This window comes from Polynucleobacter sp. MWH-UH19D, assembly GCF_040409795.1.
Classification (GTDB): Bacteria; Pseudomonadota; Gammaproteobacteria; order Burkholderiales; family Burkholderiaceae; genus Polynucleobacter.
The window spans coordinates 519045-573240 of the sequence record NZ_CP099571.1; the positions used below are offsets into that span (position 1 = coordinate 519045).

Here is a 54196-nt window from a genome sequence, read left to right on the forward strand (position 1 = left end):
ATGGTTAAGCGTGCATGCTCCGCAATTAAAGCGCCAAGCAGTTAGCAGTAATGCTGAAGCAGCGCGCCTAGCTGCTAGTGATCCTACCTTGGCTGCGATTGCTGGCGATCCTGCACAAGAGGCATATGGTCTACAGGCAGTCGCCGCGCAAATTCAGGATGATCCACACAATCGCACTCGCTTTGTCGTAGTGGGTAACTATGCTTGCCAACCTACTGGTAAAGATCAAACATCATTAGTTTTGTCAGTTGATAACCAACCAGGCGCTGTACATCGTTTACTGGCGCCATTAGCAAAACATGGTGTTTCTATGAACCGCTTTGAATCTCGTCCAGCGCGCAAAGGCACTTGGGAATATCACTTCTATATTGACATTGCGGGTCATGCTAATGATGCCAAGGTGGTGGCTGCTTTGAATGAGTTAAAGGAAGTGGCTGCGTTTTATAAGAACCTTGGATCTTATCCACATTCAGCATAAGCAAGCATCTAGTAGGTTTTTAAAAGATTAATCAGTAAACACATTTAGTAGATTCGAATGACTTCTAAGATTGGCTTAAAACACATTCATGCGATTGCTCCCTATGTTGGTGGCCGTCCCATTAGTGAAGTAGCGCGTGAATATGGTCTTGATGAAAACAAGATTGTGAAGTTGGCATCCAATGAAAACCCATTGGGAATGCCAAAGTCCGCTCAAGAAGCCATGCTGAAGGCTGCGAGCGATTTGGGGCGTTACCCCGATTCCAATGGATTTGAATTAAAGAATGTTTTATCTGCTGCTTTGGGCGTGCCATCTGATTGGATCACACTGGGCAATGGCAGTAACGATATTTTGGAATTAGCTGCGCGTGCAGTTGCGCAAGCAGGTGATGAAGTGATTTTCTCTAAGCATGCATTTGCTGTTTACCCGCTTGCCACTCAGGCGGTTGGAGCAAAAGCAGTGGAGGTGGCTGCAACTTCAAGCTACGGACATGATTTACCAGCAATGCTCGCTGCCGTTAAGTCAGCGGGTGATAAAGCGAAATTGGTTTTTGTGGCCAATCCAAACAATCCCACAGGAAGTTACCTCACTGCCAAAGAGATTGAAGACTTTTTAGTAGCGCTGCCATCACATGTCGTGGTGGTATTAGATGAGGCCTACAACGAATATCTCACGCCAGAGCAACGTTACGATGCAATCGCCTGGGTGAAACGCTTCCCGAATATGATTTTGTCTCGTAGTTTCTCCAAGGCTTATGGTCTTGCAGGTCTGCGCATTGGCTATGGAGTTGCTCAGCCGCATTTAACGGATTTATTAAATCGTATTCGTCAGCCGTTCAATGTTAATAGTCTGGCGCAAGCGGCTGCGATTGCTGCCTTTCAGGACAAAGCGTTTTTACAAAAAGGTTTTGAACTTAATTGTGCTGGTTACGAGCAGTTAACAAACGCATTTGATCAATTGGGTCTTCGCTATTTGCCATCGGCTGGTAATTTTGTATTGGTGAAAGTGGGTGATGACGATCAAGCGGGTGCCCGCATGAATTTAGCTTTACTTAAGCGCGGCATCATTGTTCGTCCAGTTGGTAATTATGGCTTGCCGCAGTGGTTGCGTATCTCGATTGGTTTGCCAGAAGAGAACGCAGCCTTTATTGACGCATTAAAAGCAATTTTGGCAAGCGAATGACCATTATTAATCCTTCGAGCAATTACGGAACCGTCACCATTGTGGGTGTTGGTCTAATTGGCGCCTCTCTGGGTCTGGCTCTCAAAAAAGCAGGGGTTGTCACAAAAGTTCTAGGTGTTGGTCGTAGCAAAGAGAATTTAGATCAAGCGCTAAAGATGGGCGCAATCGATGGTGTGGTCGATTTAGTGGAGGCTACAAAGCAGTCTGATGTCATCGTGCTTTGTGTACCCGTTGCGCAAATGCGCGCGGCATTCGAGGTAATGGAGCCACATCTTGAGTCGCGCACCATGCTCACGGATGCTGGCAGTATTAAAGGCGATGTGATTTTGGCCGCCAAAGAAGTCTTGGGTAAAAAGGCTTGCCAATTTGTACCAGCTCATCCTATTGCTGGCGGTGCGCAACATGGCGCTTGCGCCGCTAAAGCGGATTTGTTTCAAGGCAAGCAAACCATTATTTGCCCGCTACAAGAAAATTCACCAGAAGATACTGCTTTAGTCGCTGGATTTTGGGAGTCAGCAGGATCTGTAGTGAAGAAAATTGGAGTTGTGCAGCATGATGCGATTTATGCCGCAGTCTCACACTTGCCGCATATTTTGTCTTATGCCTTAATGGCTAGCGTAGTGAACTCCGAAGACGCGGATCAGAAGCTGGGTCATGTTGGCGCAGGGTTTAAAGATTTCACGCGCATTGCCGCGTCGAGTCCTGAGATGTGGCGTGATATTTGCTTGGGTAACCGCACTGCAATTCTGAAAGAACTCGATCAGTATTTATTAATCGTCAATCACATGCGTAAGTTGATTGCAGAAAATGATGGTGCTGGTTTAGAAAAATTATTCAATAAGGCAAGTAAAGCACGCCAAGACTTGGATGCATCTGAATGAGTGGTTTGCCCGATATCAGTATTGGTCCATTCAAACGAGCGCAAGGCTCGATTGTCTTGCCAGGCTCAAAGAGCATTTCCAATCGTGCGCTCTTGTTAGCGGCACTTTCTTCTGGAACAACAACCCTCAAGAATTTATTGGACGCCGATGACACTCAAGTCATGCGCAATGCCTTGCGTCAGTTGGGTTTGACGGTTACCGATAAAGATAATCATCTGTGCGTGGTTGAGGGCTGTGGCGGTAAATTTCCTGTGCAAGATGCAGATCTTTTTATGGGTAATGCGGGCACTGCTATTCGTCCATTAACTGCCGCCCTAGCAATGCAAGGTGGTAACTATCGCCTGTCAGGTGTTGCACGCATGCACGAAAGACCAATTCGGGATTTAGTTGATGGTTTACGTCAAGTAGGCGCAAAGATTGAATACGAATTGCAAGACGGCTATCCACCCATCAAGATTTTGGCTTCGCCTATTCAGATTAAAGATGTGGTGAAAGTGCGCGGCGATGTATCTAGCCAATTCTTAACCGCTTTGCTGATGGCTTTGCCTTTGGTAGCTACTGAACCAGTGCGTATCGAAGTGGTTGGTGAATTAATTTCTAGGCCATACATTGATATCACCTTGAAGTTGATGGCGAGGTTTGGAGTAACTGTTGCGTGTCCTGATGCGCAGTCTTTTGTGATCCCAGCTAAAACATCTGATGCGGTCTACAAGAGCCCCGGTCAGTTTTCAGTTGAGGGCGATGCTTCTTCCGCCTCTTACTTCTTGGCTCTAGGCGCTATTGGTGGTGGCCCAGTTCGGGTATTAGGTGTTGGCAAGGAGAGTATTCAAGGGGATGTGGCGTTTGCTGATGCACTTGCCTTAATGGGTGCCAAGATTACTGCTGGTGAAGATTGGATAGAAGTCGCTGGCGTAAAAAATGCTAACGGCAAACTTAATGGCATCACTTTAGATTGCACTGAAATTCCGGATGCAGCGATGACTCTGGCGGTTGCTGCATTATTTGCTGATAGCCCAACGCGCTTAAACAATATTGCGAGCTGGCGTGTAAAAGAAACCGATCGCATTGCCGCGATGGCAAAAGAATTGAAAAAAGTGGGGGCAGCAGTTGAAGAGGGGGCTGACTATATTGTGGTAAATGCGCCAGCATCACTCAGTGATTGGAAGTCTCCAAGTGAGGGGATTGATACCTACGATGATCATCGCATGGCAATGTGCTTTTCATTGGCTGCGTTTGGACCGAATGCACTCAAGATCAATGATCCAAACTGTGTGGCTAAAACGTTTCCAACCTATTTTTCGGAATTTGCGACGGTAGTTGCGTAATTTCTTAAGCTTTTTATGAGTCAATTCCCAGTCATTGCCATCGATGGACCTACTGCCTCTGGCAAAGGTACGGTTGCATCTCTAGTGGCCCAAAAGCTGGGCTTTCATTATTTGGATAGTGGTGCCTTGTATCGTTTGGTGGCTCTGGCTAGCGAAAAGCGGGAAATCGACCCCAAAAATGGTCCAGAATTAGGTCTTTTAGTGCCTAAGTTATTGATTTCATTTAAAAATAATCAAGTTTTTCTCAATAATGAGGACGTAACAGACACTATTCGTACTGAAAATATTGGGTTAAGAGCCTCTGCAGTGGCAGTTCACCCAGAGGTACGAACCGCCTTAGTGGGACTGCAGCGCAGTTTTCGGCAATCTCCTGGCCTGGTGGCAGATGGTCGCGATATGGCTAGCGTGATATTTCCAGATGCGATTTTGAAGGTTTTTCTTACTGCAACGGCTTCTGCAAGGGCTGAGCGTCGCTATAAGCAATTGATAGCTAAGGGAATTTCTGCTAAACTTGAGAACTTGCTGCAAGATTTGCAGGAGCGTGATGCCAGGGATAGTAGTAGAGGCACTGCCCCCTTGTTAGTTGCAGATGGTGCAAAAGTGCTTGAAACATCAGATTTATCGATAGATCAAGCAGTTAAGACGGTTTTGGATTGGTATCAATCTGCAATCGCTTAACCTAGTTTTTGTAGGTAGTGCGTAGTATTTTTGGCGTCTTAAGAAACTCCACAACGCGATTATTTCATTAGCGTGTTTCTTTAAGGCTTTTTTAACCTAACCCGTCAGGCCTTCTGGCGGCACAAAGTGAATATACATGTCTGAATCATTTGCAGAACTATTTGAAGAATCATTAACCCGATCGAATATGAAGACCGGCCAAGTTATCTCGGCTGAAGTTCTTCGCATCGACCATAACTTCGTCGTTGTTAACGCTGGCTTAAAGTCTGAAGCGTTTATTCCTGTTGAAGAATTCCATAACGACGCTGGCGAGATTGAAGTAGCTCCTGGCGATTTCGTTTCTGTTGCTATTGACGCTCTTGAGAACGGCTATGGCGACACCATCCTCTCTCGCGATAAAGCGAAGCGTTTGGCATCTTGGTTGAATTTGGAAAAAGCTCTAGAGCAAGCAGAAATCGTTACCGGTACTGTTACTGGTAAGGTTAAAGGCGGCTTGACAGTAATGGTGAACGGTATCCGAGCATTCTTGCCTGGATCACTCGTTGATACTCGTCCAATCAAAGACACCAGCCCTTACGAAGGTAAGACGATGGAGTTTAAGGTGATCAAGCTTGATCGTAAGCGTAACAACGTTGTGTTGTCACGTCGTGCGGTTGTTGAAGCTAGCCAAGGTGAAGAGCGCGCGAAGTTGATGTCTAACTTGAAAGAAGGCGCAGTGGTTACTGGCCTTGTTAAGAACATCACTGATTACGGCGCATTCGTTGACCTCGGTGGTATCGATGGCCTCTTGCACATTACCGATTTGGCATGGCGTCGCGTGCGTCACCCAAGCGAGATGTTGACTGTTGGTCAGGAAGTAACAGCGAAGATCTTGAAGTTTGATCAAGAGAAGAATCGCGTTTCACTCGGCGTGAAACAACTTGGTGATGATCCATGGGTTGGTATCGCTCGTCGTTACCCACCAAATACCCGTCTATTCGGCAAAGTAACTAACCTGACTGATTACGGTGCATTCGTTGAAATCGAAAGCGGTATCGAAGGTTTGGTTCACGTTTCTGAAATGGATTGGACGAACAAGAACGTTGCTCCAAGTAAAGCTACTGCATTAGGTACCGAAGTTGAAGTGATGGTTCTGGATATTGATGAAGACAAGCGTCGTATTAGCTTGGGTATCAAGCAGTGCAAAGCAAATCCATGGGAAGAGTTTGCGCGTTCACAGCAAAAAGGCGACAAGCTTTCTGGCGCAATCAAGTCGATTACCGACTTTGGTGTGTTCATCGGCTTGCCTGGCGGTATCGATGGCTTAGTTCACCTCTCAGACCTCTCATGGAATGAGCCAGGCGAAGAAGCCGTTAAGAAATACAAAAAAGGTGATGAAGTTGAAGCCACCGTATTGGCAATCGATGTTGAGAAAGAGCGAATTTCTCTGGGCATTAAGCAATTGTCTGGTGATCCATTCAACAACTACACCTCTGTGAATGACAAAGGCGCTATGGTTACTGGCACTGTTAAGAGTGTTGATGCCAAAGGTGCAACGATTCACTTAGCTGATGAAGTTGAAGCTTACTTGCGTGCTTCTGAGATCTCAACAGATCGCGTTGAAGATGCTCGCAATGTATTGAAAGAAGGCGATAGCGTAACTGCAATGATCATCAACATTGATCGCAAGTCACGTGCAATCAATCTTTCAATTAAAGCAAAAGACAGCTCTGATCAACAAGATGCAATGAGCAAGCTCCAAGGTGATGCGCAGTCTGGCACAACCAATTTGGGCGCTTTGTTAAAAGCAAAATTGGATAATCAAGGCTAAATCAATATCGCCGCTTTCCACGAGGAGGGCGGCGATTTTTTATTGATAGATCATGACAGATCAAGAGCAACAAGCAATCACCCGCTCCGAACTGGTGGAGAGCTTAGCGGAACAGTTTCCGCAGCTGCTGCCCAGGGATGTGGAGTTGGCGGTAAAAACATTGCTAGACACAATGACTCAAGCTTTGGCAGAAGGTAAGCGTATTGAGTTGCGTGGCGTAGGAAGTTTTGTGCTTCACCATCGTCCTGCGCGTACCGGTCGCAATCCAAAGTCTGGTGAGAAAGTATTGATTCCGGAAAAACGTGTACCGCACTTTAAGCCCGGCAAAGAGTTGCGTGAGCGAGTAGATTACAAGCCTTTGAAACAGGCGAGCCCTAAAGAGGGTACTGGTGCCTAGTATTCAGGCTCAACCTCAGTGGTCCATTCGGACCATTTTTTTATTTAAATTCTGTATAGCATGATTCAGATTGCGACATCGTGGTTATTGTTGCTGCCAGTCATGTTTGGCATCGGCTGGTTGGCGTCTCGTTGGGATCTGCGATTAGAAAATCGCATGGATGAGCGCGAGCGGATGCGGCAACAGCGCTCTACTTTTAAGGGTTTGAGTCTTTTATTAAATGAGCAACCAGACCAAGCGATTGAAACCTTGGTCAAGATTGCGCAGTTGGATCCTGAAACAGTTGAGCTGCATTTCTCATTGGGCAATTTATTTCGTCGTCGCGGCGAAACCGAGCGTGCAATTCGGGTTCATCAACACTTGGCCAATCGAGATGACTTAAAACCTCGTGATCGCGATCACGCCGCCTATGAATTAGGTCGGGATTTTTTGCGTGCGGGATTGCTTGATCGTGCAGAAGCCTCACTCAATCGTGTGGGTGATGGCAAGTATGCAGTACCAGCAAAAGAGAGTTTGCTGGAGATGTATCAAGTAGAGCGCGATTGGAGTAAGGCCATCATTGCCGCCTCTGAGCTTGAGAGTCTTCAAGGAAAATCCCATCGTACTGAAATCGCACAATTTCATTGTGAGCTTGCCCAAGATGCACTACGTCGTAAAGATTTGTCTGGGGCTGAGCAATCGATTCAGAGAGCCTTGCAAGCAGTTCCAAATCATGCTCGTGGACTTATTCTGCAAGGCGATTATTTAATGGCGATGGAGCGTCCAGCCCAGGCAATCCAAGCTTGGAGTGTGGTGGCTGATTCGCATCCAGCTTATATGCATTTATTGGCAGATCGTTGGATGCAAGCGCATTCTGATTTAGGAAAAGAGTTGGAAGGATTGGAGCGGCTTTGTGCACTGTTGAAGACACAAGCAACAGGTGAGTTGCTCGATATCGTACATAAGCAAGTGATGAAAATTCGAGGGCCAGAGGCAGCTAATGTCATGCTGTCTGAGGTGATGCAGCATTCACCAAGTTTGGGTGCTCTATCAAAGCTTGCCGAAACACGCCTTGCATTAGAGGAAAGTAGCGCGAATCCAGAAAGACTCTCCGAGTTGCAGTCAATCCTAAAGCTTTTACGCCAGCGCACCACTAGTTTGGCTCGTTACACTTGTGGCAATTGCGGTTTCCGTGCACGTCGATTCTATTGGCAGTGCCCTGGTTGTAATAATTGGGAGGCATACTCACCGAGACGTTCAGAGGGGGTCGCACCAAGCGGCCCTTCAATGTAAGAATTGACTTAAAGAAGATAAGAGATCAAATGAAAGTAACGATCGTTGGAAGTGGTTATGTGGGCTTGGTTACCGGAGCCTGTCTTGCAGAGCAGGGTAACAATGTCTTTTGTTTGGATTTAGATCCAAAGAAGATTGAGATTCTCAATTCTGGTGGCGTACCTATTTATGAGCCTGGTCTAAAAGAAATGATCGAGCGCAATCGTGCTGCTGGCAGATTGCAGTTCTCTACCGATATTGCTGCATCAGTGGCACATGGTGATATTCAATTTATCGCAGTAGGAACTCCACCCGATGAAGATGGCTCTGCGGATTTGCAGTATGTCGTTGCAGCTGCCCGCAATATTGGTCGCCATATGACTACGCCAAAAGTGATCGTTGATAAATCGACTGTGCCAGTTGGAACAGCTGACAAAGTATCAGCAGCAATTACCGAGGAGCTAGGAAAGCGCAATTTATCTGCTGATCTTTGCTCAGTGGTTTCAAATCCAGAGTTCTTGAAAGAAGGTGCTGCGGTAGAGGATTTCATGCGTCCAGATCGTATCGTGATCGGTACGGAGAATACGCCAGCTGGCCTACGTGCTAAAGAGCAAATGCGTAAACTGTATGCGCCATTTAATCGACATCATGAGCGCACTTATTACATGGATGTGAAGAGTGCGGAGTTAACCAAGTATGCGGCTAATGCTATGTTGGCGACCCGCATTTCCTTTATGAATGAGTTGGCTAACTTGGCAGACTTAGTGGGTGCAGATATCGAAGCAGTCCGCCAAGGGATTGGGTCGGATTCACGGATTGGTTTCGGTTTCCTGTATCCAGGTACGGGTTATGGTGGCTCTTGCTTCCCAAAAGATGTATCAGCGCTATCGAAGACTGCTAAAGAGCACGGTAGAGAATTAAAGATTCTTGGTGCTGTGGATGCAGTAAACGAAATTCAAAAATATGTCTTAGTGGAAAAGATCGAAAAGCGCTTTGGTAAAGATCTTTCTAATATGAAATTTGCCTTATGGGGTTTAGCTTTTAAACCAAATACGGATGATATGCGTGAAGCTCCAAGTCGCGTGATTATTTCTGAATTGGTAAAGCGTGGTGCCACGATTGTTGCGCATGACCCTGTATCAATGCCAGAGGCAAAACACGCTTTAGAGCTCGATTTTCAGAGCAACCCTCAGGGGCTCAAAAACATTTCTATGGTGGATAACCCCATGAATGCGCTTGATGGTGCTGACGCATTAATTATTGTTACCGAGTGGAAAGCATTCCGTAGCCCTGATTTTGATGTCGTTTTGCAAAAATTGACTCGCCCCATCATTTTTGATGGACGCAATTTGTATGAGCCACAAGCCATGCAAGAGTTGGGTATTGAATACCACGGCATTGGGCGACATAATTAAAACAGGTTATTAGTAAAAAGTATTGATATGGAAAAAGCCAATCGCGAACAATTTTCTAAGGCACGTCTGCTAGTAGTCGGCGATGTCATGCTGGATCGCTATTGGTTTGGCGATACCAATCGTATTTCTCCTGAGGCGCCAGTGCCAGTGGTTCAGGTTGGTAAGATCGATGAACGCTTGGGTGGTGCTGCGAACGTAGCGCGCAATGTGGCGGCTCTTGGTGCGCAAACAACGATTCTCGGAATTGTTGGTCAAGATGAACCTGGTGAACGGGTGATGAATTTACTCAAGTCTGGCGGTGTTGATAGCCAGCTCGAGATTGATTCGCAAGTTCCAACGATTGTGAAGTTGCGTGTCATTGCACGCCAGCAACAATTAATCCGTTTGGATTTTGAAGAGACCCCTAGTGAGAAAGCCTTAGCGCATAAGTTAGAGCGTTTTGAAAAGCTGGTTGGCTCTGCTGATGTTGTCATTCTGTCGGATTATGGTAAAGGCGCTTTGGGTCAGGTAGCTCATATGATTGAGCAGGCGAGAGCGCAAAACAAAATGATCCTGGTTGACCCCAAAGGCGAAGATTACGAAAAATATCGTGGTGCTACCGTTTTAACGCCTAATCGCAGTGAACTGCGTCAGGTGGTCGGGCAGTGGAGTAGTGAGGAAGATCTCACTAAGAGAGCTCAAGACCTCAGAAAATCTCTTAACCTTCAAGCGCTATTGTTAACACGCTCAGAAGAGGGTATGAGTCTGTATACCGAAGCTGGCGTGAGTCATGTCAAAGCGCAGGCTAGAGAGGTATTCGATGTATCTGGTGCTGGTGATACGGTAATTGCTACTTTGGCGGTTGGCTTGGCAGCTGGTTGGCCATTAGAGCGAGCAATGGCTTTAGCAAATCGCGCTGGTGGAATTGTGGTTGGTAAGCTTGGAACAGCTACCGTTACTTCAGAGGAATTACAGTGACTATTATCGTAACTGGCGCTGCAGGATTTATTGGTGCGAATATCGTTCAGGCTTTAAATGCGCGTGGCGAGAAAAATATTATTGCTGTTGATGACTTACAGCCAGCGGATAAATATCGCAATCTAGCTGATCTCGACATTATTGATTACCTTGATAAAGCGGAATTTCTAGAAGCGTTTAGAAGTGGTCGCTTTGGCAAGGTTAAGGCAGTGTTTCATGAGGGTGCCTGCTCCGATACCATGGAGACCGATGGTATTTTCATGATGGCGAATAACTATCGATATACCATGGATCTACTGGATGTCTGTACCGATCAAAAGGTTCAGCTCTTGTATGCCTCTTCCGCCGCTACTTATGGCGGTTCTGATGTGTTTGTAGAGAGTCGTGAGCATGAGAAGCCTTTGAATATCTATGGCTACTCTAAATTCTTGTTTGATCAGGTGATGCGTAAGCGTTTTGCTGAGAATGCTAATACTGCTCAGGTTGTTGGCTTTCGTTATTTCAATGTATATGGCCCTCGTGAATCGCATAAAGGTCGTATGGCATCGGTAGCTTTTCATCAATATCATCAATACAAGGCAAACGGCCATGTGAAGCTGTTTGGTGAATATGGTGGTTATGGGCCTGGTGAGCAAAGTCGCGACTTTGTTTCGGTTGAAGATGTTGTCAAAGTGAACCTCTTTTTCCTAGATCATCCTGAGATCAGCGGTATCTTTAATTTGGGTAGCGGTCGTGCACAACCTTTTAATGATGTTGCTTATGCGGTCGCTAATGCGATGCGTAAACTTGACGGTGCTAAGCCAGCGAGCCTAAAAGAGCTAGTAAAAGAAAAAGCCATTGAGTACATACCATTTCCGGATGCGCTTAAAGGAAAATATCAATGCTTCACGCAAGCTGATTTAACAAAATTGCGCGCAGCTGGATATTCTGAGCCTTTCTTAAATGTTGAGCAGGGTGTCAGCCGTTATATAGAGTGGCTAGAGGCCAATGCTGATTTCTTGGCTAACCCACTGTAAGCCAGTCAACTGGTTCTCTACATCTTCGTTGTAAATGATCCACGTGCACTCTGTGTCCGTGGATTTTTTATTTATCTCTGGAGAATGTATGACAAATGTAAATTTTGGAAGTGCTAAAAATATGATGAGAGCCGCTGTGGTCTCGGCATTGCTCTCAATTTCTGGATTTGGCTTAGGCTTGGCAAATGCCTCACCTATTAACGTCAATACCGCCACTCAATCTGAATTAGAAAGCATTAAAGGTATCGGCCCATCTAAAGCAAAAACAATTATTGCGGAGCGTCAAGACGGTGGTCATTTTCAAGATGCCAATGATCTTCAAAAGCGGGTTCGTGGCATTGGTATGAGATCTGTTGAAAAAATGGTGGATAACGGTTTAACCATAGAGGCACCAAGTTCATTTCGGGAGCCAAACGGTCGCACGCAAAAAGAAGGGGGAGCCTCTAGCCGTCGTCATTCGCGTAATCAAGCTCATGGGCGCAATACATCGGAGCGTGCAGCGCCACAGCGCAGAAATTAGACCCTTTCGCGTTTAGGTGTGCTTACGGCTAAAATCAGCTTATGAGCAGACCTTCTTACCTAACCATTTCACAAACCGTTGGAAATACGCCTTTAGTGCGATTGCAGCGTATTCCAGGCTTGGAAAACGACACTCGCAACAATGTCATTTTAGGTAAGTTAGAGGGTAATAATCCAGCCGGGTCGGTTAAAGACCGACCTGCGCTGTCGATGATTATGCGGGCACAAGAGCGCGGCGAAATTAAACCTGGCGATACCTTAATTGAAGCAACCAGCGGAAATACTGGCATTGCTCTCGCAATGACTGCTGCAATGTTGGGTTACAAGATGATTTTGGTGATGCCGGAAAATCAAAGTATTGAGCGTCGACAAAGTATGGCTGCCTATGGTGCAGAATTAATTTTGACTGCGGCATCTGGTGGAATGGAGTTTGCGCGAGATTATGCATTGCAATTACAGCGCGAGGGTCGCGGCAGATTGCTTGATCAATTTGCCAATCCTGATAATCCTAGAGCTCATATCGAAACTACCGGACCTGAGATCTGGCGTGATACTGATGGTCAGATTACGCACTTTGTTTCGGCAATGGGCACCACTGGCACCATTACCGGCGTATCGACTTATTTAAAGTCCATGAATCCCGATATTCAGATTATTGGCGCACAACCTGAAGAGGGCTCTCAGATTCCGGGTATTCGTAAGTGGGCACCAGAATATCTACCAAAAATATATCAAGGTGAACGCGTTGATCGTATCGAGTATGTAACCCAAGCTGATGCGGAAGATATGGCGCGTCGTTTGGCAGTGGAAGAGGGTATCTTTTGCGGCATCTCGGCGGGCGGCGCACTAGTGGTTGCCTTGCGTATTGCTCGTCAAGTTGAAAATGCCACGATCGTGTTTATTGTGTGTGATCGTGGCGATCGTTACTTATCTACAGGCGTTTTCCCAGCTTAAGTTGTAGACGCATTAATTTGCTTTCGTTTTTTTCTTAGCAGCAGATTTTTTGCCTTTGCTTTTGGCTTTTTCTGAAGCGCCTTTGGGGCTAGTAATTTTCTGTGATGATTCCACAGGCACGACACTTTGATTTTTATAACCTAGAGCTTCTGCAAACTCCGCTACGCTTTGAGCGTAAAAATAACTGCGGTTATATTGCACGATTGTCAAAAAGTTATTCAAACCTACAAAGTATTGGGCTTGATCTGCTCCATCTTGATCAGGGTAAGGTAGATCAATAATTAGCCCTTTGCTTTGCGGTTCAACACCACCAAGTTGCAGATCACCTTGTTGCGGACTCAGAATTCCTTTTTCAATGAATTCGGCAATAGTATGTTTTAGTTGTGGTTCGCCATCAGCCAATTCTTTAGCGGCACTCAAACCACTTTCTTGAACTGGGAATGAAATAGGCATACCAGTTTGCCAGCCATGTTTTTTTAAGAAGTTTGCAACACTGGCAATGGCATCTTTTGGACTGCGTTTCAGGTCGATGCGACCATCACCATCTCCATCCACTGCAAAGTTACGAATGCTACTGGGCATGAACTGTGGCAAACCAATGGCGCCTGCATAAGAGCTATTTTGATTGAGGCATGATTTAAAGCTAGTCACATTGAGGCCTTGTGCAGAATTCTTGGCTGGTAGTTGGCCGCCTGATTCCTTCCAGCAGAGCAAAATAAGCTCTTGAAGCTGATCTCTAAATAGTTGCTCTCTAGCTGGTTTGTTTGGGGTGTCTGGATAACTAAAGGCTAGGGTTGATAAAACGTCTTTCACCCGAAAATTGCCAGTTTGACGACCATAGATTGTCTCTATGCCAATAATGGCTGCAATCACTTCAGTTGGCACCCCGTAATTTTGCTCAACTTGAGCCAAAAAGGCTTGGTTTTCTTCTAAAAAGACCCTTCCTGCTTTGAGTCTGACAGGCTCAATGAAGCGCTTGCGGTAGGCCAGCCAGTTCTTTTTAAAGGTTCCCGATGGGGGTAATACCAATTTGCGTATGGACGGAATCGTTTTAGCATCTAAAAAGCCCATTTCTAGGGTCTGAATGGGGATTTCTTGGGTTTGGGATACCTGATTTAGTAGAGCGTTCAGGCTTTGGTTATAGCGTGCTTCAGTTACTGCATCATCGGCCTGGTTTACGATAGTTTGTTGGGCATTGTTTTGCTGTGTGGGGGTGCTTGAGCAGGCTCCAAGGGCAAGTATCGCTAGCAAAGGTAGCAAGGGGTAGATGCGCAAGCGGAAATTTGGGGACATAGGATTTAGGTAATGAAGCGACGAATTAAGCAATATTGATTAGATTATAAAAATTACAGTTTTGCTATGAAGGATTTAGGTAAATGACAACAGGATACATAACCCACCCCGATTTTCTGAAACACGAGATGGGCAGTCATCATCCCGAATGTCCAGAGCGTATTCAGGCAATTAATGATCAGATGATCCGTAGTGGCATTGATCGCTTTTTGCATCACCTAGATGCGCCATTAGCAAGTGAAGATCAACTTGAGCTAGTTCATAGCCCAGACCATATTGCCTTTGTGAAGGAGCAAGCTCCGCAAAGTGGGTATGCCATGCTCGATGGCGACACCATTATGAATCCTCATACCTGGCAGGCTTCATTGCGTGCAGCAGGAGCTGCAATCGCAGGAGTAGATGCGGTAATGAAGGGTGAAGTTGAAAATGTATTTTGTGCAGTGAGACCTCCAGGTCATCATGCAGAGCCAACCCGCTCTATGGGTTTTTGTCTCTTTGATAACGTCGCAATTGCTGCGCGCTATGCAATGGAAACCTACGGAATTGAGCGTGTAGCGATTATCGATTTTGATGTGCATCACGGCAATGGAACAGAGGCAGCGTTCTTTAATGATCCCAATGTGTTGATGTGCAGTTTCTTCCAGCATCCGTTTTATCCCTACAGCGGCCTTGATCCTGCTAGTAATATGGTCAATGTGCCTTTGCCTGCGGCGACCCGCGGGGATGTGGTGCGTTCAATTGTTGAGGAAAAGTGGTTGCCAGCACTGCGTAATTTTGAGCCGCAACTTATTATTATTTCAGCGGGATTTGATGCTCATCGCGAAGATGACTTAGGCCAAATGGGATTGGTGGAAGATGACTATGTATGGATTACCAAGCGCTTAAAAGAAATTGCGCATGAGTTCGCCAATAATCGCATCGTGAGTTGCTTAGAGGGTGGCTACAATTTATCTGCCTTGGGCCGCAGTGTTGTGGCTCATGTGAAAGCCTTGGCTGATATTTAAAGAGCAAAAGCAAAAGCAAAAATAAAAGTAAAAACAAAAATAAAAAGCAAATAGAACAAATACAACTGTTATTGAAAGCAAAAGATGGCAAATATTTATGAACAGGGTTTAGAGCGTAATTCAGCGAATTACACCCCGATTACTCCACTTCTATTTTTAGAGCGTTCGGCTGAGATCTATCCCAAAAAAGTGGCTATCGTCCATGGCAAGTTAAGACAAACTTGGTCACAGACCTATGATCGTTGCCGTCGCTTAGCAAGCGCTTTGCAAAAGCATGGTGTTGGCCTTGGTGATACTGTTGCTGTCATGCTTCCTAATACACCCCCGATGGTGGAAGCTCACTTTGGTATTCCGATGGCTGGCGCGGTATTGAATGCCTTAAATACCCGTTTGGATCCAGAATCGGTCGCTTTCATGCTTAATCACGGTGAGGCCAAAGTGGTGATCGTGGACCCAGAGTTTTCTGGGGTTATGAAAAAAGCCCTTGAGATTGCCAAAAAAGATAGTGGCCGTGAGTTCTTGGTCGTTGATGTAGAAGAAAAAGAATTTGATGTGCCTGGTGAGAAGCTGGGCAAGTTAACTTATGAGCAATTACTAGCCGAAGGCGATCCTCAGTTTGCATGGCAAGTTCCAGCAGATGAGTGGCAAGCGATTTGTTTAAATTACACCTCTGGCACTACAGGCAATCCAAAGGGTGTTGTATATCATCATCGTGGCGCAGCAATTAATGCGGTTTCCAATGTCCTAGACTGGGATATCAATAAGCATCCAGTGTATCTGTGGACTTTACCGATGTTCCATTGCAATGGTTGGTGTTTCCCATGGACGATTGCTGCACGTGCAGGTATTAACGTCTGTCTGCGTCGTGTTGATGCTCAGCATATTTTTGCTGCGATTAAAGAACACGGCGTAACCCATTACTGTGCAGCACCGATTGTGCATAACTTGCTTGTGAATGCTCCAGATGAGCTCAAGGCTGGCGTGCCTGCTGGCGTGAAGGGCTTGATTGCTGGTGCAGCACCCCCAGCATCCATTATTGAAGGTATGGAAAAGTTAGGCTTCGATTTAACCCACGTTTACGGTTTAACTGAAGTCTATGGACCTGCTGCAGTTTGTGTAAAACAAGATGAGTGGAATGACATGGATATCGGAGAGCGTGCTCGCTTAAATGCGCGTCAAGGCGTCCGTTATCACATGCAACAAGCGATTGATGTTTTGGATCCAGAAACGATGAAGCCTGTTCCTGCCGATGGTGAAACCATGGGCGAGATTATGTTCAAGGGCAACATTGCCATGAAGGGCTATCTCAAGAATGAAAAAGCCACCAAAGAAGCATTTGAGGGTGGCTGGTTCCATTCAGGGGATTTAGCAGTCAAGAATCCAGATGGTTATGTCAAGATTAAAGATCGCAGTAAAGACATCATTATTTCTGGTGGAGAAAACATCTCATCTATTGAGGTGGAAGATGTGCTTTATCGTCATCCAGCAGTGATTGCTGCCGCAGTGGTTGCCAAGCCAGATCCAAAATGGGGTGAGACTCCCTGCGCATTTTTAGAAATTAAGCCTGGTATGGAAGTAACGCCCGCTGACATCATTGCCCACTGTAAGCAGCATTTGGCGGGCTTTAAGGTTCCTAAGGCAATTGTGTTTGGGGAGCTACCCAAGACATCTACAGGGAAAATTCAGAAGTTTGAATTGCGTAAGCAAGCTGGGTCTGCCACGGCAATTGATGTCTAGTGCTCGATGGTGAGGGCGTTAAAATATGAGATGCCCTCATTTTTAAGCAAATATTCTGTTTGTTGTTATTAAGGATTGTGAATTCAGATGAAAATCTTAGTAGCTGTAAAGCGTGTAGTCGATTACAACGTCAAAGTACGTGTGAAGTCCGATAATTCCGGTGTGGACATTGCTAACGTCAAAATGAGCATGAACCCCTTTGATGAGATTGCTGTAGAAGAAGCGGTTAGACTCAAAGAAGCTGGCGTAGCAACCGAAGTGGTAGTAGTGACGGCAGGTGTTACTCAGTGCCAAGAAACTTTACGTACTGCTTTAGCAATTGGTGCTGACCGCGCTATTTTGGTTGAGACTGATGCGGAGTTACAGCCTTTAGCAGTAGCCAAGATTCTGAAAGCCCTCTCGGAAAAAGAGCAGGCCCAAATCATTATTTTGGGTAAGCAAGCGATTGATGACGATAGCAATCAAACTGGCCAGATGCTTGCTAGCTTGATGGATATTCCGCAAGCGACATTTGCTTCTAAAGTAGTTGTCGCTGATGGTAAAGCGACTGTGACACGTGAGGTTGATGGTGGTTTAGAAACGATTGCATTGTCATTACCAGCAGTCATTACTACTGACTTGCGCCTCAATGAGCCACGTTACGTGACTTTGCCTAACATCATGAAAGCCAAGAAAAAGACGATCGACACGATTACTCCAGATAGCTTAGGGGTGGATATCGCTCCGCGTCTTAAAACGATCAAAGTAGAAGAGCCACCTAAGCGCAGTGCAGGTGTCATGGTTGCTGATGTAGCCGCTCTAGTAGAAAAACTCAAAAATGAAGCGAAGGTGATTTAAATGGCTGCACTTGTTATTGCTGAACACGATAATCAATCCTTAAAAGCTGCAACTTTGAATGCGGTTGCAGCTGCTTTGCAGTGCTCCCCAGAGGTAGACGTGCTGGTGGCGGGTGGCGGCGCTGATGCGGCTGCGAGCTCTGCGGCGCAAATTGCTGGTGTGCGTAAAGTGATTCAGATTGATGGGGCTAACTTAGCCGATCAATTAGCTGAGCCGTTGGCAGCGCAAATTCTTTCTGTCGCAAAAAACTACAGTCATGTACTAGCCCCTGCAACTGCTAATGGTAAGAATGTATTGCCACGCGTTGCCGCTAAGCTCGATGTAGCGCAGTTATCCGACATTACTAAAGTGGTCTCACCAGATACATTCGAGCGTCCAATCTATGCAGGTAATGCAATTGCGACAGTGCAAAGTGCTGACCCGATCAAGGTGATAACTGTGCGTACAACTGGATTTGATCCTGTTGCTGCTACGGGTGGATCTGCCGCAGTTGAAAAAGCATCCGCTGCCGACTCTGCAAATAAGTCATCCTTTGTGGGTCGTGAGTTGACTAAATCCGATCGCCCTGAATTGACTGCAGCCAAAGTGATTGTGTCTGGTGGACGCGGCTTAGGTTCTGGCGAGAAGTATGAAGAATTGATCGTGCCTTTGGCTGACAAGCTTGGCGCAGCATTGGGCGCTTCACGTGCTGCGGTTGATGCTGGTTATGTTCCAAATGATTATCAAGTTGGTCAGACTGGCAAGATTGTTGCGCCACAGTTGTATGTGGCTGTTGGCATCTCTGGCGCTATTCAGCACTTGGCTGGTATGAAAGACTCTAAAGTGATCGTGGCAATCAATAAAGATCCAGAGGCACCAATCTTTGGCGTTGCTGATTATGGTTTGGTAGCCGATCTCTTTGCCGCTGTGCCTGAACTTACAAAGGCGCTCTCGTAATAACGTACCTGATTTAAATCGATAGGAGTTGTAATGCCATATGTAGCCCCCGTAAAAGACATGTTATTTGTGATGAACGAATTGGCGGGGCTATCTGAGGTTGTGGCTTACCCATCTTATGCAGAAGCAGGTGCTGATGTTGATTTAGCACCAGCAATTTTGGAAGAGTCTGCAAAGTTCAATCAAGATGTTGTGGCTCCACTCAATTGGCCAGGCGATCAAAATCCCAGCTCTTTGAAGGATGGCGTTGTCACTACAACACCTGGCTTTAAGGATGCATTTGAGCAATTCGCTGCAGCAGGTTGGCAGGGCGTAGTTCATCCCGCTGAGTTTGGTGGCCAAGGTCTACCAAAACTCATTGCAACAGCCTGCTTTGAAATGGTTCACTCTGCAAGCTTATCGTTTGCTTTGTGCCCGATGTTGACTGATGGCGCGATTGAAGCCTTGTTGACTGCTGCTAGTCCTGAGCTTCAAGAACGTTATGTTCCCAACATGATTTCAGGAGAGTGGACTGGTTCAATGTGTTTGACTGAGCCACAGGCGGGCTCTGATCTATCAATGGTGCGAGCGCGCGCTGTTCCAGAAGCTAATGGCACTTATAAAATCTTTGGCACCAAAATCTTCATCACTTATGGTGAGCACGATATGGCCAAAAATATTATTCACTTGGTCTTAGCAAGAACACCAGATGCACCAGAGGGTGTAAAAGGAATTTCACTATTTGTCGTCCCTAAGTTTTTAGTGAATGCTGATGGCTCCTTAGGTGAGCGTAATGATGTGCATTGCGTTTCGATTGAACACAAGCTAGGTATTAAAGCGAGCCCGACAGCCGTATTGCAATTTGGTGATCATGGTGGTGCTGTAGGCTACTTAGTTGGCGAAGAGAATCGCGGCCTTGAATACATGTTTGTCATGATGAATGCTGCTCGCTTCGCAGTTGGCATGCAGGGTATTGCAGTAGCCGAGCGTGCTTATCAAAAGGCTGTGCAATATGCTAAAGATCGCGTACAGAGTCGAGATTTAGCCGGATCGGCTGGTCCAGTGGCAATCATTCACCAGCCTGACGTCAAACGTATGTTGATGACGATGCGTGCTTATACAGAGGCTGCTCGTGCATTAGCTTATTACGCTGCAGCCGCTTACGATGCGCAACATGCTGCGCCTGATGAGGCAGTTCGCAAATCAAATCAAGCTTTATATGAGTTTTTAGTGCCGATTGTCAAAGGCTTCTCAACTGAGATGTCGATTGAAGTAGCGAGCCTAGGTGTTCAGGTGCATGGTGGTATGGGCTTTATTGAAGAAACTGGTGCTGCACAACACTATCGGGATGCGCGTATCTTGACGATTTATGAAGGTACGACTGCTATACAGGCAAATGATTTAATTGGTCGCAAAACAGTGCGCGATGGTGGCGCTACTGCCAAAGCCTTCTCGGCAAAAATTGCGGAAACTGAAAAGGAATTAGCTGCTAGTGGCAGCGCTGATGCAAAAGCAGTTCTCAAACAATTATCAATTGGCCGTGCTGCATTTGATGAGGCAGTTGCTTATATTTTGGCTAATGCAAAAACCAATACTAAAGCAGTATATGCTGGAAGCTGCGCTTATTTACGTTTAGCTGGTTTGGTTTTAGGTGGTTGGCAAATGGCTCGCGGCTTACTTGCTGCTGAACGTTTGCGCGATAGCGATCCTGCTTTTTACAACACCAAGATTGCTACTGCTCGATTCTTTATCGAGAACTTATTACCTCAAGCCCAGGGCCTAGCAACATCGATTGTGGAAGGCGGCTATTCTGCTAACGCTTTAGAAGTAGAGCAGTTCTAATCTGAAAATTTAGCAAGCAATTCAAAGGCTATCCGCAATTATTGGGATAGCTTTTTTGCTTCATAGATTTGAGAAATAAAGAATTGCTCAAATGCGATGGCTAAAAATGTCATCATGATGCCAGCGCCAAACACTAGCGAAAAAATGACCGTCAAGACAACCAGCCAGCCAGATTGGCTGCGTTCTTCCTCGGCAATGCCGGGATTAAATTGGGCATCCCACTTGTCATCAGGACGCAAGCCAAATGTGATGGTGGTGAGCCAACTTGCTTCAAGGGCAATAAATCCAAACGTGAGCAATATCCAACCTGGAGCAGAATGAAAGTGCGCATCCTTGAGTAAGCTCCAGCCGATGATCCCACCAATTGTTGCGAGTAATTGTGACCAAGCCCAAAAGGATTTAAGACCAAGTAAATAGAAAAAGTTAAAGCCGCTACCTGGAAAAAATAATCCGAGTGCGCAAAAAAGAAGTTTGGATTTTTTCATGGTCATGAATATTGAATCGTCTGCATTATTTGTTGGTAGGTTGGCGCTGTGTAAAGCTTAATACTTCTCGATCATTGCCTACCATGAGTAATTGATCGCCATTACGTATGATGCTGCGATAGTCATTGAGTTGATATAAAAAATCATTCTCTAATTCCATACGTTGCGGCGTGCAAGCCATCTTGGTACTGGCGATTTTGCTAAAGCTAAATCCGCGAGAGTCTTCATCTAACTCGGCCGTAAAGCGATTGCAGCCTGTTGAGCCGCTGACGCGTTGCCCATTCACATCAAAAACTATTTGGATCGGATTGCTTGCCTCTCCTTGGGGTATCTGACGGGCGCGTACCTCTCCTTTGTTATTGGGAGGTAGGTTCCAGCGAGTGAGCTCCCAGCGAGTATTGCGTAGCTCACTGCTGGGCGGGCTAATTTTGGCGCCACAGGGCGGAATGACGTTAGCGCAGCCACCCAAAAAACCCAGACATAGGAGGAAAAAAGCCAGAAAAGGCCTTTTTAAGACCTGATTGGTGGGGTGTAAATGCGGCATTTTCCGTGGCATATTAATATAAGTTATTGTTTTATATAGGAATATTATTTAAATTTTGATTCTATTCTAATCTTGAAGGTGCTTAAATAGGTGGAAGAAGTAGGGGTTTTCGTCTAGAATATGAGGTTTTCCGCATCACCGTACATTTGTTGGTGGGCTGAAGCCCAAGATTTTTGAATAAATTTCATTGGGTTGTAATCAACCATTTTTCATTATTAGATTTTAAGGAATAAGTATGGTCGTCATTCGACTAGCTCGTGGTGGCTCTAAGAAGCGCCCTTTTTACAGCATCGTTGCTACTGATAAGCGCAACCGTCGTGACTCGAACTTTATCGAGCGCATTGGTTATTTCAATCCAAAGGCTGCTGAATCTGAGCAAGCAATGCGCATTGCTCAAGATCGTTTGACTTATTGGACTAGCGTTGGCGCACAAGTTTCTCCAACAGTAGTTCGTTTAATCAAAAACAATCCTGCTGCTTAATATTTCTTTGCTGATAACTTCATCGTCTTGGTGAAGTTATTGGTGATGCATTGGATTAGTAGTTTTATTTTGGGAACTCAGGTGGCTTACAAATGAGTACACCTTCCCTAAGTGATTTAATAGAGCTTGGCGTCGTCTCTGAGGCGCAAGGTATACGAGGGCAAGTGAAGGTTAGGCCTCACTCATCAGATCCCGTAGCACTCCTTTCTTCCAAAACAATATGGCTTTCTTTGATTGCCCGTAGGGATCAACATGCCTCAACTTCTAGTGCTCCAGCTTCTTTAACTGAATATAAGGTGAAGGGCGCAAAAATGCACAGCGGTAATGTGGTGATGAGCTTAGAAGGAGTGGCTGATCGCGATCAAGCACTGGCACTAAAAGGCGCACGCATTCTGGTTGCGCGCGATGCATTTCCAAATACTGATAAAGATGATTACTACTGGGTTGATCTGATTGGCTGTCAAGCGATCAATGTACAAGGGCAACCATTGGGTGAAGTGCTTGATGTCACGGAAAATGGTGCTCACGGCGTGATTGCGATTGGCAGCGCTGAAAAGAAAGTCATTCAATATCTTGTCCCATTTGTAAAAGAGGTCGTGCAAAGCGTGGACTTGGCCAGTAAGTTAATTACAGTTGATTGGCAATTAGATTGGCAATAACTCATTAAATAGAATATGCGCTTTGATGTAGTGACTCTCTTTCCAGAAATGTTCTCCGCACTGACTAAGTGGGGGGTTACTGGGCGCGCATGCGAGCAAGCTTTAGCCAGCGTGCATTTATGGAATCCCAGAGACTTTTGTAGCGACTCTCGTAAGACTGTTGATGATCGCGCCTATGGTGGTGGCCCAGGAATGGTCATGATGGTAAAGCCACTAGAAGATACGATTCATGGAATTCGGGCTGCCCATGCTACAGCAGGGGTAAAAAGTGGTCCAATTTGTCTCTTGGCACCCCAGGGTGAGCGCTTTTCTCAGAAGATATCGACAGATATACTCAATTACGGTAATTTAAGCTTCATTTGTGGTCGGTATGAGGCCGTCGATCAGCGCTTTATTGACCGAAATGTGGATTTACAGCTCTCAATCGGCGATTTTGTGCTCTCTGGGGGCGAAATTCCGGCAATGGCGATGATGGATGCTGTGATCCGATTGATCCCAGGGGCTCTTGGGGATGGCGAATCTGCGGCTCAGGATAGCTTTATGAATGGTCTTTTGGACTATCCGCATTACACCAGGCCTGAGATTTATGAAAATTTATCAGTCCCAGACGTGCTTTTGGGCGGACATCACGCTAAAATAGCAGATTGGCGTCGGCAAAAGTCTTTAGAGCTGACGCTAAGGCTCAGGCCAGATTTAATTGAATCTGCCAGAGCTAATGGGTTGCTAACCCGAGAAGATGAACAATTTCTTCGCTCGCTGTGAATGCCTTTGGTTTACTCAGTAGCGAATAGGTAGTTTGGTTTTTGGTTTAGTGAAATAGTTTTAACTGCATCCTCTGTTAGGTCCGTCAATTTATTGTTGCGGGATAAAACGCTAACAAGATGTTTAAGGATTAAAAATGAATTTGATCGCAAAAATTGAGCAAGAAGAAATTGCTCGCTTAAGTGCTAACAAAACATTGCCAAGCTTTGCACCTGGCGACACAGTAGTTGTTAGCGTAAACGTAGTTGAAGGTACTCGTAAGCGTACCCAGGCCTTTGAAGGTGTTGTGATTGCAAAACGCAATCGCGGACTGAATTCAAGCTTTATCGTTCGTAAGATTTCTTCTGGTGAAGGCGTTGAGCGTACATTCCAAACTTATTCACCATTAATTGCTAGCGTTGAAGTAAAACGTCGCGGTGATGTGCGTCGTGCGAAGTTGTACTACTTGCGCGATCGCTCTGGTAAGTCTGCACGTATTAAAGAAAAGCTTCAAGCTCGCAACAAGGTTGAGGCTACTGCAGCTGCTGAGTAATTGCCGCTTCGATGCAAATGAAAAGGCGGCCTCGGTCGCCTTTTTTATTCCCTTAAAATAGATCCATGTCTAAAACGTCCATTCCTGAAGAAGGTGCAATTAACCTTGCAGCACCTCCGGGTTTTGATGCTCAGGCTATTCCGATTCATCAAGTTTGCGCAGATCAAAAGAGGGTGCTCCCTGAGTTATTGGAGCCAGAGGCATTAAGGGCGCGATTGCAGTCACCCCCACAATGGCAACCAGAAATCACCGATGAGAACCGCCATGTCATTGCCACTGATATCATCGCACGTCGACAAGCAGCTGGAAAGGTTACTCGTGCGGCGGTGCTAATTCCCTTGCTGTTGAAAGAGAGTGGCTTGTCAGTTTTGCTGACGCAAAGAACAAATCATTTGCGTGACCATGCTGGTCAGATTAGTTTTCCTGGCGGGCGCATGGATCCCGAGGATCAGAGCCCAAACGACACTGCTTTAAGGGAGAGTCATGAGGAGATTGGTTTAGATCCCAAGCGTGTTGAGATTATTGGACATTTACCTGAGTATTTGACCGTATCCGGTTATAGCGTCACGCCTGTAGTTGGTTTGGTACAACCTCAGGCAGAATATGTCTTGGATGCTTTTGAAGTGGCGGATGTATTTGAGGTTCCGCTAGAGTTTTTGTTGGATCCTGCCAACCATCAAGTTAGACTATGGGAAAGCGAGCAGGGTGGACGTCGTTTTTATTCAATGCCTTATGAGAACCGCTTTATTTGGGGTGCTACTGCAGGAATGTTGCGTAACCTATATCATTTATTAAAAGTATGACTTTCTTTTCTATTCTTTTCGCCCTCATTGCCGAGCAATATCGCCCAGTGACTTCTGCACACTGGATTGTGCGCATGAGCACACGCTGGTTAGATTGGGTTGCTGCAGAGTTTGGGGGCAAGACTGAAGAGGGAGCAAGTGCAGTTGGCGCACGCATGGCATGCCTGGTCGCTTTTATATTGCCAACATTTTTAGTATTCATCGTATATGTCATTTGTATGGTGACATATCCGATTCTTGGGTTTTTGTGGAACGTTGCAATTGCCTATTTATTTTTTGGCTTTCGTCAATTTAGCCATTCATTTACCTTGGTGCATGAAGCAATCGAAGCGCATGATTTACCAGCTGCTCGTGCTGCATTAGGTGAGTGGTATGGTCCTGAGCTTGATACATCGAATCTTACCGAAACCGAAGTGATCTCATTAGCGCTTGAGCGTGCCATCATTGGTTCGCATCACCATGTGTTTGGTGTGTTGTTCTGGTTCATGATGCCCATGGGTCCAGCAGGGGTTGTGCTCTACCGCTTGGCAGACATTGCTGCCCAACGTTGGTCTGAGCGTGGTGATTACAACCTCAGTGAATCTGCTCGTCACTTCTTCTACGTTATTGATTGGATTCCAGCCCGCATTACCGCAATGGGTTTTGCGATTGTGGGTAATTTCGAGGGGGCGGTCTACGCGTGGCGCTATCTCACCTCGAAGTGGTCTGATTCTTTGTCAGCGGTTATCTTGGCTTCAGGTAGTGGAGCGCTCGGAGTGCGTTTGGGTGAACCATTGAGTGAGCCTGATAGTGATGAAGCTCTGCGTATGGCTGAGGCAGGTGAGCCTTTGGTATATGAGGTGGGTCTGGAGCCTACAGAACGCACGATGCGCTCAGCGGTTGGATTAGTGTGGCGCTTGGTTATCGCTTGGATGGCTTTGTTGTTAATGCTGACCATCGCTCTTTGGCTTGGCTAATTCCCTGAATTTGAATATCGGCAGTCTTTGAATCCGATCGCAGTTGTCTAAATAGCGCTAGTCTCTCTGGCGCTATTTCATTTCGATCTACCGCAGCGCGAATTGCACAGTCTGGTTCAGATTGATGCGCACAATTATGAAAGCGGCATTTACCCAGCAAGTCTTTAAATTCTCTAAAAGCGTGCTGTAGTTCACTCACTGACATGTGAGCTAAACCAAACTCCTGAAAGCCTGGTGAATCTATCAGCGCACCTAATTTACCATCGGCACCTCTTCCCCAAGATTGGGGTAGTTCAAAGTAGCGACAGGCAGTAGTGGTGTGCTTTCCGGTATCTAGACGAACCGAATATTCTTGCGTAAGCGCTGCTGCGTTGGGCACCCAAGCATTGAGAAGGCTCGATTTGCCCATACCAGATTGCCCAACAAACACAGAAACTTTGCCTTGCAGTATTGGGCGCAGGGCATCAATGGAAGCAGGGTTGAACTTGGCTGATACTTCACTCACTGGGTAGCCCATTCGTGCATATGGTGCAATGATTTTGCGAGCACTCTCTAGTTGATCTTTAAGGTCGCACTTATTCAGCAGAATATGCAAATCAATTTGATTTGCTTCAGCCGCGACAACTGCTCTACCCAACAGATCTGGTGAGAAGGCGGGTTGTGTGGCAAGTACCACCAATATTTGATCAACATTCGATGCGATGATCTTGCTTTTGAATGCGTCAGAGCGGTACAAAATATTTTGCCGTGGCTCAATTTCAATAATGCGTGCTTGATCGGCAGAAGTCATCTCTAATAACATCCGATCACCCACTGCGCCAATATGTTGTTTTGCAGGTGTACTCACCTGAATCAAGGGGCCGCTAGGTGATTCATTGCCTTTTGCATCGCTTACTAAGCGCTGCGCTAAATAATGCCTTCCATAAGAGGCGGTAAGTAGCGCGTGGAACTGATCCATGGATGAGTAAATTAAGGCTTGCTAAGATTTGCCAAAGCGCTGCAAATTGGCGATGCGCAAGGGTGCTGGCGGGTGAGAGCTGTAAAAAGCGGTATAGATTGGATCTGGAGTCAGAGTTGAAGCGTTATCTTGGTATAGCTTGACTAGTGCAGAGATAAGATCGTTCGCAGATGATTTTTCCGCTGCAAAGTCATCTGCTTCATATTCATGTTTGCGCGAGGCCAGGCTGCCAAGGGGTGTAAAGAAAAAGCTAAATACAGGTGATACCAGCATAAACAGCGCCAAAGCCAGTCCACCGTTATAACCATTGAGGTTGGGCATGACGCCAAGATCGGTATAGAACCAAACTTGCGTACTGATCCAGCCCAACAGTGCAAACATGCCAAAGCTCAGTACGAAAGACACAAGTAAGCGTTTGCGGATGTGATTACGTTTGAAGTGTCCAAGTTCGTGAGCCAGAACCGCTTCGACTTCTCCAGGATTGAGTTTTTCAATGAGAGTGTCAAAGAACACAATCCGCTTAGCTTTGCCCATACCCGCAAAAAATGCATTGCCATGAGCACTACGCTTACTGCCATCCATGACAAACAATCCTTGGCTGGCAAAGTCACAGCGTGTCAGCAGTGCTTCAATTTGTGATTTCAATGGACCTTCTTCCAAAGCTTGAAACTTATTAAAGAGAGGTGCGATAAAGGTTGGGAAAATCCATTGCATGAGGAGGCTAAACGCAGTCAGTACAGCCCAAGCCCAAAGCCACCATAAATCTCCTGCCTTAGCCATTAAGGTCAAAATCACCCATAGTAGGGGAATGCCAATTGCGCCGCCTACAGCCATGCCCTTGAACATATCCGAAAAGAATAGTTTCTTACTCATGCGATTAAAGCCAAACCGCTCTTCTATATAAAACTGTTTGTACCAAGAGAAGGGGATGTCAAGAATGCCAGAGATAATCACGATTGAGACCAGCAAGGCAATTTGCTGAGCAATGCCTACACCCAGTAATTGGAGCAAAGCGAGATTGAGAATCTGTAAGCCTCCCAATAAGGTGAAGCCAATTAAAATGATTGCGCTAAAGCCGTTTTCTAAAATGCCGAGACGTAATTTAGCAATCGTGTAGTCAGCAGCTTTTTGATGATCGGCCAAGCTAATTTTTTCAGCGAAATCGGCTGGCACCGCGTCTCGATGCTGTGCCACATGGCGAATTTGGCGTTGAGATAGCCAGTGGCGTAAACCAAAACTGGCAATAAAAGCAATTAAGAAAACAATAGTGAATGTCATGAGATCATTATAGATATGAGCGAACAAATCAACACAGCAAGCAAGGACACGCCCAAATCCGCACCGGCTAGCGAACATCTGATCTGGGTGGACATGGAGATGTCGGGTTTAAATCCGGAAACTGAACGTATTTTGGAAATTGCCATCATCGTGACAGATGCACACCTGAATACCATTGCCACTGCGCCAGTTTGGGTGGTGCATCAAGATGATGCTCTTTTGGATGCGATGGATGCATGGAATAAAGGGACTCATGGTCGCTCAGGATTAATTGATAAGGTAAAGGCCTCGACGCTAAATGAAGCTGCAGTTGAAGCAGAGTGCATCGCTTTTTTAAAGAAATACGTCAAAGCTGGAATTGCGCCAATGTGTGGCAACACGATTGGTCAAGATCGGCGCTTTATGGCTAAGTACATGCCTAAGCTAGAGGCGTATTTTCATTATCGAAATGTTGATGTGTCGACATTGAAAGAGTTATGTAAACGTTGGCACCCAGAGTTAGTTAAGGGCTTTACCAAAAAACAAGCTCATACTGCCTTAGCGGATATTGAAGAATCTATCGAAGAGCTCAAATACTATCGCGATAAATTTATCGTGCCCTTGCCACCACAATAAGTGGGACAAGCTTTAAAGCGGCTTATTTCTTAATTGCGCTTTTTGGTCTAAAGGCTTTGATGACTGTTTCATCAGTTTCAATATAGGGGCCGCCAATTAGATCAATACAGTAGGGAACAGCAGCAAAGATGCCTGGCACGATAGATTTGCCGTTTTCATCTTTGAGGCCTTCCAACGTTTCTGCAATCGCCTTGGGTTGACCGGGCAAGTTGATCACGAGGGCGGCATGTCCTTCGATCTCACGTAGTACTGCAGTTTGCCTTGAAAGAATGGCTGTTGGGACAAATTTGAGGCTAATTTGGCGCATTTGCTCGCCAAAACCTGGCATTTCTCGGGTGCCTGCTTCAATGGTCGCCTCAGGGGTTACGTCGCGTCTTGAGGGGCCCGTACCACCCGTGGTTAAAACTAAATCACAACCCAGGTCGTCAACGAGCTCAACAATCGATTCTGTAATGATTTCAGATTCGTCTGCGATGAGGCGTTCGTGGAAGGTGCAGGGGTTGCTAATCGCCTTCATAAGCCATGTTTGTAGGGCAGGAATTCCCTCGTCCTGGTAAACACCTTTGCTAGCCCTATCCGAGATGGAGATGAGGCCGATTTTGACCTCATTTGGCGATTTGCGTTGCAGAGCTTCGGTATGCTTCATGTTTCTATTCTAGCTATTATTGAGGCATGTTTACATATTCATCCCACCAGTTTCAGGAAATCGTTGATTTCATGCTCAAAGAGGCCAAAAGTAAGGGTGCCTCAGATGCCGTTGCAGAAGTTTCAGAGGGTCAAGGACTCTCAGTAACCGTGCGTAAGGGTGAGGTTGAAACCATTGAGCAAAGTTTAGATAAGCAAGTAGGGGTAACAGTTTTTTTAGGACATCGCCGAGGGAATGCTAGTACCAGTGATTTTTCCAAAACATCATTAAAGGCAACAGTAGACGCTGCCTATCACATTGCTCAACATACAGCTGAAGATGATTGTGCTGGCCCGGCTGAATCAACATTGCTTGAGAAAAAGCCATTAGATTTAGATTTATTTCATCCTTGGGATATTGATGCTGCGCATGCAGTAGAAATTGCGCGAGCTGCAGAAGGTGCAGCCTTTGCGGTGAGCAAGCAAATTCAAAATAGTGATGGTGCTTCTGTTTCAGCACATCATGCACACTTTATGATGGCAACCTCTCAAGGGTTTATGGGCGGTTATCCATTCTCGCGCCACTATATTTCTTGTGCGCCAATTGCGAGTCTTGGTGGAAAAAAGTCGCAGATGCAAAGGGATGATTGGTACTCTAGCTCCCGAATTCCAAGTGAGTTGGCGGATCCTGCGTCTATTGGGAGATATGCTGCACAAAGAGCCTTATCGCGTTTGCAAGCGAGATCATTAACTACGCGTCGTTGCCCAGTGATTTTTGAAGCACCTCTTGCAGCAGGCTTAGTTGGTGGTTTAGTTCAGGCGGTATCTGGTGGCGCCTTGTATCGTCGCTCTAGTTTTTTATTGGATAGTTTAGGTAAACAAGTATTACCAAAACATATCAGTATTTTTGAAAACCCCCATTTAAAGTCCATGACAGGTAGCGCCCCTTTTGATGAGGAGGGTGTGAAAACCACCGCACGCACAGTGGTAGATAAAGGAATCTTGCAGGGCTATTTTTTATCCACCTATTCAGCGCGCAAGCTAGGAATGCAAACTACGGGTAATGCTGGTGGCTCTCATCATCTGCGTATACAGAGTAAGAAAACGCCTAAAGGTGGATTACCTGCGCTGTTAAGAGAGATGGGTACAGGTTTATTGGTAACCGAGTTAATGGGTCAAGGCGTGAACTACGTTACTGGAGATTATTCGCGCGGTGCGTTTGGATATTGGGTTGAAAATGGCCAAATTCAGTATCCCGTTGAAGAGGTAACGATTGCTGGAAATTTACGCGATATGCTCTTAGACATTGTCTCGATTGGTAGCGACTCTCTGATTCGAGGTACCAAGGAGACGGGATCGATTCTGATTGGTTCTATGACGGTTGGCGGCAAATAAGCTAAGCGATAGAATTCTACAAACAACAATTACTCCAAAATATAGAAGGGAGATGAAGATGCAAAGACGTTCATTTTTAAAGAAGGCAACAGTGGGTGCTGGTGTTGCAGCGCTTGGCGCTCCAGCAATTGCGCAAAGCTTACCAACTCTGAACTGGCGTTTGGTATCGAGCTTTCCTAAATCACTCGATACTTTGTATGGAACCCCTGAAGTATTTGCCAATGCCTTGCGCAAAGCTACTGATGGAAAATTTAATGTGAAAGTGTTTGCTGCGGGGGAGGTAGTTCCGGCGTTACAAGTGCTGGATGCAGTTCAAAATGGCACAGTTGAGTGTGGGCACACAGCGAGCTACTACTACCTTGGAAAAAATAGCGCATTTATTTTTGATACTGCGGCACCATTCGGTTTAACAGCGCGCCAACAATCTGCTTGGATGTTGCATGGCAATGGTATGAAGCTGATGCGCGAACTATATGCAAGTTACAACATCGTAAACTTTCTAGGCGGTCAAACCGGCACACAGATGGGTGGTTGGTTTCGTAAAGAAATTAAATCTCCCGAAGATTTAAAAGGCCTTAAATTCCGTATCGCTGGTTTTGCTGGTCAAGTTTTGGCGAAGCTGGGTGTTGTACCGCAACAGCTGCCTGCAGGTGAAATTTACTCTGCTCTTGAGAAGGGCACGATCGATGCTGCTGAATTTGTAGGCCCATACGATGATGAAAAATTGGGCTTGGCAAAAGTTGCTAAAAATTACTACTACCCAGCATTTTGGGAAGGTGCTGCTGGCCTTTCATTTTTAGTGAATAAAAAGCAGTGGGATGCCTTGCCACCGTCTTATCAAGCAGCGTGGGAGGCAGCATGCTATGAAGCACATACTGATATGTGCGCTAAGTACGATGCGCTCAATCCACCTGCATTGCAACGTCTTTTGCAAAATGGCGCTGTGTTACGCAAATTCAACACATCCATCATGGAGGCATGTTTTAAGGCAAGCCAAGAAACATATGCCGAAGAGTCTGCAAAAAATCCACAATTTAAGAAAATTTTTGACGACTATCGCGCATTTAGAAACATGGAAGCGCAGTGGTTCAATGTTGCAGAGCAGGCTTTTGCACAATTTAGTTTTAATAAAAAACTATAAGCAATTTCTAACTGCATGAATGGGGTTTAGGCCTCATCTAAAAAGGGCTCAAAGATCGAATCTTAGAGCCCTTTATTTTTGCTATTTAGCTAGATGACTTTATCAGCACTCTCTGCAAGAAGCGAGAGATGTCCATGAGCTCTTCGTGATTGACGGAATGTTCCATGGGGTACTCATTCCAATCTACTTCATAGCCTAATCTCTCCAATACTGCACAAGAGGCTTGGGCGCGTTCAAGAACGACTACTTGATCGTAGGTACCATGCGCCATAAAAATTGGTGTAGTTGAGTTGGCAGAATGTTTTTCAAGTTGCAAACTCATTGCCAGCGGTAAATAGCCTGATAAGGCGATGATTCCAGCAAGTTTGTGTGGGAAGCGTAAGCCAATATGAAGTGCCATTGCGCAACCCTGAGAGAATCCAGCTAAAACCATATTCTCATAAGCGATACCTCTGTTGAACTCGTGCTCTATGAGTTCTGTAATAGCAGTTGCTGATTGCTTAATGCCATTAGCATCCTCTGGGTCCATTGGATTTCTGCCAATGATGTCGTACCAGGCTGGCATCACATAACCACCATTGACGGTAACAGGCATGCTAGGCGCACTTGGAAAAATAAATCGAATTCCTGGGCAGCCTGCTAGCCGTAGTTCTGGAATGATGGGCACAAAATCATTGCCATCAGCTCCAAGGCCATGTAACCAAATGACAGCAGCACTGGGGTTAGGAGCGGTTTCAATTTCAATACAAGGAAGCATAGTTTGGCGACGATTAATGACTCATATAAGCAGACTCATTGTAGGTTGATACCCAGTTTGGTCGATAGATTAAGAAAATTGCTAGGAGCATGCCGGATAAAGATCCTTCCATGAAGGCAATAATAATGAGCCCCAGTAACCAGCCTTCAAGATCAATGTGTGCCCCTGAGTCGCCAAATAGCATTTTGGCAATTAGCAATACGATTCCCGAGAGGATGACGCTCATAAAAGCAGCGACGTACCCATTACCCAAAATCAGTACAAATAAATGCTTTGGTATATATCTCTGAATTAGCTGAATAGTTAGGTATGCAAAGAATGTGGGCAGTACACAAATGATTAAATAATGCTGGGCAGCCTCAATGAGGTTACCCTGAAATATAGTGATGCCCAAGAATGCAACAGGAAATAGAATGGCTAGCGCAATGGCAGGGCCAAACATGGCCGTCAGTAATGATGCCCCATAAAAGTGGAAGATAAGCCCATAGAACTTACCAGGAGCTTGACCTGGTAAGGTTGGCGAAATATGCCAAGCAACAATCAAAAAGAGAATGGTTGTTGGTACTAGCAGCGAGAGTGGCGACTTAGAGAAAATCATTGGTGGGCTCTTAAAAAGCGCCCCAAGAAAAATAATGCCGGCTAGGGTTACCCAGATCATATTTGGTCTTATCTATAGAAATATCAAGCCAGTCTAATCAAATGGGGGATAAATCCCATCAGCACTTTCACTAGGAAAGGGATTGTTTATAGATCCAATGGGGGTGTAATATGACCTGAAGCGATTCTTTATGTTGGAGCTTTTAAATGAAGCCTTTTTATATTGATTACCCGCAAGAAAAAATTGAAGAGCATCAGCATACTTATCGCTGTAAGTATTGCAAGATTCCGACCACGGTGATTTTTGGATTATTAGAAAACCATGCTGAAGATTGTGCTTATCGTATGCAGCAGGGCAAGTGGACGCAGTTAGCAGCTAAATTAAAGCCTCATAAAGACCATTTTGATGAGCCCCATGCTGATGAGGTCGACTAAATGAAAACATACCCAATTGCTATTGAATTAACCGTTTGGTTTGATCTGGGATTAAATCAATATGAGATCACAATCGATGGGGTCTCAAAGTTATCCGTGAAGCGCACGGATGATGTGTTGCACACCAGAGAATTAACTGAAGCTGAGACAAAACATCTGCTAGAAGCAATTGAAGCGATTGCAGTGCCAATCAGCGAGGAGATGCCTGCCAATCCCAGTAGCAAAGCATCATCAAGCTATGAGTTGATTATCGAATCTGCCCACTTTTCTCTGGAATTTAATTGGGAGAATCTTGATGTGGAAAGCAGTCGCACAGATGCATTTGAGCCGCTAGTAAAACTTGCGAGCTTGATTCAAGGTCTGGATTTAGATCATTCGTGAGAGGCAAATGACTCTATGGCTTTAGCTAAAGCCAAAATGCGTTTTGCATCCTGAATATGAAGCTCTTCAATTAATTTTCCATTGAGTACGGCTATTCCGGCGCCTGCCTTAATTGCTGCATCATAAGCAGCAATTCGTTCTTGTGCCTCTGCAATCTCGTCAGATGAGGGGCCAAAAATTTCATTGGCAAGTTCGATTTGCTTGGGATGAATTAGCGTTTTGCCATCAAAACCCATATCCCTGCCTTGTATACAAGAGAGTCGCAAACCTTCTTCGTCATCTAATGAGAGGTGAACTCCATCGAGCACGCAAAGACCATGTGCTCTAGCTGCCAATACGGAGAGGGAGAGTGCGGTAAGCGTCTCCACTCGAGATGGCGTATGTCTTGCATGCAAATCTTTCACAAGATCTGAAGTGCCCAAAACCAAGGCTTCTAATTTGGGGTGCGCACTCGCGATTTCTTCTAACTTAAAAATGGCCATTGGCGTTTCTATCATGGCCCAAATTGTGAGATCGGGTCTTGCTCCTGATTGATCAAGTAATGCAGCCACTTCCTGAATTTGACCTGCAGACTCTATCTTGGGCAGCACAATAGCATCTGCTTTTGAGTTAGCGAATGCCTTTAAATCCTCCATACCCCATTGTGAATTCAAGCTATTGATTCGCACTACAGCTTCACGATATCCAAATCCTGTTTCAAGCGCAGCAAGAATATTGCCCCTTGCTCCAACCTTTGCATCAGGTGCAACAGCATCTTCCAAGTCCAGAATCAGCGAATCTGCAGCTAATGTTTTTGCTTTTTCTAATGCTCGGGTATTTGCGCCGGGCATATAGAGTACTGAGCGACGAGGTTTATGAACGTTAATCATGCTAAAAAAGGGGTCACTAATTGGTAAGGAATCAAAATATCATATCCGAATCAATGGAAATATATTGCTATGCAAAAGAAATAGGGGTAACCCAACAATTTTTTGGACTTACTGCTAATCTTCGTCATGGGATGTTCAAAGCTAGTAAAAGATTGTCAATAACAAGCCAAATCATGAGGTATGTTTGCATAAAGGGGTGTTGAGTGAATAAACAAACTGCAGCAATTGATAAAGACGCAGCGGTGGCCGATATTACTCAGGTGCTATCTAAGTTCACATCCTTTATTGGCAAACGACTGCCAACTGATGTAACAACCAAATTAGGTGAGTTGCGTAGCAAGGAAGTGAACTTTTTGGCAAAAGAAGTTTTTGACTCCATGCGTGAAAACCAAGAGCTAGCCGATAAGTTGGATCGTCCTAGCTGCCAAGATACTGGGGTCATTCAATATTTCTTGCAAGCAGGCTCAAACTTCCCGCTCTTAGGTGAGCTGGAAGATATTTTGCTCAATGCCACCAAGGGCGCCACTAAAGATGGTCCATTGCGCCATAACGCAGTAGAAACCTTTGAGGAAAAAAATACGGGGACGAATACGGGTTCCAAGATTCCATGGCTAGATTGGGAAATTATTCCTGGTGCTGATTATTGCATCGTGGATGTGTATATGGCAGGTGGCGGTTGCACTTTGCCTGGTGCGGCAAAAGTATTAATGCCAGGTCAGGGCTATGAGGGAGTTGCAGAGTTTGTTTTTGATGTAATTACTTCACGAGGTGTGAATGCCTGTCCTCCATTATTAGTGGGTGTGGGGGTCTCCACTTCAGCTGAAACTGCCGCGCGTTTATCTAAGAAAGCTATTTTGCGTCCAGTCACTTCCAGTCATCCCAATGAAAATGCGGCAATGATGGAAGAGTTATTGACTGAAGGTCTAAATGAATTAGGGCTTGGACCGCAGGGCTTAACTGGCGCCAATAGTGTGATGGGGGTCAATATTGAATCATCTGCTCGTCACCCATCAACTATTGGTGTGGCTGTGTCTACTGGCTGCTGGGCACATCGTCGTGGCAAGATCAAGATTAATGCTGATATGTCTTATGAAGTCATTTCCCACGAAGGATTTAAGTTGTGAAAAAAATTCTGCATACGCCTATTAAAGATGAAGATTTAGAGGCTCTTAACATTGGTGATGTGGTTTATCTCACAGGAACTTTAGTTACTTGTCGTGATGTTGCACATCGTCGCTTAATTGAATTGGGTCGCGAGTTACCAGTCAACCTCAAGGGTGGGGCGATCTTTCATGCTGGCCCGATTGTTCGTCAAAAAGAGGATGGCGAATACGAGATGGTTTCTATTGGACCAACCACTTCTATGCGAATGGAAAAGTTTGAAAAAGAATTTATTAAGCAAACTGGTGTGAAGTTAATTGTAGGCAAGGGCGGCATGGGTATTGAAACCCAAGAGGGTTGTCTGGAGAATAAGGCGGTACATGCGATCTTTCCTGGCGGGTGCGCCGTATTGGCTGCAACCAAAGTTGAAAAGATTGAAGATGCTCAGTGGAAAGACTTAGGGATGCCCGAGACCTTATGGGTCAACCGCGTAAAAGAGTTTGGACCATTGATTATTTCAATTGATACTAAAGGCAAGAACTTAATTGAAGAAAATAAAAAAATCTTCAATGCCAAAAAGGGCCCAATTCTGAGCAAGATTAATGAAAAGATTCGATTCATTAAATAGGCTAGCGAGACGGAAATGCTGAACTAAAAAACAAAAAGCCAACCCTTACAGGTTGGCTTTTGTGTTGCCTAAGATGGCAACAAGATAGTGCTTAGTTGCCGCTCGAGGATGTCTTGCCAGCTTTATAGCCAGCATTGTATTCAGCTGCTTGATTCTTTTTGTACGCATCATATGCATACCCTGAAGCTGCACCTACTGCTGCGCCACCAACGGCACCCCAAATAGGGTTGCCATGGAAAATTGCAGCGCCAACGCCACCAGCAACTGCGCCGATGGAAGCGCCTGATAAGGTGCGTTGTTCTGTATTACTCATATTGGAGCAGCCAGCAATAGCGAGTGATGCCGCGGTGATTGCAATAATTTTTTTCATGATCTTAGTCCGTAACAGTATTTAGAGTTTTTATTGAGAATTACTTCTTAGCGCAAGGGAAGCGCATAGACAAGAAGCTCAGGAATGTGCCAGCGGCTGGATCGTTAGCCAGCGTTGGGGCGGTTTGTGTAATGAACTGAACGTAATCGGCAATCACTTCATCGCGCTTAGGTGCTGGTTGCTTTACGCAAATACTAGACTTCGCACGTTGTGGGTGACGAGTGGCCAAGTAAGTGTCATAAATCGCAGTTGTATAGCCGATGCAATAACTGCGTGATTCTGGGCTAGCCGGTAACTTACAGTGGTTAACTAATTCTTGGGCGCTCAACACAGGGATCTTTTGATCCGCATTCGCATGGACAGTAAAAAAAGCGGCAAAAACAACTGTGAATGACGCTAGGGTAAGGGAGAGTTTTTTCATGGGTTTTCCTCTGTAAAGTGTGGTTAAAATCTTATCACGAGTAGGGTTGAGCACTGCAGCAAACTCGCTTAATCATTCATTACATCTATCAGAGGTAGTATGAAATCATCTACAAAACAATTAGCCCCGCGCTTGTTAGCTTCATTGCTTTCTATGGCGGTAATGGCGCCAATGTCGCCTAGTTATGTATTTGCGCAACCAGCTAGTAGTCAAAGTAATGCGCCGCTCTCGCAACAACAATTAAGTGCCTTAGTAGCGCCAATTGCTTTATATCCAGATCCTTTGGTGTCGCAAATACTGATGGCATCGACTTATCCATTAGAGGTGGGTGAAGCGGCGACTTGGCAAAAACAAAATTCTCGTTTGACAGGATCTGCGTTAGACAATGCATTGCAATCACAATCTTGGGATCCTAGTGTTAAATCGTTGGTGAGCTTCCCGCAAGCTTTGCAGATGATGGGTTCAGATTTAAGTTGGACACAAAAGTTGGGCGATGCTGTTCTAGCACAACAGTCTGATGTTATGGCTGCTATTCAAGCGATGCGTGCTAAGGCTAAGCAAGCTGGTAATCTCAGTTCTACATCGCAACAAACGGTTAGCACTTCTGGTCAAACAATCATTATTCAGCCAGCTAATCCACAAGTGGTTTATGTGCCGACTTATAACCCATCCGTAGTTTATGGTCCTTGGCCATATCCTGCTTATCCACCACCACCTCCATACTATCCGCCTGGATATGTTGCAGGTACGGCTTTACTTTCCTTTGGTGTAGGTATGGCAGTTGGTGCGGCACTCTTTGGTGGTATGCACTGGGGCGGAGGCTGGGGCGGCGGCGGTTCCATTACTGTTAACAACAACACCTTTAATAATTTCAACAAAACGACTGCAAATGCAAATTTCCGTTCAGGATCATTTGCTTCTGGCGATAAATGGCAATTCAATCCTCAGCATCGTGGCAATGTGCCTTACTCAAACTCTGCTTTGCAAAACAAGTATGGCAAGTTAAGTGGTCAAGGATCTGATCAAATGCGCGACCAAGAGCGTCAACAGTTGCGCCAGAATCTTGATAAAAATGGCTTAAGTGGAGAACGCAGTGGTGCAGGGGGTCGTGAGCCAAATCGCGAATCTACAAGATCTAGCGGTAGTCGCAACGAGAGAGAAGCTCCGCGTGAAAATACCCGCGAGCCAGAGCGTGAGCCTGAAAGAATGGGTGGCGAACGCATGGGTGGTGAGCGTATGGGCGGCTTTAGAAGATAAAGCTCGATAAGAGGCTGCAGCCTTCAGTTAAAACCTTCACCAGAAATGGTGGAGGTTTTTTATTGCTTAGTGAGTTTGAGTCCCAATAGATCTGCTGATTGCATGAAAGATAAACGTCCCAAAAAAGATTAAGCCTAGTGCCCAGTGAGTGAGCTCACTAAGTTCATGAACTTCTTCTGGACCATAGTAGAGAAGCATCGCTGTGATCGTCAGAATGAGCAAAATGGCTAATTGCAAAATTCCGCTGATCAGATTTTTCTTGGATTTAAGACCAGCTTTGATATGAAAGGGCAGTATCGTCCCAAAAGCGATCAAAGCAATTGCTGCGGAAACACCATGGATGATCAGAACTGTGTGATCACCAAGTAAAGTGCGGGAGATATGAAACTCATGCCCTAGTAGGAAAGCGATACCTGATAGAGAGCAAATGCCCAGTGCAGAGATCGTAAACCATCGTTGCCAGTTTGGCATCTTACCTAAGCCGTGTTTTTTCATTGGGCGAGACAAATAGCGTGAGCTGCATACTTTTTAAAAACAGGGTAAGTGCTATCTTTGCTAATAGCCAAGACTTTTGTCAGTGCATCTGCATAAATGCACTCGGGCGCAATAACCGAATACGATTCGGTAAATTCAATTTGATTCATTGTTTTGGGATTAACAATGTGTCCTTGCTTAGGCTTGGACTGATCACAATAGCCAAGAGAGCTAGTCGCAATCGCACCATTTTCAAGAGAGCCTAATGACATTAGCTCGCTTGAATTTCCGGGGTTTCGAATTTGAATGCTCTGGGAAACATCTCCAAAAACCCGCAAATCACCACCTGCGTTTACAGAACCGGAAGTAGCGCCACATTGTTTAAGGGCCTCAACCGCTTTATCGACAGCAAATCCTTTTGCAATACCTCCTAGATCCAGGGTAAGCGGAACTTTAGAGTAGACGGTATTCGGTTTAGTGAGCATTAGATTCATGATGCTGCTCAGGGATGTATGAAGATCATTGGAGTGTCTTGGCAACAAACCTGAATCCACTAATTTCCCGCCAACAGCACAATCAAATAATCCATTTGTGATTTCGCAGAGCTCTTTAGCGATCTCAAGCACTTGAAAAGTCCATGCATGAATTTGGATGAGTTCTATGTGGGCGTGTGCATTCACTCGAGATAGCTCGCTATTAGGGTTGTGAAATCCCATCAAGTCTTGAACAAGTTCAATGGTCGCAAATGCATGGTCGATAGCGATCTCCTGATTTGCGGAGATCTCAACATAAGTTCCCAGAAGTGGTTTGCACCGAATCATTTGGATTTGGGTTTTAAGGCTAAGTCGTACATCACCATGAGTCTCTTCACTCCATCTGTGAGATGTTTGCACGAGAGGGTTGCACCAGATATATTCTGGATATCCTTTTTAAGCTTTAGCGGATCCTCTGCAGTTTTGCCAACAAACTGCTTACGCCAACTCTCTTCAGCTACTTCATAACCGTAAGACTCCACGTATTCCATGATTTCAATGCCTTGCACTGTTCCGTTTGGTGCAATACCAATGGCATAGGTAATCATTTCATGCTTGCCAACCACTTCATCCACAATAAAAAAACTACCATCGGCCGCTTTCCAGGTCTTATCCCCTTTAAATGGATGGCTAACGCTAGATGCCGACTGCATTTTGTCTTGAATATCCTCGGTCAATACCACGGGATATTTAGTAAATTGCTTATTCGCAAAGATGAGCTTCTGTGCTTGTTCTGCTGAAACATAAATTTTTGCTTGGGCATAGATCGGTGCACCCATTAAGGTAATGCCAGCAATTGCTATCAGTGGATTAGGGTTCCATTTCATCATAATCAATCTGTTTATTTAGTTTGCCAACAACTCAGTTGCTTCATGGCATAGAGTTTGAATTTCGGTATTACTATTCTTTGAGTTGGCCAGCGTCTCAAACATCATCAATGCTCTTTCTCTTGCTTTTGGGCATTTTGTGTTTTGGAATTGAATCAAGTGAGTTACTGCACCAACCAGTAAATTTTGTATTTCCATCTTTATTACCCCAGTAGTGAATTCTTAGAATTTGGCCAATGGAAAGCCAACTTTCACGATGAATTCATTTAATCCATGTGAGTCCCACACGCGGGCGTTTGAACATTCTGCCGTTCCTGTCCCCATGCATGTTCCGCCTTTGAGTTGATAGCGCCAAGCAGCGGTGAACCACCAATCTTTTGATGCATAGTGCATATTTGGCCCTACAAAAGTCGCTTTCTGAGTTTGGTTTTGCAAGTTGTAACTTGAATAGTCATTATGAAAACGCGCTTCTACACCTCCAAACCACTTTGGTGCGAATCGATAACTAGCACCCACCAAGAAATCCAGCATCGATTCAGGAACATTGCCATTACCAACAAACTTCAATTGTTCATTCGCCACCACAATATTGGCTGCAGTGACCAACTTGTCATCAATAAAATTAGATTGAAGCAAGAGTCTTGCCTCTAGTTCATTCTTATTTTTTCCAATCGTAGGTTCTAAATACAAGCCAACCCCAACTGGAGATATCACGGGATTAGTAATTCTATAAATGGCCTCAAGAGATCCGCCCTCAATGCCACCTTTTCGATAGGGGGCAGCAGGATTCCAAGTTTCTACCGGTACGGGTTGCCCGCCTGTACAGGTGGATCCATTTTCACAATTAATGTAATTCTGGTTTGCGTTGACGTAATAGGCATTCAGGTACCCAGCGATCTGAAAGTCATTGGTTAAGCCATATTCAAGTTCTGATCTAGAGATCCAGGAGTTATAAGATCCGGACGCTTGCTGTTTAGTCAGCTGCAGCCTTTGCTCAAACTCAAGCTCACCTTTTGGTTGGAGATCAAGCGTGTAAATCCAGCCAAAAGCGCCTTCGCCTGCTTGGGCAAGTGAAAAATGCAGGGCAACTACCAAAAATAAGGAAAAAGCAATTAGCTTATTTAAGCTAAATTTTGAGGTTTTCATGAAACTTGTCTTGTACTTGCAATATTGATAATGAGAATCGTTATCAATATTATACCACAAATGAGAATCATTCCCATTTGTTTATATCTGAATTCGTTTTCATATAAGTAGGGCTTGGGCACTCCATGATGAGCGCTTTAGGGAGAAGGTTTATAAGAATGTCGTGCTGGTATATTTCCGTATGATTTAGGTCATACACCTTTTGACTTATGTGACCAATAATATGAATGTTAAAGATAGTAGGAGCTTGATATGAAATGCAATGTTGGTGGCATCGATCGTGTTTTGCGTGTTGCCGTTGGTTTATTGCTGATTGCTTTGGCAGCTAGCAGCGTGATTGGTATATGGGGCTGGATCGGAATTGTTCCAGCAGTCACAGGTTTATTTAGATTCTGCCCTTTGTATCCAGTTTTGGGTATCAATTCATGCAGCACGGCTTCTGGCTGCGGTGATGGCGGCTGTTGTAAATAATTATTTATTGGAGCACTTACATGCCAAAAGATTACAAACAAATTACACGTGATATTTCTGCTTCCTTAGCTAAGTTAAGAGCTGAGGCGCCAGAGGTGATGAAGGGATTTAATGATCTTGCATTTGCAGCAACTAAAGATGGGGCTCTAGATAAAAAGACGAAGGAGCTGATTGCTTTGGCATTGGGTGTTGCTGCGAGATGTGATGGATGTCTTGGATTTCATACTCAAGCATTGGTAAAGCTTGGGGCTAGTAAGGAAGAGGTAGTTGAGACATTAGGCATGGCAACGTACATGGGCGGTGGTCCGTCGCTGATGTATGCGGCTGATGCGATGAGTGCATTTGAGCAAGCACAAGGTGGTCATCAATGAATATGACCCACTACATGGAGTTGTTAGCTGTTAATCAGCCTTGGAACTTAATAATCTTTATGGCAATACCAGTCGTGTTGGCAGAAACTCTAGCGATTACTGAGCTGTACTTATTATTTACTCGAAAGTTTCATGGGGCGATTTACTATCTCAATCGCTTTGCAGGGATAGCGGTGGGCATCTACTTCATTGGCATCATTTATTACGTGATCAGTAATGCCATTATTCCCATCACCAAGGCGGGTGAATGGCGTACTGTGATTGATATCCTAGCTGTTGGTAGTTATGTAATTGCAGGCTTACCTTTAGTGTGGATTGCTTTACAAGAGCTCGGCTTGGTAAACAAAGCGCTAGATCAAATGAAGAAGCTCAAGATTCATGCAATTTGTGTTGCGCTATTTTTGGTATTTGGTCATATCGCAATGATTGCTGGCATGCTGGACCCAAGTCTACTTGGCTACCAAAATCCTCATCAGATGCTGGGTCATGATTCGGTAGCGCCCGCTGGAGGGATGCGGATGGATGAAGAAAAAATGCCTATGGATAAGCCAACACATATGCATTAAATGATGCGTATCAGGCATGGGATAAGGAAAAACGATAAAAATATTTAAACCGAGGAAATTAGGTATAGAATTCGCCTCATGTTGTTGCGTCGTAAAACATTCCTTCTATTCTTATGCCTTTTTCTCATCGCGTTTAAGGTAGCGGCTTCTAGCATTTTTGTGCAAGCAGCCATTGAGCGCGCAGAACTGGCTGGTGATTACAGTAGCATTGTCGCGATGCAACTCAGTCCAGATACTGGCGATTCAGCTGATGACAATGGCAAGGTGCATAACATGTACCTCATGAGCCATGTGACAGCTAACATTTCTACTAATGAAATTGCAATTTATCCGTCGCAAATCAGTTCTACTCAATATTTTGTTTCAGGCAAGGTTCTCTTCACTCAAAATTTCCCTGACGCAGAATTCAAACCTCCCAAGCAACTACCTAATTTCATTTAGGCGGCTGGACTCGAACTGAGTCTGCTTTGTTGTTGTGCCACATTGTTGTGGCTTGGTATTGGGAAATAAATCCATGTTTAAATTTGCAAAAATATTGCCATTGGCATTTTTCGTTTTATTGCTATCCGCATGTAGTAGTGTGCAGCTAGATGATGCAAACTCGGTAGCTACAGTAAATGCAGGCGGCTCATCGGGCTATGACCCGATTAATGATCCAAAATCGAGTGTTTATGGAAAGCGTTCGATCTATTTTGAATTTGATAGTTATACGATCGATCCTAAATATGCTTCGATTATTTCAGCGCATGCAGGATATCTAAAGGCGTTTCAAAAACAGAAGGCCGCGGTCATTATTCAAGGCAATACAGACGATAGGGGCACTGCAGAGTACAACTTAGCACTAGGACAACGTCGTTCGGAGGCAGTGAAAAGAGCGCTCATGAATCAAGGTGTCAGTGAGTCTCAGTTAGAGGCTGTCAGTTTTGGTAAAGAAAAGCCTGCAAATCCTGCGCAAACTGAAGCTGCGTTTAAAGAAAATCGGCGTGCCGATTTCGTTTATCAATAAAAGCGCGGAGATAGCAAATGAAAAAGTTATACATACTCAGTTGTGTAGGCGCATTACTGCTCAATGCTTGCGCGAATAATCCAGTGGTTAAACACTCGGCTCAAGTTTCTATTTCGCCGACACCTATTCATTCTGAATCGGTAGCGAAGCGTCTTAACGATTGCATTATTCGCAGCAATCAAAGTGCGGATGCCTTGTTGGTGGATAGTCAAGTGATTGCCGTTACTAGAAACAATCCTCATGCAAAAAGTTTACTAAGCTCGCCTGAGAAGTTAACCGATCAGCAAGCTCGGGCATTAACAAACTACTTAGCGGAGGCAAACGTCTGTAGACCCATTGTGCTTGAGGGGGTTAATCCAGAAATGACTGCCGTCTACCAGGATTTCTTTAAGCGCATTGATGCTGTCTATGCGGATCTCATTGCACGAAAAATCACGATTGGTGTCGCCAATCAAGAGCGACAGTTGTTATTACAAGATGCGCATTTAAAGCGTTTGGCTATTCAAGCAAAAAATAAATGAGGGAGAGGGGCAATGCCTAAGTACAAATTTGCTTGTCGCTCTTGTAAATTTGAGTGTGTGAGTAGTATTGGTAAAGAGGTGGGTCCGTATTCATCTATGGTAGCAATGGTTTGTAAAAACTGTTCCACTATTGATGAGTACACAGTGGCCCACCCTGGAAGTATTAATACTGAAATCAGTAAAACACCTATTTGCAAGCATTGCTCTTCAACCGCCCACTTAATGGAGTGGGATGGCTTGACCTGCCCCCATTGCAACCAAAATATGCGTGCGCTAGGGGGTGATATGAATTCGGAGAAACCATTTAAGTATTGGTAGCGGTATGATTGGTTTTTATGACCAAGGCAAATACCCAATCCCAGCAGTCAGTCGCCCAAAACGAACTTCAGGGTGATGATCGAACAGAGTTTTTGTCTGATGAAGTATCGACCTCTAAGGATTCCAGTCGCACCAAGAGGGCGCCAAGCAAGCGAGAAATCATGGAGCAATTGTCCCGCGAGCGTTTTCCTTGGGATGAATGAGTCCAGCCTTTAGTCGGATTAGATTCAGTCTATAATTTCGACCAAAATTCACTTTGCTCAATATATCGAAATGCCCATGAAACTCACACATAAACCTACACTTCCATTCATGAAGAATATCGTTGCTTTGTCTGCATTGGTATTTGCTCTTGGAGCAAATGCGCAAACTGTTAATCCAATGCCAAAAGTTAGTAATGATTGGCGCTTTTCTGCAACGATTAACGTATGGGCTCCACAAAGTTGGACGACCACTACTGTAGGCTCCTTATCAAAAGCTTCAACATCTTCTATTAGTGACAATATTAATAGCGCAGGTGGAATGGCTATGTTGACTGGTGAGGCCCACAAAGGCAATTGGGGCATGATGGCCGATTTGATTTATTGGCAAATGTTAGGTAGCGGCAGCAAGACACGTTACATTCCTAGCAAAGACGATGCCAGTATTTATGCGGGCGTTAATGGCAAAGTGACCCAAACAATCTTGACGCTAGCTGGTACATACACAGCCCATAACTCAAACAGTTTGTATTTGGATGGCTTAGCCGGTGTTCGTTACATCTCTTCAACAACCACATTAGATGCAACTGCAAAGTTAGCGCTTGATGGCACGACTGTTGCCACATCTTCAAGATATCCATCTTCCACTAACCAAACTACAGATCCCGTAGTTGGCTTTAAGGGGCGCGCGAGAATTTCTGATACATCTTGGTTCGTACCTTTTTATGCGGATATTGGTAAAGGCCCAGGATCTAATAATGGAACTTGGCAGACCCTTGTTGGTGTGGGTAATGCCTACTCTTGGGGTGATGTGACATTGTCTTATCGCGCCATGGGCTTTCATATGAATGACAATCGTGGAAGGACCAACTATACAAATGCCGGTCCACAGCTTTCAGCAACGATCAATTTCTGAGAATAGAACCCTATAAACAACACTCTATTTAGGGTTGAAATTGGATAAAAGCTGCAAAAAAGTTAGTTATTGCTAATTTTGCAGCTCTTCTGCTTTTTGAGAGGCGGAAATGAGGCTAGAATTGAGTCCCTTGGCCAAGGCAAGCCTTGTTCAAGAAATAGGGAATTGTTTCATTAGAGACTGTAGAGACTGAAGGTTATCAAGATATGCTTTTCAAGAAATCTCAATCGATCAAATTTTTGCAACCGACAATGGAGTCTTTTGAGACTATTGTTGGCCCAGCTACTGAAGTGCATGGAAGATTAGTTGCCAATGAAAGTCTGCGCATTGACGGCAGTGTCATCGGAAATATTGAGGCACGTCAGGGCAAGAACGTCAGCATTGCATTGGGACGTACGGGCGTAGTGCAGGGTGACATTTATGCCTTTCGAGTTTTAGTTGCTGGTCGCGTAGAAGGTAATATTTATGCAATTGAGCGTGTAGAGTTGCATGAAGGTGCTGAGGTTCGTGGTGATATTACTTATGGTCAACTTGGCATTGAGCATGGCGCTAAACTGAATGGATTGATGATCTCCAGAAATGGTGAAGAGCCAGAGGGTATGGTTGATTCATCTGCAGTGTTTCAAGCAAATTGGAGCAAGATCAAAAGTCGCTAAGATCAGTCTTTGTTAGGTTTCAGAGTTTTAGCTTACAAATAAGAATATATGGCTTTATTTAATTTAGGATCAGCCACTCCTCAGCATATGGCGCAAGCAATCTTTGATGAGGCGGTTTTCAAGTTCTACCGGCTGCGTCATCAGTATGAAGATTTTCAAAGTTTTTGGCATGCAAAAACGACCGGTGCTAATGGTGCAGAGGTTCGACTAGTCGATACTCTATTGGCCAATGCAAGCAAATATCCCAAAGATGAGGCGTTAAGAGCGCAACTATCTGAAGCCTGTCTAGAAATCGAGAAGTATTGGAATAAAAAATTTGGCAGTAGCCCTGAGTCGCTTTCTATTTTCGGCAGCATCTATTCTCAAGCTGAAGATGCCTTGGTAAAGCATCAAGCTCAGGCTGAAGATGCAAAGCAGCCTGAAGCTCAGATCAATACTGGCACTAGGGTTGAATCTTGCATGCGTAATCTCTATAAATATGAGATTCAAATTCAAGCAATCAAGCCGGTGAGCTTTGATGCCCAAACAAAAATCCACTTTTATTTAGATGGCTTAAATGAGACGCTGAGCTCTAGTTATAAATACAGTGGAAGCGTACTAAAGGTTTTAGAGCAAGATTCTTATATTCAAAATGAGGATGTCACCTGGGGTCGGTGGACATTGTTTAGAGACTCCACTGGCTACTCAGATGTTTGGATTGTCAGAATTCAGAATGGCAGAGCGGAGGTATTTAGCGCAGTAGCAAAGCTAAACCAAGATACTTATGAGCTTGATGAGTCAATCAGGGGTATTCATTTTGATACCGAGATATTTAAAGCGATTGATAAAACACAGGTAACCGCGTTTGATAATTCAGAATTTAATTTAAGTCCCCCAACTTATTTCCAGATGTTGGCGATGCTCAATGCCACGGGGGAGAAAGTCTTTGAAGGCCGCTAAGAATTTAGCAACCATCAAAGTCTTTATATTCGGATATTTTTAGACTTCTATTCAGTATTACTCGTTGTTTGAGTAATCAGAGCTTGATCCATAAGATGGAGTCGATGAATAAGAAGAGTGGCTAGACTCAATCACACGGAGTTCGCCGCTCAACTTTGCGCCTTTTTCAACACTCATTTCAGCGTATTGAGTTAATCCAGTAATTTTTGCGCTAGATTTAATATTGAGATGGTTCGTAACATGTAAGCCCTGGGTTACTTCACCACGAATTTCCACAACTTCGGCATTAATTCTGCCGTTCACAATGCCAGTGGCATCTACCAACACTTCTTTAGTATTGAGCTCGCCTTCAACCAGACCTGCCACTACTGCCATTTCTGGAACTTCAAAGGTGCCTTTAACAACGACGCCTTCACCTACAAAAAGTGAGCCTTTTGGATTGTTGTCCATGTTTATTTTCCTAATATGTTGGTTTTGATCAAATCATATCGCATTAAAGTGCGACCCTATTGATATTTTCGAAAGAATTAATGCACAAATATAGTGCATTAATTGTCGGTGTTTTGTGGTTTGGTTTTGGTTGGGGTTGGCGTAGCTAGCTCGGAAAACTGATCTTTTAGTTTGCTAAGAGAGCTGATTTTTGACTCTATAAGGGGTAATTGGCGCTGGAGGGTTTGCAATTTCTCGCGATAAGTGGCTTCAATTTCGTCTAATTCCTTGCGGGTAATGACGCCTCCCATCTCTTTGGTCATCTCAGGGCTAAACCGAATCGCCACCCTAAAGCCTAAAAAATGGATGCCAATGCCGATGAGAATAAAGACGCTAAAAGACAAAATAGCTAGCTTAATCATGGTTCTACCCGTGATTTTGATTTGCTTCATGGTTGAAGTTGATCCTGAGATCCAAATCAGCTGCATCTGATTTTGTCCTTATTGCTTGTTTATATTGCGGTAGACGCAATTTTGGCCATCTTTAGGCTAAAAGTAAAGTTTGGACACTATTTTGGGCGCTATTTTAGTTAATTAGCGCTTATTTGATGTTAATATTCCGCAAAATATCAATATTAATAAATATTAATTAAAACAAGACACTAAAGAGACAAAGTAGCCCACATAATGTTTGCCAACTCGCTATTTAAAGATTAGATCAGGTTATGTCGCAATCTCGCCTGCCTGAAATTATTGGCTCTGCGCTAAAAGCTGCTAGAGAAAAGCGAGGCATGGAGCGCGGCGAATTGGCAACGCAATGTTGTCTCTCGAGCAAAATGATTTTGGAGTTGGAAGAGGGTGGCAATAGCTCTTTCTACAATTTTCAACTTAAATTGTCTTCAGCAAAACGAGTGGGAACCTATTTAGGTTTGTCGCAGGCGGACTATCTTGAGCAACCGGTAGAAGTGGCTCCACAAATTCAGCAAGTTACTTCACCCGAAGTGGAAAGTTCGCCAGAAACGCTAGATGCAAATTCTTCCCAAGAAAATATTTCGGCTAAAGAAGATAGCAAGGAAGAAAGAAAAGAAGAAAGAAAAGAAGATAAAAAGCCCGCTGAAGTAAGCGCACCTAAGCCAGTTGTGGATGAGGGCGAGCAGTTAGATGATTTGATTTATCAAAGTACCCATTCAGGAACATCATTGCCCTATGTAGCGATGCGCTCTGCACCACTGAAAAAATTTGGTCTTGCATTGGGTTTGTTGGTAGTGCTTGGCGCACTCTATGGTGTGGAAAACCAATTTCATGTATCGAGCTCAGTAGTTGCATATATAGATAGCTTTAAGACTAAGAAGGCAGAGCAAGAAACTCCTAGCGAGAGCGCAACTCAAGAGCCCCAGCAAGCAGCCGTTGAAGAAAGTGCTCCTGAAAAAACTCAAGCAAAGCCAGAGCCAGTTGTTGCTGTGGCTGGAGCTGCAACAACACAGACTCAGTGTCCGCCAGTGCGTGATGATCAAGTTCCTATTTATAAATCACCCAATCCATCTAAGTTAGGTGATGCAGTCAATATTAAAACCTTGGTAAAACAATCGATTTGTGTTGCTGATGGTCAGGGTAGACAAACCTTGGTTGATTTAGAGCCTAATACTGCTCATTCCTTTAGAGGAGTGTCACCTTTTGTGGTCTCAGCACAAGATTTGGATAATGTGGAAATGTATTACCAAGGTTGGAGGGTGAGACCCGCCAATGCAGGCGTTAAGCAAATCAAATTAGTTGAAGTTGCAATGCAGTGATGTAATTTTTCTGAAAGTATTTCGGAGGTAGTGCGATGTTTGAATTCTCAAAAAAAGGCCCGATGGCCGATACGCAGTTAACTTATCAAACTACCGTTGGTACGGGATCATCTGTTACTGGGAACTTTACGCATCGAGGCAATATGTTGTTGTCCGGGCATCTAGTTGGTGACATTCATCAAGACGATACTGCGCCAGACGCTGCGAATGGTTTTACTGCTGTGATTGGTAAAACGGGTTTCTTAGAGGGTGATATACATAGCGCCCATGCCATCATCATTGGTCGTATTAATGGTTCCGTACTGGCAAAAGGCAGGGTTGAAGTTTATCCAGGTGCGGTGGTTTGCGGCGATATCACCTATTCACAAATTAACGTGCATCCTGATGCTAAGGTAAATGGCAATCTCAAATGTTTACTACCAGATACTTTGAATGCCTCAGCAACCGAGTCTGATGATTTAGCTAGTAATGTTGTCTTGATGACAAAGGCTGAAGGCGCTTAAGTTTGGAAGCATTGAGATGACGCAGATCCCCGAGAATCAGATTCACCATCTCAAAGAGTCGCTAGAAGAGAACTCATTCAAAAAGAAAGTTCCTTGGATTCTACTAATGGGTTTTTTGTTGCTGGTGGCTGCGGGCGGATTAACCTACACCTACCACTATCGAGATCTTCCTAAGTGTCAAGATGAAGCGGTGCAAATACTGCTCAATCAAAACATCAGAAGTAATGAAACCTTGATTCAGAACTCCAGAACCTTAGCTTTTGAGGGTATTAAGGAAATTGCCCATGACAATGCTCAGCGCTCATGTAGAGCAAATTTGATTACCAGCCAGGGCAATTATTCTGTTGCCTACCTAGTGCAGAACGACTTAATCGAGAAAAATTGGTTAAGTAAGTTTTTAGGTAAGGTTGAGTACTCTATTGCAGTAGAAAAAATAGAGCGTACTCAGCAATAAATCGTGCGGAAAAAACTACAGCAAGAATTTGCCAATAATGTAGAGCATCATGGTTGATACCACTACGTAAATCGCAGCCTTGCCTAATGCTCTTTCAACACCTTTTTGTACGATCTTGTTTTGAATATTTTCATCAGCAACGATATTTTTGATATTCCAAAGATCTTTTCTGATGGTATTTAAGCTCTCCTCAGATTTGCGTTCTCTGGCCTGAATCAATTCGCTCATTTCAGCCAAGCGAGAGTTAATCGCTTTGAGTTCTGCAATTGCGTCGTCTAGATTGCCCATGTGTACTCCAAATCGGGGGTGAGGCTATATATTGTCATTCTTGTTGTTAGTGAGGTTTTGAGAGTTACAGGAATTATGGCAAATTTCAGAAGCTCACCCTACATTTTTTATTAATTTGGCAAAAACGTTACAAATGAGCCAACTTTTAGTTTGGAATTGGGCGGTATTCAATTAATTTGCTTTATAGTGGTGTTAAACAAAATCATGCCTAATTACAGGGCGTGAATACCCAATAAATCTAACTACAGCATGGATGTCAAAAGCCGATGATAGTGGCTCAAGTTAAAGCTTTAGCTAAATTCCTTTTGAAGGGGATTGCCCTGTTATTGGCTTTGCTGATTTTGCTCTATGCCGGATTTAAACTTTGGGAATATCAAACGATTGAGAGTAAGCGAGCAGAAAATGTTGCTCAGCAAAAGCGACTAAAAAATCAGTTTGAAGATCTCGCTAGGGATCAAGCCTCTTATATTCCCTTGATGGTTGGTACTTCCTCATTAGATTATGTGCAACGCGGTAATGGGGAATTCATTTTTTCTTATTTGCTGGGCTCTAACTACAAGCTGTATCAAGAGCTCATGGAAGATAGCGGTCAAATCATTTATGTGGGTAAGCAAATCCTCGGCTCTGGTTGCAAAAAGCAAGGGTGCGGTGATGGAGAGGCCGCGTTTGTGATTGATCCCGAAAGCAGTAAGTATTACGCTGCCATTAGCCAAGACGGCAAGGTCGAGTATTACGGCATCGAAGATGGTGCGCCAGCCCCAGTAGCGTTTCAAAAATGGCATGGTAGCCAGGTTTCAGAGGGGGCGAAATAATGCTGCTCACAAAACCTGCATTCTTAAATCAATATTGTTTGGGTGTGCTATTGGCGCTATTTGTCGCTCATGGGGCGTCCGCTAAATCGGATCATAACGAACCCACTCCAGCAAAAGCGGGCGCACAAAAAGGCGCTCATAAATTGAGTAATGATAAAGACATTGTGTTGCGAAAGAATGCGCAATCTACCTTATATCTTTTATCTGGCTGGGGTAAGGCTGAGGGGCCATTTGTTTGGTACACGGTTTCGGCGCATTTTAACGCTGAGCAACTATCGCCAAACGGAAAGCCATTCAACCTATTTAGCTTGAGTGGTGCTCTAGATTGCAAGGAGAATCATTTCTTCTTCTATCGCACCTCCTATATGTACTTTGATGCTAAGACTAAATCTTTGAATGAGGTCTTTTTCAAAAAAGCCAAATCTGATGTGATTCCGATTAGTCCTGACACCATAGAGTCAAGCGTTAAAGCCATCATTTGCAACGAATGATGGCTGTCTGATTGGTGTGCAGTGTTAAAGCAATTTCAGAATCTTTTTGAGCAGTTACAAAAGCTTGCTCAACAATCCGCGCAAGATGGTATTGCTCTAGAGGTAGATCAAAATCGACAATTAACTCCGTTGCAGCGACATATTTTGCGAGAGCTCTTGGAAGACCAGCCGTCGCAATCCCAAATAGCGCGCGATGAGTTAACAGGCTTGCTGGTTCGCTCGAGCTTGCTGGAGCGATTGGAGCAAGCCTTGGCTAGCCAAAATGGTCGAGATTCAATTTTGGCAGTGTGTTTTATTGATCTGGATGGATTTAAACAAATTAATGATCAGCACGGACATGCCATTGGTGATCAGGCATTAAGTCTAGTAGGTCAGTGCTTACAAAACTCCATTCGCTCAGATGATTTGTTGTGTCGCTGGGGAGGTGATGAGTTTGTAGTGGTTTTGCAAAACATCGATCGCGAAAAATCCGTTGAGCATTTGGCTGATCGTTTGCTGAGCGCGATTTCTCAGCCACTCAGATTAAGTGCAGATGAGCCACTCACTTTATTTTTGGGCGCTAGTATTGGCGTATCAGTGATTAAGCCTGCTATCTCTTTGGGTAAGGTAAGTGCACTTGCATTGATTGAAAATGCAGATCAGGCAATGTACAAAGCGAAAAGAGCCGGTAAAAATCGGATTGAGATTGCGATCTAGTTGCAATCTGCATAATCCAATCTAAGCAAGGCGTGATTGGCAGAGCGATTGGCGGGGTGGGCAGAAGAATGATGAAAGCTACTGTTTGCGCAGATGAACTGGTGGAATGCGCAAGATATCTCGGTACTTAGCTACCGTTCGGCGCGCAATGATATAGCCTTGCTCACTTAATAGTTGCGCAATCTGGGTATCTGAGATGGGCTTGCTGGCAGATTCTTCCTCGACAATTTTTTTAATTAATGCCTGTATTGCTGTCGATGAAATGCCACCGCCTTTTTCTGTGCTCACTTGACTGCTGAAAAAGTATTTGAATTCAAAAATTCCTAAAGGGCAGGCCAAATACTTTTGGGTGGTCACCCGTGAAATAGTCGATTCATGCATTTCTAACTCTTCGGCAATTTCACGTAGAACAAGTGGTTTCATACCGATTGCACCCATTGAGAAAAATTGCTGCTGTCTCTCTACAATCGCTTGCGCCACTCTTTGAATTGTTTCTTCGCGTTGCGCAATATTTTTTACTAACCAACTGGCTTCGAGCATCTTTTGTTTGAGAGCGCCATCAATTTTCTTTTGACCATTCTCTTTCAAAATTCTGGCGTACTCGTTATTTAAAGTGAGGCGAGGTTTTGCATTCGGATTTGATTCCACAACCCAACGCTTGTTTTTCAGTTTGACCACAACGTCGGGCAAAATCCATTGATCGTTCTCACGCTCAAATTGAGAGCCTGGGTTGTGTTGCAATGTTCGAATGAGTTCGACGGCTTTGAGTACCTCTGCTTCTGATTTACCGCTCGCCTGCTTGATTTTTTGCCAGTCCTTAGAGCCCACCTTTGATAAATGGGTCGTCACAATTTCTTTTGCCAACTCCCATGGGGCGCAATCGACTTTGGCAGTTTCTAGAATGCGATCAATTTGCAGAGAAAGGCATTCTGCAAGATCGCGTGCACCGATTCCGGGTGGATCGAGTGTTTGCAGTTTGGCTAGCGCTTTTTCAATGTGCTGTAGCGAGGTTTTTTCAGCCAATTGGCTTGCAAGATCGGTATGAATGGCCTCAAGGTCTTCAGGTAGGTAGCCGCGATCATCAAGACAACCAGCCATGTACGCAATTAAGGATTGCTCTTCAGGATTGATATTGAGAAGATGAATTTGTTCATCCAAATACTCTAGTAGGGTTTGCTTATGCGCAACCCGCTCATAGCGCTCGCCCCAATCTTCATCGTCATCCTGGGAAGCTTGGCTAGGCCCCCAAG

General features: G+C 44.8%; 68 protein-coding genes (2 of these 68 only partly in view). 48 read left to right on the plus strand and 20 right to left on the minus strand.

The window, feature by feature from the left end:
- The 13 genes from pheA to cysM form a co-directional block, all read left to right on the plus strand.
- Positions 1-478, plus strand: partial view of a prephenate dehydratase gene (gene pheA, locus NHB34_RS02605; RefSeq protein ID WP_353428052.1) — the 3' portion only. Its footprint begins 602 nt before the window's first position; 478 of the gene's 1080 nt are visible here — the last part of the coding sequence; the start codon falls outside the window, past its left edge; it ends in the stop codon at positions 476-478.
- 57 nt (positions 479-535) lie between these two features.
- Complete coding sequence (gene hisC / locus NHB34_RS02610; protein ID WP_353428053.1) at positions 536-1660, plus strand: histidinol-phosphate transaminase; 1125 nt, start codon at positions 536-538, stop codon at positions 1658-1660.
- A complete protein-coding gene (locus NHB34_RS02615) occupies positions 1657-2541 on the plus strand; it encodes a prephenate dehydrogenase/arogenate dehydrogenase family protein (protein WP_353428054.1) in 885 nt (294 codons plus the stop codon). Before hisC ends, NHB34_RS02615 begins: the two co-directional genes overlap by 4 nt.
- Before the next feature lie 5 nt (positions 2542-2546).
- The gene (gene aroA / locus NHB34_RS02620) at positions 2547-3866 is read left to right on the plus strand and encodes a 3-phosphoshikimate 1-carboxyvinyltransferase (protein ID WP_353428525.1); all 1320 of its coding nucleotides are present in this window, start codon (positions 2547-2549) and stop codon (positions 3864-3866) included.
- 15 nt (positions 3867-3881) lie between these two features.
- Positions 3882-4544, plus strand: a complete 663-nt coding sequence (gene cmk / locus NHB34_RS02625; protein WP_353428055.1) for a (d)CMP kinase — start codon at positions 3882-3884, stop codon at positions 4542-4544.
- A gap of 136 nt (positions 4545-4680) precedes the next feature.
- Positions 4681-6354, plus strand: a complete 1674-nt coding sequence (gene rpsA, locus NHB34_RS02630) for a 30S ribosomal protein S1 (protein WP_173955238.1) — start codon at positions 4681-4683, stop codon at positions 6352-6354.
- 52 nt (positions 6355-6406) lie between these two features.
- Complete coding sequence (locus NHB34_RS02635; protein ID WP_173955239.1) at positions 6407-6751, plus strand: integration host factor subunit beta; 345 nt, start codon at positions 6407-6409, stop codon at positions 6749-6751.
- 60 nt (positions 6752-6811) lie between these two features.
- On the plus strand, positions 6812-8023 hold the full coding sequence (gene lapB / locus NHB34_RS02640; protein ID WP_353428056.1) for a lipopolysaccharide assembly protein LapB: 1212 nt from the start codon (positions 6812-6814) through the stop codon (positions 8021-8023).
- Positions 8024-8052: 29 nt separating this feature from the next.
- Positions 8053-9417 (plus strand): UDP-glucose/GDP-mannose dehydrogenase family protein, encoded by a 1365-nt coding sequence (locus NHB34_RS02645; RefSeq protein WP_353428057.1) that lies wholly within the window; start codon positions 8053-8055, stop codon positions 9415-9417.
- A gap of 27 nt (positions 9418-9444) precedes the next feature.
- On the plus strand, positions 9445-10374 hold the full coding sequence (rfaE1, locus tag NHB34_RS02650) for a D-glycero-beta-D-manno-heptose-7-phosphate kinase (RefSeq protein ID WP_353428058.1): 930 nt from the start codon (positions 9445-9447) through the stop codon (positions 10372-10374).
- Entirely contained in the window at positions 10371-11390 is a 1020-nt protein-coding gene (gene rfaD, locus NHB34_RS02655) for an ADP-glyceromanno-heptose 6-epimerase (protein ID WP_353428059.1), read from the plus strand. The genes rfaE1 and rfaD overlap by 4 nt, the downstream gene beginning before the upstream one ends.
- 88 nt (positions 11391-11478) lie before the next feature.
- On the plus strand, positions 11479-11910 hold the full coding sequence (locus tag NHB34_RS02660) for a helix-hairpin-helix domain-containing protein (RefSeq protein WP_353428060.1): 432 nt from the start codon (positions 11479-11481) through the stop codon (positions 11908-11910).
- A 41-nt stretch (positions 11911-11951) separates the two neighbouring features.
- Positions 11952-12863: a cysteine synthase CysM gene (gene cysM / locus NHB34_RS02665; protein WP_353428061.1), complete on the plus strand. Its 912-nt coding sequence runs from the start codon at positions 11952-11954 to the stop codon at positions 12861-12863.
- A gap of 12 nt (positions 12864-12875) precedes the next feature.
- Here cysM and NHB34_RS02670 read toward each other — a convergent pair whose 3' ends face one another.
- Positions 12876-14156 (minus strand): lytic murein transglycosylase, encoded by a 1281-nt coding sequence (locus NHB34_RS02670; RefSeq protein WP_353428062.1) that lies wholly within the window; start codon positions 14154-14156, stop codon positions 12876-12878.
- A gap of 83 nt (positions 14157-14239) precedes the next feature.
- Between NHB34_RS02670 and NHB34_RS02675 the strand changes: the two genes are divergently transcribed.
- From NHB34_RS02675 to NHB34_RS02695, 5 genes are all read left to right on the plus strand, one after another.
- Positions 14240-15160, plus strand: a complete 921-nt coding sequence (locus NHB34_RS02675; protein ID WP_353428063.1) for a histone deacetylase family protein — start codon at positions 14240-14242, stop codon at positions 15158-15160.
- An 84-nt stretch (positions 15161-15244) separates the two neighbouring features.
- Positions 15245-16897, plus strand: coding sequence for an acyl-CoA synthetase (locus NHB34_RS02680; RefSeq protein WP_353428064.1), 1653 nt, complete (start codon positions 15245-15247; stop codon positions 16895-16897).
- An 87-nt stretch (positions 16898-16984) separates the two neighbouring features.
- A complete protein-coding gene (locus tag NHB34_RS02685) occupies positions 16985-17734 on the plus strand; it encodes an electron transfer flavoprotein subunit beta/FixA family protein (RefSeq protein ID WP_173955249.1) in 750 nt (249 codons plus the stop codon).
- On the plus strand, positions 17735-18670 hold the full coding sequence (locus NHB34_RS02690; protein ID WP_353428065.1) for an electron transfer flavoprotein subunit alpha/FixB family protein: 936 nt from the start codon (positions 17735-17737) through the stop codon (positions 18668-18670).
- Positions 18671-18703: 33 nt separating this feature from the next.
- Positions 18704-20491: an acyl-CoA dehydrogenase gene (locus tag NHB34_RS02695; RefSeq protein WP_353428066.1), complete on the plus strand. Its 1788-nt coding sequence runs from the start codon at positions 18704-18706 to the stop codon at positions 20489-20491.
- Positions 20492-20529: 38 nt separating this feature from the next.
- Here NHB34_RS02695 and NHB34_RS02700 read toward each other — a convergent pair whose 3' ends face one another.
- Both NHB34_RS02700 and NHB34_RS02705 read right to left on the minus strand, forming a co-directional pair.
- The gene (locus NHB34_RS02700) at positions 20530-20976 is read right to left on the minus strand and encodes a hypothetical protein (RefSeq protein WP_353428067.1); all 447 of its coding nucleotides are present in this window, start codon (positions 20974-20976) and stop codon (positions 20530-20532) included.
- Between the two features lie 25 nt (positions 20977-21001).
- Entirely contained in the window at positions 21002-21532 is a 531-nt protein-coding gene (locus NHB34_RS02705; RefSeq protein WP_353428068.1) for an META domain-containing protein, read from the minus strand.
- A gap of 223 nt (positions 21533-21755) precedes the next feature.
- On the opposite strand from NHB34_RS02705, the gene rpsP reads away from it, so the two are divergent.
- The 6 genes from rpsP to NHB34_RS02735 all read left to right on the plus strand — a co-directional run bounded on the left by rpsP (position 21756) and on the right by NHB34_RS02735 (position 25713).
- Positions 21756-22001 carry a 30S ribosomal protein S16 gene (rpsP, locus tag NHB34_RS02710; protein WP_296968070.1) on the plus strand — a complete coding sequence of 82 codons (246 nt, stop codon included), beginning with the start codon at positions 21756-21758 and terminating at the stop codon, positions 21999-22001.
- Positions 22002-22093: 92 nt separating this feature from the next.
- Positions 22094-22660 (plus strand): ribosome maturation factor RimM, encoded by a 567-nt coding sequence (gene rimM, locus NHB34_RS02715; protein ID WP_353428069.1) that lies wholly within the window; start codon positions 22094-22096, stop codon positions 22658-22660.
- A gap of 15 nt (positions 22661-22675) precedes the next feature.
- Positions 22676-23422 (plus strand): tRNA (guanosine(37)-N1)-methyltransferase TrmD, encoded by a 747-nt coding sequence (gene trmD / locus NHB34_RS02720; RefSeq protein ID WP_353428071.1) that lies wholly within the window; start codon positions 22676-22678, stop codon positions 23420-23422.
- Between the two features lie 136 nt (positions 23423-23558).
- A complete protein-coding gene (gene rplS / locus NHB34_RS02725) occupies positions 23559-23954 on the plus strand; it encodes a 50S ribosomal protein L19 (RefSeq protein ID WP_353428073.1) in 396 nt (131 codons plus the stop codon).
- A gap of 65 nt (positions 23955-24019) precedes the next feature.
- Positions 24020-24757, plus strand: coding sequence for a CoA pyrophosphatase (locus NHB34_RS02730; RefSeq protein ID WP_353428074.1), 738 nt, complete (start codon positions 24020-24022; stop codon positions 24755-24757).
- Complete coding sequence (locus NHB34_RS02735) at positions 24754-25713, plus strand: CobD/CbiB family protein (RefSeq protein WP_353428075.1); 960 nt, start codon at positions 24754-24756, stop codon at positions 25711-25713. The genes NHB34_RS02730 and NHB34_RS02735 overlap by 4 nt, the downstream gene beginning before the upstream one ends.
- On the opposite strand, the gene rsgA is transcribed toward NHB34_RS02735, so the two are convergent.
- Both rsgA and NHB34_RS02745 read right to left on the minus strand, forming a co-directional pair.
- A complete protein-coding gene (rsgA, locus tag NHB34_RS02740) occupies positions 25658-26671 on the minus strand; it encodes a ribosome small subunit-dependent GTPase A (RefSeq protein ID WP_353428076.1) in 1014 nt (337 codons plus the stop codon). The genes NHB34_RS02735 and rsgA overlap by 56 nt on opposite strands.
- A 21-nt stretch (positions 26672-26692) precedes the next feature.
- On the minus strand, positions 26693-27949 hold the full coding sequence (locus NHB34_RS02745; protein WP_353428077.1) for a M48 family metallopeptidase: 1257 nt from the start codon (positions 27947-27949) through the stop codon (positions 26693-26695).
- A gap of 15 nt (positions 27950-27964) precedes the next feature.
- Between NHB34_RS02745 and orn the strand changes: the two genes are divergently transcribed.
- Positions 27965-28564, plus strand: coding sequence for an oligoribonuclease (orn, locus tag NHB34_RS02750; RefSeq protein ID WP_353428078.1), 600 nt, complete (start codon positions 27965-27967; stop codon positions 28562-28564).
- Positions 28565-28586: 22 nt separating this feature from the next.
- On the opposite strand, the gene mog is transcribed toward orn, so the two are convergent.
- Complete coding sequence (mog, locus tag NHB34_RS02755) at positions 28587-29210, minus strand: molybdopterin adenylyltransferase (RefSeq protein ID WP_353428079.1); 624 nt, start codon at positions 29208-29210, stop codon at positions 28587-28589.
- A gap of 26 nt (positions 29211-29236) precedes the next feature.
- Between mog and pmbA the strand changes: the two genes are divergently transcribed.
- The gene (pmbA, locus tag NHB34_RS02760) at positions 29237-30583 is read left to right on the plus strand and encodes a metalloprotease PmbA (RefSeq protein ID WP_353428080.1); all 1347 of its coding nucleotides are present in this window, start codon (positions 29237-29239) and stop codon (positions 30581-30583) included.
- Between the two features lie 58 nt (positions 30584-30641).
- Complete coding sequence (gene dctP / locus NHB34_RS02765; protein ID WP_353428082.1) at positions 30642-31724, plus strand: TRAP transporter substrate-binding protein DctP; 1083 nt, start codon at positions 30642-30644, stop codon at positions 31722-31724.
- 85 nt (positions 31725-31809) lie between these two features.
- Here dctP and NHB34_RS02770 read toward each other — a convergent pair whose 3' ends face one another.
- Together NHB34_RS02770 and NHB34_RS02775 are read right to left on the minus strand one after the other, a co-directional pair.
- A complete protein-coding gene (locus NHB34_RS02770; RefSeq protein ID WP_353428083.1) occupies positions 31810-32481 on the minus strand; it encodes a carboxylesterase in 672 nt (223 codons plus the stop codon).
- 13 nt (positions 32482-32494) lie between these two features.
- Positions 32495-33139, minus strand: a complete 645-nt coding sequence (locus tag NHB34_RS02775; protein WP_353428084.1) for an energy-coupling factor ABC transporter permease — start codon at positions 33137-33139, stop codon at positions 32495-32497.
- Positions 33140-33285: 146 nt separating this feature from the next.
- Here NHB34_RS02775 and NHB34_RS02780 point away from each other — a divergent pair, with 146 nt between their 5' ends.
- Together NHB34_RS02780 and NHB34_RS02785 are read left to right on the plus strand one after the other, a co-directional pair.
- Positions 33286-33513 carry a hypothetical protein gene (locus NHB34_RS02780; RefSeq protein WP_353428085.1) on the plus strand — a complete coding sequence of 76 codons (228 nt, stop codon included), beginning with the start codon at positions 33286-33288 and terminating at the stop codon, positions 33511-33513.
- Positions 33514-33894, plus strand: coding sequence for a hypothetical protein (locus tag NHB34_RS02785; protein ID WP_353428086.1), 381 nt, complete (start codon positions 33514-33516; stop codon positions 33892-33894).
- Here the strand turns inward: NHB34_RS02785 and NHB34_RS02790 are convergent.
- Entirely contained in the window at positions 33885-34763 is an 879-nt protein-coding gene (locus tag NHB34_RS02790; RefSeq protein WP_353428087.1) for a CoA ester lyase, read from the minus strand. The two genes, NHB34_RS02785 and NHB34_RS02790, sit on opposite strands and share 10 nt — an antisense overlap.
- Before the next feature lie 224 nt (positions 34764-34987).
- On the opposite strand from NHB34_RS02790, the gene ttdA reads away from it, so the two are divergent.
- Both ttdA and ttdB read left to right on the plus strand, forming a co-directional pair.
- Complete coding sequence (ttdA, locus tag NHB34_RS02795; RefSeq protein ID WP_353428526.1) at positions 34988-35887, plus strand: L(+)-tartrate dehydratase subunit alpha; 900 nt, start codon at positions 34988-34990, stop codon at positions 35885-35887.
- The gene (gene ttdB, locus NHB34_RS02800; protein WP_353428088.1) at positions 35884-36492 is read left to right on the plus strand and encodes a L(+)-tartrate dehydratase subunit beta; all 609 of its coding nucleotides are present in this window, start codon (positions 35884-35886) and stop codon (positions 36490-36492) included. The genes ttdA and ttdB overlap by 4 nt, the downstream gene beginning before the upstream one ends.
- A 91-nt stretch (positions 36493-36583) precedes the next feature.
- On the opposite strand, the gene NHB34_RS02805 is transcribed toward ttdB, so the two are convergent.
- Both NHB34_RS02805 and NHB34_RS02810 read right to left on the minus strand, forming a co-directional pair.
- Positions 36584-36862, minus strand: coding sequence for a hypothetical protein (locus NHB34_RS02805; protein WP_353428090.1), 279 nt, complete (start codon positions 36860-36862; stop codon positions 36584-36586).
- Positions 36863-36902: 40 nt separating this feature from the next.
- Positions 36903-37283 carry a Rap1a/Tai family immunity protein gene (locus NHB34_RS02810; RefSeq protein ID WP_353428091.1) on the minus strand — a complete coding sequence of 127 codons (381 nt, stop codon included), beginning with the start codon at positions 37281-37283 and terminating at the stop codon, positions 36903-36905.
- Positions 37284-37382: 99 nt separating this feature from the next.
- Between NHB34_RS02810 and NHB34_RS02815 the strand changes: the two genes are divergently transcribed.
- A complete protein-coding gene (locus NHB34_RS02815) occupies positions 37383-38540 on the plus strand; it encodes a DUF3300 domain-containing protein (RefSeq protein ID WP_353428092.1) in 1158 nt (385 codons plus the stop codon).
- Between the two features lie 66 nt (positions 38541-38606).
- Here the strand turns inward: NHB34_RS02815 and NHB34_RS02820 are convergent, their stop codons facing one another.
- Genes NHB34_RS02820 through NHB34_RS02840 form a run of 5 tightly spaced genes read right to left on the minus strand, consistent with a single transcriptional unit; the run spans position 38607 to position 41520 of the window.
- Positions 38607-39035 (minus strand): hypothetical protein, encoded by a 429-nt coding sequence (locus NHB34_RS02820; protein WP_353428093.1) that lies wholly within the window; start codon positions 39033-39035, stop codon positions 38607-38609.
- Positions 39032-39835 (minus strand): FAD:protein FMN transferase, encoded by an 804-nt coding sequence (locus NHB34_RS02825; RefSeq protein WP_353428094.1) that lies wholly within the window; start codon positions 39833-39835, stop codon positions 39032-39034. The genes NHB34_RS02820 and NHB34_RS02825 overlap by 4 nt, the downstream gene beginning before the upstream one ends.
- Complete coding sequence (locus tag NHB34_RS02830; RefSeq protein WP_353428095.1) at positions 39832-40377, minus strand: FMN-binding protein; 546 nt, start codon at positions 40375-40377, stop codon at positions 39832-39834. Before NHB34_RS02830 ends, NHB34_RS02825 begins: the two co-directional genes overlap by 4 nt.
- 15 nt (positions 40378-40392) lie before the next feature.
- On the minus strand, positions 40393-40572 hold the full coding sequence (locus NHB34_RS02835; protein ID WP_353428097.1) for a hypothetical protein: 180 nt from the start codon (positions 40570-40572) through the stop codon (positions 40393-40395).
- Between the two features lie 24 nt (positions 40573-40596).
- Positions 40597-41520, minus strand: coding sequence for a DUF6662 family protein (locus tag NHB34_RS02840; RefSeq protein ID WP_353428098.1), 924 nt, complete (start codon positions 41518-41520; stop codon positions 40597-40599).
- A 252-nt stretch (positions 41521-41772) separates the two neighbouring features.
- Here NHB34_RS02840 and NHB34_RS02845 point away from each other — a divergent pair, with 252 nt between their 5' ends.
- From NHB34_RS02845 to NHB34_RS02890, 10 genes are all read left to right on the plus strand, one after another.
- Positions 41773-41991, plus strand: a complete 219-nt coding sequence (locus tag NHB34_RS02845) for a DUF2892 domain-containing protein (RefSeq protein ID WP_353428099.1) — start codon at positions 41773-41775, stop codon at positions 41989-41991.
- A 20-nt stretch (positions 41992-42011) separates the two neighbouring features.
- Positions 42012-42362, plus strand: a complete 351-nt coding sequence (locus NHB34_RS02850; protein ID WP_353428100.1) for a carboxymuconolactone decarboxylase family protein — start codon at positions 42012-42014, stop codon at positions 42360-42362.
- Positions 42359-42928 (plus strand): DUF6803 family protein, encoded by a 570-nt coding sequence (locus NHB34_RS02855; protein WP_353428101.1) that lies wholly within the window; start codon positions 42359-42361, stop codon positions 42926-42928. Before NHB34_RS02850 ends, NHB34_RS02855 begins: the two co-directional genes overlap by 4 nt.
- A gap of 78 nt (positions 42929-43006) precedes the next feature.
- Positions 43007-43369 (plus strand): hypothetical protein, encoded by a 363-nt coding sequence (locus tag NHB34_RS02860; RefSeq protein ID WP_353428103.1) that lies wholly within the window; start codon positions 43007-43009, stop codon positions 43367-43369.
- A gap of 73 nt (positions 43370-43442) precedes the next feature.
- Positions 43443-43934, plus strand: coding sequence for a peptidoglycan-associated lipoprotein Pal (gene pal / locus NHB34_RS02865; RefSeq protein WP_353428104.1), 492 nt, complete (start codon positions 43443-43445; stop codon positions 43932-43934).
- Positions 43935-43951: 17 nt separating this feature from the next.
- Positions 43952-44455: a hypothetical protein gene (locus NHB34_RS02870; protein WP_353428105.1), complete on the plus strand. Its 504-nt coding sequence runs from the start codon at positions 43952-43954 to the stop codon at positions 44453-44455.
- A 335-nt stretch (positions 44456-44790) separates the two neighbouring features.
- The gene (locus NHB34_RS02875) at positions 44791-44976 is read left to right on the plus strand and encodes a hypothetical protein (RefSeq protein WP_353428106.1); all 186 of its coding nucleotides are present in this window, start codon (positions 44791-44793) and stop codon (positions 44974-44976) included.
- 76 nt (positions 44977-45052) lie between these two features.
- Positions 45053-45889, plus strand: coding sequence for a hypothetical protein (locus NHB34_RS02880; protein ID WP_353428107.1), 837 nt, complete (start codon positions 45053-45055; stop codon positions 45887-45889).
- Positions 45890-46095: 206 nt separating this feature from the next.
- Positions 46096-46545 (plus strand): polymer-forming cytoskeletal protein, encoded by a 450-nt coding sequence (locus NHB34_RS02885; protein WP_353428108.1) that lies wholly within the window; start codon positions 46096-46098, stop codon positions 46543-46545.
- A 48-nt stretch (positions 46546-46593) separates the two neighbouring features.
- Complete coding sequence (locus NHB34_RS02890; protein ID WP_353428109.1) at positions 46594-47484, plus strand: hypothetical protein; 891 nt, start codon at positions 46594-46596, stop codon at positions 47482-47484.
- 57 nt (positions 47485-47541) lie between these two features.
- Here the strand turns inward: NHB34_RS02890 and NHB34_RS02895 are convergent, their stop codons facing one another.
- A complete protein-coding gene (locus tag NHB34_RS02895; RefSeq protein ID WP_353428110.1) occupies positions 47542-47934 on the minus strand; it encodes a polymer-forming cytoskeletal protein in 393 nt (130 codons plus the stop codon).
- A gap of 98 nt (positions 47935-48032) precedes the next feature.
- A complete protein-coding gene (locus tag NHB34_RS02900) occupies positions 48033-48365 on the minus strand; it encodes a hypothetical protein (RefSeq protein ID WP_353428111.1) in 333 nt (110 codons plus the stop codon).
- Positions 48366-48637: 272 nt separating this feature from the next.
- Here NHB34_RS02900 and NHB34_RS02905 point away from each other — a divergent pair, with 272 nt between their 5' ends.
- From NHB34_RS02905 to NHB34_RS02915, 3 genes are read left to right on the plus strand one after another with little or no spacing between them, the layout of a single operon-like run.
- Positions 48638-49702 carry a helix-turn-helix domain-containing protein gene (locus NHB34_RS02905; protein ID WP_353428112.1) on the plus strand — a complete coding sequence of 355 codons (1065 nt, stop codon included), beginning with the start codon at positions 48638-48640 and terminating at the stop codon, positions 49700-49702.
- 35 nt (positions 49703-49737) lie between these two features.
- On the plus strand, positions 49738-50205 hold the full coding sequence (locus NHB34_RS02910; protein ID WP_353428113.1) for a polymer-forming cytoskeletal protein: 468 nt from the start codon (positions 49738-49740) through the stop codon (positions 50203-50205).
- Positions 50206-50221: 16 nt separating this feature from the next.
- Complete coding sequence (locus tag NHB34_RS02915) at positions 50222-50659, plus strand: hypothetical protein (protein WP_353428114.1); 438 nt, start codon at positions 50222-50224, stop codon at positions 50657-50659.
- Positions 50660-50674: 15 nt separating this feature from the next.
- On the opposite strand, the gene NHB34_RS02920 is transcribed toward NHB34_RS02915, so the two are convergent.
- Positions 50675-50947, minus strand: coding sequence for a hypothetical protein (locus NHB34_RS02920; protein WP_353428115.1), 273 nt, complete (start codon positions 50945-50947; stop codon positions 50675-50677).
- A gap of 272 nt (positions 50948-51219) precedes the next feature.
- On the opposite strand from NHB34_RS02920, the gene NHB34_RS02925 reads away from it, so the two are divergent.
- The 3 genes from NHB34_RS02925 to NHB34_RS02935 are packed head-to-tail and all read left to right on the plus strand — an operon-like array spanning position 51220 to position 52946.
- A complete protein-coding gene (locus NHB34_RS02925; protein WP_353428116.1) occupies positions 51220-51759 on the plus strand; it encodes a hypothetical protein in 540 nt (179 codons plus the stop codon).
- Positions 51759-52250, plus strand: a complete 492-nt coding sequence (locus NHB34_RS02930) for a hypothetical protein (protein ID WP_353428117.1) — start codon at positions 51759-51761, stop codon at positions 52248-52250. Before NHB34_RS02925 ends, NHB34_RS02930 begins: the two co-directional genes overlap by 1 nt.
- Before the next feature lie 21 nt (positions 52251-52271).
- Positions 52272-52946, plus strand: coding sequence for a diguanylate cyclase (locus tag NHB34_RS02935; protein ID WP_353428118.1), 675 nt, complete (start codon positions 52272-52274; stop codon positions 52944-52946).
- A 78-nt stretch (positions 52947-53024) separates the two neighbouring features.
- Here NHB34_RS02935 and rpoN read toward each other — a convergent pair whose 3' ends face one another.
- A protein-coding gene (gene rpoN, locus NHB34_RS02940; RefSeq protein WP_353428119.1) for an RNA polymerase factor sigma-54 crosses the window boundary here: on the minus strand, positions 53025-54196 show its 3' portion. Its footprint extends 214 nt past the window's final position; 1172 of the gene's 1386 nt are visible here — the last part of the coding sequence; its start codon lies off the right edge, out of view — the gene reads right to left on this strand; the stop codon is at positions 53025-53027.

Bases quoted from the DNA above. Each gene is read 5' to 3' on its own strand.
- hisC (WP_353428053.1), top strand. From the start codon at position 536: ATGACTTCTAAGATTGGCTTAAAACACATTCATGCGATTGCTCCCTAT.
- NHB34_RS02615 (WP_353428054.1), top strand. From the start codon at position 1,657: ATGACCATTATTAATCCTTCGAGCAATTACGGAACCGTCACCATTGTG.
- cmk (WP_353428055.1), top strand. From the start codon at position 3,882: ATGAGTCAATTCCCAGTCATTGCCATCGATGGACCTACTGCCTCTGGC.
- rpsA (WP_173955238.1), top strand. From the start codon at position 4,681: ATGTCTGAATCATTTGCAGAACTATTTGAAGAATCATTAACCCGATCG.
- NHB34_RS02635 (WP_173955239.1), top strand. From the start codon at position 6,407: ATGACAGATCAAGAGCAACAAGCAATCACCCGCTCCGAACTGGTGGAG.
- lapB (WP_353428056.1), top strand. From the start codon at position 6,812: ATGATTCAGATTGCGACATCGTGGTTATTGTTGCTGCCAGTCATGTTT.
- NHB34_RS02645 (WP_353428057.1), top strand. From the start codon at position 8,053: ATGAAAGTAACGATCGTTGGAAGTGGTTATGTGGGCTTGGTTACCGGA.
- rfaE1 (WP_353428058.1), top strand. From the start codon at position 9,445: ATGGAAAAAGCCAATCGCGAACAATTTTCTAAGGCACGTCTGCTAGTA.
- NHB34_RS02660 (WP_353428060.1), top strand. From the start codon at position 11,479: ATGACAAATGTAAATTTTGGAAGTGCTAAAAATATGATGAGAGCCGCT.
- cysM (WP_353428061.1), top strand. From the start codon at position 11,952: ATGAGCAGACCTTCTTACCTAACCATTTCACAAACCGTTGGAAATACG.
- NHB34_RS02670 (WP_353428062.1), bottom strand. From the start codon at position 14,156: ATGTCCCCAAATTTCCGCTTGCGCATCTACCCCTTGCTACCTTTGCTA.
- NHB34_RS02675 (WP_353428063.1), top strand. From the start codon at position 14,240: ATGACAACAGGATACATAACCCACCCCGATTTTCTGAAACACGAGATG.
- NHB34_RS02680 (WP_353428064.1), top strand. From the start codon at position 15,245: ATGGCAAATATTTATGAACAGGGTTTAGAGCGTAATTCAGCGAATTAC.
- NHB34_RS02685 (WP_173955249.1), top strand. From the start codon at position 16,985: ATGAAAATCTTAGTAGCTGTAAAGCGTGTAGTCGATTACAACGTCAAA.
- NHB34_RS02690 (WP_353428065.1), top strand. From the start codon at position 17,735: ATGGCTGCACTTGTTATTGCTGAACACGATAATCAATCCTTAAAAGCT.
- NHB34_RS02695 (WP_353428066.1), top strand. From the start codon at position 18,704: ATGCCATATGTAGCCCCCGTAAAAGACATGTTATTTGTGATGAACGAA.
- NHB34_RS02700 (WP_353428067.1), bottom strand. From the start codon at position 20,976: ATGAAAAAATCCAAACTTCTTTTTTGCGCACTCGGATTATTTTTTCCA.
- NHB34_RS02705 (WP_353428068.1), bottom strand. From the start codon at position 21,532: ATGCCACGGAAAATGCCGCATTTACACCCCACCAATCAGGTCTTAAAA.
- rpsP (WP_296968070.1), top strand. From the start codon at position 21,756: ATGGTCGTCATTCGACTAGCTCGTGGTGGCTCTAAGAAGCGCCCTTTT.
- rimM (WP_353428069.1), top strand. From the start codon at position 22,094: ATGAGTACACCTTCCCTAAGTGATTTAATAGAGCTTGGCGTCGTCTCT.
- trmD (WP_353428071.1), top strand. From the start codon at position 22,676: ATGCGCTTTGATGTAGTGACTCTCTTTCCAGAAATGTTCTCCGCACTG.
- rplS (WP_353428073.1), top strand. From the start codon at position 23,559: ATGAATTTGATCGCAAAAATTGAGCAAGAAGAAATTGCTCGCTTAAGT.
- NHB34_RS02730 (WP_353428074.1), top strand. From the start codon at position 24,020: ATGTCTAAAACGTCCATTCCTGAAGAAGGTGCAATTAACCTTGCAGCA.
- NHB34_RS02735 (WP_353428075.1), top strand. From the start codon at position 24,754: ATGACTTTCTTTTCTATTCTTTTCGCCCTCATTGCCGAGCAATATCGC.
- rsgA (WP_353428076.1), bottom strand. From the start codon at position 26,671: ATGGATCAGTTCCACGCGCTACTTACCGCCTCTTATGGAAGGCATTAT.
- NHB34_RS02745 (WP_353428077.1), bottom strand. From the start codon at position 27,949: ATGACATTCACTATTGTTTTCTTAATTGCTTTTATTGCCAGTTTTGGT.
- orn (WP_353428078.1), top strand. From the start codon at position 27,965: ATGAGCGAACAAATCAACACAGCAAGCAAGGACACGCCCAAATCCGCA.
- mog (WP_353428079.1), bottom strand. From the start codon at position 29,210: ATGAAGCATACCGAAGCTCTGCAACGCAAATCGCCAAATGAGGTCAAA.
- pmbA (WP_353428080.1), top strand. From the start codon at position 29,237: ATGTTTACATATTCATCCCACCAGTTTCAGGAAATCGTTGATTTCATG.
- dctP (WP_353428082.1), top strand. From the start codon at position 30,642: ATGCAAAGACGTTCATTTTTAAAGAAGGCAACAGTGGGTGCTGGTGTT.
- NHB34_RS02770 (WP_353428083.1), bottom strand. From the start codon at position 32,481: ATGCTTCCTTGTATTGAAATTGAAACCGCTCCTAACCCCAGTGCTGCT.
- NHB34_RS02775 (WP_353428084.1), bottom strand. From the start codon at position 33,139: ATGATCTGGGTAACCCTAGCCGGCATTATTTTTCTTGGGGCGCTTTTT.
- NHB34_RS02780 (WP_353428085.1), top strand. From the start codon at position 33,286: ATGAAGCCTTTTTATATTGATTACCCGCAAGAAAAAATTGAAGAGCAT.
- NHB34_RS02785 (WP_353428086.1), top strand. From the start codon at position 33,514: ATGAAAACATACCCAATTGCTATTGAATTAACCGTTTGGTTTGATCTG.
- NHB34_RS02790 (WP_353428087.1), bottom strand. From the start codon at position 34,763: ATGATTAACGTTCATAAACCTCGTCGCTCAGTACTCTATATGCCCGGC.
- NHB34_RS02805 (WP_353428090.1), bottom strand. From the start codon at position 36,862: ATGAAAAAAATTATTGCAATCACCGCGGCATCACTCGCTATTGCTGGC.
- NHB34_RS02810 (WP_353428091.1), bottom strand. From the start codon at position 37,283: ATGAAAAAACTCTCCCTTACCCTAGCGTCATTCACAGTTGTTTTTGCC.
- NHB34_RS02815 (WP_353428092.1), top strand. From the start codon at position 37,383: ATGAAATCATCTACAAAACAATTAGCCCCGCGCTTGTTAGCTTCATTG.
- NHB34_RS02820 (WP_353428093.1), bottom strand. From the start codon at position 39,035: ATGAAAAAACACGGCTTAGGTAAGATGCCAAACTGGCAACGATGGTTT.
- NHB34_RS02825 (WP_353428094.1), bottom strand. From the start codon at position 39,835: ATGATTCGGTGCAAACCACTTCTGGGAACTTATGTTGAGATCTCCGCA.
- NHB34_RS02830 (WP_353428095.1), bottom strand. From the start codon at position 40,377: ATGATGAAATGGAACCCTAATCCACTGATAGCAATTGCTGGCATTACC.
- NHB34_RS02835 (WP_353428097.1), bottom strand. From the start codon at position 40,572: ATGGAAATACAAAATTTACTGGTTGGTGCAGTAACTCACTTGATTCAA.
- NHB34_RS02840 (WP_353428098.1), bottom strand. From the start codon at position 41,520: ATGAAAACCTCAAAATTTAGCTTAAATAAGCTAATTGCTTTTTCCTTA.
- NHB34_RS02845 (WP_353428099.1), top strand. From the start codon at position 41,773: ATGAAATGCAATGTTGGTGGCATCGATCGTGTTTTGCGTGTTGCCGTT.
- NHB34_RS02850 (WP_353428100.1), top strand. From the start codon at position 42,012: ATGCCAAAAGATTACAAACAAATTACACGTGATATTTCTGCTTCCTTA.
- NHB34_RS02855 (WP_353428101.1), top strand. From the start codon at position 42,359: ATGAATATGACCCACTACATGGAGTTGTTAGCTGTTAATCAGCCTTGG.
- NHB34_RS02860 (WP_353428103.1), top strand. From the start codon at position 43,007: ATGTTGTTGCGTCGTAAAACATTCCTTCTATTCTTATGCCTTTTTCTC.
- pal (WP_353428104.1), top strand. From the start codon at position 43,443: ATGTTTAAATTTGCAAAAATATTGCCATTGGCATTTTTCGTTTTATTG.
- NHB34_RS02870 (WP_353428105.1), top strand. From the start codon at position 43,952: ATGAAAAAGTTATACATACTCAGTTGTGTAGGCGCATTACTGCTCAAT.
- NHB34_RS02875 (WP_353428106.1), top strand. From the start codon at position 44,791: ATGACCAAGGCAAATACCCAATCCCAGCAGTCAGTCGCCCAAAACGAA.
- NHB34_RS02880 (WP_353428107.1), top strand. From the start codon at position 45,053: ATGAAACTCACACATAAACCTACACTTCCATTCATGAAGAATATCGTT.
- NHB34_RS02885 (WP_353428108.1), top strand. From the start codon at position 46,096: ATGCTTTTCAAGAAATCTCAATCGATCAAATTTTTGCAACCGACAATG.
- NHB34_RS02890 (WP_353428109.1), top strand. From the start codon at position 46,594: ATGGCTTTATTTAATTTAGGATCAGCCACTCCTCAGCATATGGCGCAA.
- NHB34_RS02895 (WP_353428110.1), bottom strand. From the start codon at position 47,934: ATGGACAACAATCCAAAAGGCTCACTTTTTGTAGGTGAAGGCGTCGTT.
- NHB34_RS02900 (WP_353428111.1), bottom strand. From the start codon at position 48,365: ATGAAGCAAATCAAAATCACGGGTAGAACCATGATTAAGCTAGCTATT.
- NHB34_RS02905 (WP_353428112.1), top strand. From the start codon at position 48,638: ATGTCGCAATCTCGCCTGCCTGAAATTATTGGCTCTGCGCTAAAAGCT.
- NHB34_RS02910 (WP_353428113.1), top strand. From the start codon at position 49,738: ATGTTTGAATTCTCAAAAAAAGGCCCGATGGCCGATACGCAGTTAACT.
- NHB34_RS02915 (WP_353428114.1), top strand. From the start codon at position 50,222: ATGACGCAGATCCCCGAGAATCAGATTCACCATCTCAAAGAGTCGCTA.
- NHB34_RS02920 (WP_353428115.1), bottom strand. From the start codon at position 50,947: ATGGGCAATCTAGACGACGCAATTGCAGAACTCAAAGCGATTAACTCT.
- NHB34_RS02930 (WP_353428117.1), top strand. From the start codon at position 51,759: ATGCTGCTCACAAAACCTGCATTCTTAAATCAATATTGTTTGGGTGTG.